Source organism: Streptomyces sp. NBC_01264, assembly GCF_026340675.1.
GTDB lineage: Bacteria > Actinomycetota > Actinomycetes > Streptomycetales > Streptomycetaceae > Streptomyces.
In genome coordinates, this window is sequence record NZ_JAPEOX010000001.1 from 1,489,280 (window position 1) to 1,544,809 (window position 55,530).

Genomic DNA, 55,530 nt, shown 5'->3' on the forward strand with positions numbered 1-55,530 from the left:
CCCTCGAACCACTTCCCCGCGATCCCGCCCCAGACGAACGCGCCGATCGACACCAGGACGAACAGCGCCCCGAAGCAGCCCAGCGCGCTGTCGTCCGGCTCGTCCGGGGCCACCGCGAGGGCCTTGGCCAGCGCCGAATTCTCCTCGCGGGTCGTGACGTTGTCGCCGTCTCCGCCCTTGCTCTCCGTGCTCAGTTTGGCCTTGGCCCGCAGGTACGCGGCGGACACGCCGAGCACCCGGTCCTCCCGACCGCACCGGGGACAGCTCAACGAGCCCTCGCCGCGCCCGCCTTGGCCCCGTACGCCCGCACCGCTGTCCCTGAACTCCGCCATCGCTCCCCACCCCGCACCGCACCGCCGGCGCGGCTCCACCCGCCCCGCACCCCGAAGTCCGCACAGCGTAGCCAGCGGACCCGGCACCGGCCAGGGAAAACGTTTCAGCCGATGGGCTCGCTCCACACGCCGGTCTCCAGCATGGTGTCGAGGGTCCGCGCGTACGGGGCGATGTCGAGCCCCTGCTCCGCCAGCCACGCGTCGGAGTAGTACTTGTCGAGGTAGCGCTCGCCCCCGTCGCAGAGCAGGGTCACGACGCTGCCCGTGCGGCCCTCCGCCACCATCTCCGAGATGATCTTCAGTGCGCTCCACACCCCGGTTCCGGTGGAACCGCCCGCCTTGCGGCCGATGACCCGCTCCAGCGCCCGGCACGCCGCGACGCTCGCGGCGTCGGGGACCCGCATCATCCGGTCGATGGCCCCGGGGACGAAGCTCGGCTCCATCCGGGGACGGCCGATGCCCTCGATGCGGGAGCCGCATTCGCTCGTCGCGTGCGGGTCGCCCTGCGTCCAGCCGTCGAAGAAGCAGGAGTTCTCCGGGTCCGGGACGCAGATCCGGGTGTCGTGCTGCATGTAGTGCACGTAGCGGGCGATCGTCGCGGAGGTGCCGCCGGTGCCGGCCGTGGCCACGATCCAGGTGGGCTCTGGGTAGCGCTCCAACCGCAGCTGCTGGTACATCGATTCGGCGATGTTGTTGTTGCCGCGCCAGTCCGTCGCGCGCTCCGCGTACGTGAACTGGTCCATGTAGTGACCGCCGGTGCGGGCGGCGAGCTCGGCCGACTCCTCGTAGATCTTCATCGCTTCGTCGACGAAGTGGCACTCGCCGCCGTGGAACTCGATGAGCCGGCACTTCTCGGGGCTCGTCGTCCGCGGCATGACCGCGATGAACGGGACGCCGATCAGCTTGGCGAAGTACGCCTCCGAGACCGCGGTGGACCCCGACGAGGCCTCGATGACGGGGCGGCCGGGGCGGACCCAGCCGTTGCAGAGGGCGTACAGGAACAAGGAGCGTGCGAGACGGTGCTTGAGGGAGCCCGTCGGGTGGGTGGACTCGTCCTTCAGGTAGAGGTCGATGCCCCAGGCCTCGGGGAGCGGGAAGCGCAGCAGATGGGTGTCGGCGGAGCGGTTCGCGTCCGCCTGCACCTTGCGCACGGCCTCTTTCAGCCAGGCGCGGTAGTCCGCGTCGCTGTGGTCGACGTCGATGGTAGTGGCGGTCGTACCGGTGGTGGTGCTCATGCGCCGTGCTCCTTCGTACTTCCCGATGTCCCGAGTGCGCGCCGGGCGTCGCCGCGCACCGCCCGCTTTCGAAATGTACCCCGCCCACCTGCACAAACGGTCACTTTGGGTATCTATGCGAATCGCTTTCGATCGCGTTCGGTTGCACACCGGGCCACAGTGGGTGACCCTGGGGAGGTGTCACCGAGGGTGCAGCACCCGTAACACTGATGTCGGGGAGTCGCAGCCGTGATCAGTCATTCCCGCAGGCACTGCGTCGTCGAACTGCAGGCCCTGCCCTTGCGGATCGGACAGATCCGCCGAATCGTTTCGGCGCAACTGCGCCACTGGCAGCTCGATCCGCTCATAGACCGGGCTGCGCTCGGCGTGACGGAGCTGCTCAGCAACGTCCACCGCCATGCGCAGCCGGACAAGACCTGCACGGTCGAGATCGAGCTGCGCCTCGGTCGGCTGACCGTGTCCGTCTACGACAGCGATCCCCGGCTTCCGCAGCTGAGGCACTCGGCGGCGACGGCCGGGGCCCCGCGCCCCGCGGAGGGTTCACCGATCGACGCCCTGGAGACCTCCGGCCGCGGGCTCGCGCTCGTGGAGGCGCTCAGCGAGGCGTGGGGAGCCCGGCAGCAGGACGACAGCCCGGGCAAGGTCGTGTGGTTCTCGCTGCGCGCCGCCCCCGGCCCGGCCGCACCGGAGCGCCACCCGGTGCTCCTCACCGAGAAGCCGGAGCACCGGACCGCGAAGAAGGCCGTACGGGAGCCCGCGCCGGCCCCGCCCGTCGCCGCACCCCCCGAGCCGGTCTCCGCCGGCCTGTCGGTGACCGCCTCGGTCGGCGCCCGGCCCGGGTAGTCCCCGGTCGCCGAAGCCGCCCGGAGCCGCGGGAACAGCGGTCAGGCCGCCGCGCCCAGGGTCCCCAGCGGGTCGTCCAGCACCGGCTGCCACGCCAGCTCCGCGGCGCCGACCAGGCTGTTGTGGTCGAGCGTGCAGGGCAGGATCGGCACGCCGCCGCTGCGGCCCCACAGGCTGCGGTCCGCGACCACCGCGCGCAGCCGCTCGGGGTCGGCGTAGAGCAGCTCGCGGTGGAGTCCGCCGAGGATGATCCGGTCCGGATTCAGGATGTTGACCAGGCCCGCGAGGCCCAGGCCGAGCCGGTCGATGAGCTCCTCCGTAGCGGCCCGTACCCCCGGGTCCGCGGACTCCCCGCGGAGCAGGTCGCGGGCCTGCTGGAGCAGGGACACCTCGGGGCCCGGGGTGCGCCCGGCGGCGGTGAGGAAGGCCAGCGGGTCGGCCTCCACGTCGAGGCAGCCGCGGCTGCCGCAGTGGCAGGCGCGCCCTTCGGGGTTCACGGTGAGGTGGCCGACCTCCAGGGCCAGGCCCGAACTCCCGCTGTGCAGGCGGCCGTCCAGGACCAGCGCCCCGCCGACCCCGCGGTGCCCGGTGGCCACGCACAGCAGGTGCTGCGCACTGCGGCCGGCGCCGTGCCGGTGTTCGGCGAGCGCGGCGAGGTTCACGTCGTTGCCGGTCAGCGCCGGGCCGTCGATGCCCGCCTCCTTCACGCAGTCGGCGAAGATGGCCCGTACGGGGGAACCGGCGGGCCAGGCCAGGTGCAGCGGGTTCAGCGCCGTACCCTCCGGCTCCGCGACCGCCGAGGGCACCGCGAGTCCGGCGCCGATGCAGCGCCGGCCGGTCTGCGCGAGCAGCGCGGCCCCGGCTTCGACCACGGCGCCGAGCACCTGCGCGGGGTCGGCCGACACCGGGACCCTGCCGGGAGCCGTGGCGACGATCCTGCCGCCGAGGCCGACCAGGGCGGCCCGGAACCCGTCCGAGTGCACCTGCGCGGCCAGGGCCACCGGGCCGTTCTCGTCCACGGAGAGCCGGTGCGAGGGCCGGCCCTGGGTTCCGCCGGCCCCGCCGGGCCGGGAGTCCACGCGGATCAGCCCGAGCGCCTCCAGCTCGGCGGCGACGGCCCCTGCGGTGGCGCGGGTGACGCCGAGCTCGGCCGTCAGGACGGCGCGGGTCGGGGCCCGGCCGGTGTGGACGAGCTCCAGCGCCGGTCCGAGCGCGCCACGGCCCCGCTCCAGCTTGGTCCGCGCGGAGCCGGCTGCCGCTGCCGCCGCTGCCGTGGAACCTGCTGTCCCGTCCGTCCCAGCGGACACCGTGGTCACTTCCCCCACCCGCCGCGGGGCCCCGTTGCCGTTCATGACAGCGATCCTCGCATGATCGGAGCGTCGAGGACGCCGCCCGCTAGCCGAGCCCGCCGACCCGGAGCGTGATGTTCAGCCGCCCGGTCAGCCCGAGGCCCGTCGGAGCGGTGCCGGGCAGGACTTTCGGCACCCCGTGAAAGGCCCGTCGGACCGGCCCGCCGAAGACGAACAGATCCCCGCTGCGCAGCTCAACGTCCCGATACGGACGCCCGCGCGAGGCGGTGTTGCCGAAGCGGAAGAGGCAGGAATCACCCAGGCTCAGCGAGACGACCGGGGCTTCGGAGCGCTCCTCGGCGTCCCGGTGCATGCCCATGCGGGAGTCGCCCTCGTAGAAGTTCACCAGCGCGATGTCGTAGGCGACACCCAGATCGGGAGCCCGCCCGTACGCGGCGGCCACGGCACCGCGGCCCAGCAGCGCGAGCCAGTCGGGCAGCGCCTTGACGGGGGCGCCGTCCCCGTCGACGGCCGTGGGCGCGTATCCGTACGGGTACCAGTGCAGGCCCAGGCACACCTGCCGGGCGCTCATCGTTCCCCCGCCGGGCGTGCGCACCGTACGCAGTCCGGCGGGCGGCCGGGCCCATTCCCGGCAGGCCTCCACCAACTCCCGCTGCCGCCCGGGCGCCAGCCAGTCGGGCACGTGCACGGCGCCGGGCACGATCTCGGTGCGCTCGCGCGGGAAGAGCTCGCCGTCCCGATGCTCCATGACCTCCACCACCTGCTCCGTCGCGTCTGCCCAAGGTCTCGGCAGCACTCTCCGCTGCCCCCAGCCTCCGTCATTCTTCGTTGTGCGTCGCCACGCACGGCTGAGAGACTCCCGCCATGGAGATCATCAGCTATGTGAAGACCCTGGCCCGCGAGGGCGAGCAGCTCGCCGACATCGCCGAACGGGCCGGTACGGACGTCCTGGTGCCCACCTGTCCGCAGTGGCGGGTCGCCGACCTGCTGCGCCACACCGGCTCGGTGCACCGATGGGCCACCGGGTACGTGGCGCGGGGTCTGACCGAGCGGGCTCCGTTCCCGGACGCTCCGGAGCTGGTGGGTGCGGAACTCCTGGCCTGGTTCCGCGAGGGCCACGCGGGACTGGTGCGGACCCTGACGGGGAGCTCGGCCGACGCGCGGTGCTGGACCTTCCTGCCGACCGCGCCGCCTTCGCCGGTGGCCTTCTGGGCGCGGCGCCAGGCGCACGAGACCACCGTGCACCGGATGGACGCGGAAGCCGCGCTGGGCGTGCCCTTCGGGGCGGTGGATCCCGGCTTCGCCGAGGACGGGGTGGACGAGCTGCTGACCGGGTTCCACGCGCGGCCGCAGAGCCGGGTCCGGACGGCGGAGCCGCGGGTGATACGGGTTACGGCCTCCGACACGGGCGCGGTGTGGACCGTACGCCTGTCCCCGGAGCCGGCGCGCACGGTCCGCGGAGACGGCGCGGAGGCCGACTGCACGCTGACGGGCGAGGCCTCCTGGCTCTACGCGGCGCTGTGGAACCGGCGGCCGCTCACCGGTCCGGGTGTGACGGGCGACGCGGAACTGGCCCGGCTCTGGGTGGACACGGCCGGAATCTGACCCCCGGGCGTGCCGGGGCGCCCTTGTCTGCCCCGGCTGGGGCGGCGAGACTTCGCCCATGGAACGACGCAGCCAGGCCGACCGGGACGCGGTCACCATCGAGATCGTGTTCGCCTTCGTCAGCGGGCTCTTCGCCGCCGGACTCGCCTTCGCGGCACTGTACGGCCCCGCCCTGGCCTTCGACCTCTCCCCCACGACCGACCGGACCCTGGCGACGGTGGGCGGCGTCCTGGCCGCCACGGCGTTCCTCCTCCGGGTCACCCACGTCCTGTGGCGCTTCGCCCACCGCCCGGAACACGCCGTCCGCGAGGACCTCGGGCACTCCTAGAGCGGGCCGCATGGATGCCCCGGCCGTACGGCCCGCCCCGTCAATGGAGAACGCCGTCCCCGGTGACGCGGGACGGGCACCCGCCGCGTCCACGGCCGTCCCGGCCTTCGACGGGTCCGCCTCACGTCCGCGGCTCGCGCCGGGGCGGCACCGGCTCGTGGATCCCGACGGCCGTACCGTCGAGGTCACCGCCGTCGGGCGGACCGGGTCCGGCTCGGGCTCAGCCCAGGGTTGAGGCGTACGAGGTCTGGGCGCGGTACTTCCAAGTGGGCTGGGCGTCCCAGGGGTTCGGCATCCGCGCGCTCGTGGCGTAGGCGTAGCCCGCGCCGCGCTCGAAGGCCGTACGGAGCGTCGCGCGCATCGCGGTGGCGTCCGGGACGTCGTGCACGAGGTGCCAGAACGCCGTACCGCTCGGGTCGAGTTCGGCGCCGGAGCGGTAGCCGGTGAGCGCGTTGAAGACGTTGCCGCCGAGCCAGCCGGCGCCCGTGTAGGCCGCGTAGGTGTCCTCGAAGGTGACGAAGACGTCGGCGGTGCGGCGGCCGGGCTCCAGGAAGCAGTCGGCGATGGCCGTCCCGGGGTTGTTCACGACCAGGTCCGGCGTGCCGGGGGCGACGGCCTCCATGGTGTCCTGCACGTAGCGGCGCAGCTCCGCGTAGTGGTCGCGGGTGGCGTTGGCCGGGCCGCAGTCGCGGCTGACCACGTCGAAGAAGATGCCGTCCACGTGGAGGCGGCCGTCGGGCGTCCTCAGGTAGTTGTCCACGGAGGCCTTCACCGCGGCGAGGTCGCGGTTGCCGTGGTCGGTGTGGACGTAGCCGAGCACCTTGGTCCTCTCGCCGGTGGCGGTGGTGCCGGTGCGCAGGACGTCGGCGCGGGCCCGCCAGGGGGCGTCGAACGGGGAGTCGCCGTTGCCCGGGTTGAGGACCACCACCGAGGCGGCCGGGCTGGTGGCGGTGAGATCGGCGAGCATCGGGTCGTTGGCCCAGACGTACGCCGGGACGGCTATCTCCAGGCCGCGTACCCCGGGCGCCCGCGGCGTCGGTCTCACTTCGGGGGTCGGAGCCGGGGCGAGGGCCGGGGTACGGTCCCGGGCCTGGGCCCGGCCGGGCTCCGAACTCGCCGACGCGGTGACGGCCGGCGCCGGCGCGGCGAGTAAGAGGGTGGCCAGGACGGCGTAGACGGCCTTCGCGGCGCGGGTCATGACTGCTCCTCGGGGCGACGGCGGGAGCGGCGCCGGGGCGATGGCCGGGCGCCGGGGACGGCAACCGGGACGGGAACCCGGTCCGAGGAACACTAGACGGGCCGCCGGGCGCACCAGGGGCGATTCCCCCGCTTCAGTACGAGGAACTGACAAGCGAACCATCCCCGTCCCCGCCGGTTCGGCCGGGCCCGGCCCTATACGGCGGGCAGTCCCACCCCGTGCGCCAACTGCCCTGCGGCGTGCGCGAAGAAGGCGTCGCGGTCCTCGACGACCCGGTTGAACTGGCCGAACAGCTCGAAGGAGATCAGGCCCACGAGCTGCGCCCAGGCGGCCACCAGGGCCGCGGCGGCCTCAGGCGGCAGCCCTTCGGCGAAGTCCGCGGCCATGCGGGCGGCTTCGGGGCGCAGCTCGGCGGGGAGCGACGGGAGGGCGATGCCACGGCCCTCGTAGGCGGCGCGGACGATCCCAATGAGGGTGTTGCCCACGCGGGAGGCCGGGCCGACGGTGTCGAGCGGGGCGGTGTAGCCGGGGACGGGCGAGCCGTAGATGAGGGCGTACTCGTGCGGGTGCTCCAGCGCCCAACCGCGGACGGACGCGCAGACCGCGGCCCAGCGGGCGCGGGGGGCGTCGCCGGCGGCCAGCGCGCGGGTGTCGGCGGCTTCGGCGGCGGCACCGACGCTGTTGTAGGCGTCGACGATGAGGGCGGTGAGGAGCTCGTCGCGGCTGGGGAAGTAGCGGTACAGGGCGGAGGAGACCATGCCCAGCTCGCGGGCGACGGCGCGCAGCGAGAGCTTGGCGGCGCCCTCCGCCGCGAGCGCGCGGCGCGCCTCATCCTTGATGGCGGCGGTGACTTCGATGCGGGCTCGTTCCCTCGCCCCTCGCACGGTGCTCATGGGGGTCAGTGTGCCACACAGTCAGAGCACCGCCCACAAATCAGATCACCGATCCACTTCGAGAGCACTGCTCTTGCTTTGGAGCATCGATCCGTGCAGACTGGTCTCAAGCGAGAGCAGTGCTCTCCCAAACGCCCCGGAGGCCACCATGAACGCGCCCAAGCCGTACTACGTCCAGGCCGGCCCGCTCGGCACCCGCTTCAACGCCCTCATCGGCAAGCTCGCCCGCTCGGGCATGAGCCTGGCCGGAACGGCCGAGCTGTCGGTGCGCGGCCGCACCTCCGGCACGATGCAGCGGATCCCGGTGAACCCGTACCTCCAGGACGGCACCCGGTACCTGGTCTCCGCCCGCGGCCACTCCCAGTGGGTCCGCAACATGCGCGCCGCGGGCGGCGGCGAACTCCGGCTGGGCCGCACCGTGCAGACGTTCACCGTCACCGAGCTCACCGACCCCGCCGAACAGGCCGTGGTCCTGCGCGGCTACCTGAAGAAGTGGGGCTGGGAGGTCAACCGGTTCTTCAACGGGGTCACCGCGAAGTCCACCGAGTCCGAACTCCGCGCCGCCGCCCCGGACCACCCGGTCTTCCGCATCACGATCACCCCCTGACCCACCCTCCGGAGCACCCCGGGCACGCTGAGCACCCCGCCGCCCCCTCGGCGCCCGGCAACCCGCCGCCCCCACGGCACCACCGGGGCCGGCAACCCGCCGCCCTCCCGACACCCCCCCCGGAGCCGGGCCTGGCCCCGCCCCCCGGAAAACGCGGCGGCGGCCTCGCCGGGACATCCGGCAAGACCGCCACACTCCGCACCTCGGTGCCCGACGCTCCCCATCGGGAGCGGCGCCTTCGGGCCGGGTCACACCCCCGGGCACACCTGTCGGTTCAGCCCTTCACCCCGCCCTGGGCTCCGTCCTGGACTCCGTCCTGCTCCCCGGACCGGGACCCGGCCCCGGAGTCGGACCCGGCCCCGGCCCCGGAAGCGGGCTCAACCCCAGCCCCGGTCCCGGCCTCCGCCGCACCCCGGCTCCGCGCCTGTCGTGCGTCCAGCACGTGCAGCGCCTTGCGCGCCAGCGGGTACGTACGCACCATCTCCGCCAGCGTCAGCGACCCCCGAGCAATCCGCGCGAAGGCCAGCCAGGCCGGCCGGAAACCGGTGATCGCCGCGTGCAGCAGACCCGGCTTGGCCTCGAAGAGTTCCAGCATCCGCTTGCCGACGCCCATCTCCACCCCCAGCCCCGCCTTCACCGCGAAGGCGTAGTTGAGGGCCTGGCGGCGCGCGTCCACGGCGTCCTGGGCCTCGGAGATCTTCACGGCCCACTCCCCGGCGAGCCGCCCCGACCGCAGCGCGAAGGAGATGCCCTCCCGGGTCCACGGCTCCAGCAGTCCGGCCGCGTCGCCCGCGACCAGGACCCGCCCGCGCGAAAGCGGCGATCCGGGCTTGCGGCAGCGGGTCAAGTGCCCGGAGGAGACCGCCGGTTCGAAGCCCGACAGGCCCAGCCGGGCGATGAAGTCGTCCAGGTACCGCTTGGTCGCCGCGCCCTCGCCCTTCGCCGAGATGACCCCGACCGTGAGGGTGTCGCCCTTGGGGAAGACCCAGCCGTAGCTGCCGGGCAGCGGTCCCCAGTCGATGAGGACCCGGCCCTTCCAGTCCGCGGCGACCGTCTCGGGGACCGGGATCTCCGCTTCCAGGCCGAGGTCGACCTGGTCCATCTCGACGCCGACGTGCGCGCCGATCCGGCTCGCGCTGCCGTCCGCGCCGACCACGGCCCGGGCCAGCACGGTCTCGCCGTCGGCGAGGACCACCGCGACGGTCCGCCGGTCCGGCACGGACGCCCCGTGCTGTTCCACCCGCGCGACGGCCGTACCCGTACGGACCGTGGCGCCGGCCTTCTCCGCCTCGGCGACCAGCGCCGCGTCGAACTCGGGCCGGTTGATCAGCCCGAACAACATCTGCTTCGAGCGCCGGGTCCGGGCGAACTTCCCGTCCAGCGAGAAGGTGACCGCGTGGACGCGGTCCTTGAAGGGCAGCACGAAACCCGGCGGGAGCGCATCGCGAGAGGGCCCGATGATGCCTCCGCCGCAGGTCTTGTACCGGGGCAGTTCCGCCTTCTCCAACAGCAGAACGCGCCGCCCCGCGGCGGCCGCCGCGTGCGCGGCCGAGGATCCGGCCGGCCCGGCCCCGACCACGACCACGTCCCACACCTCGCCGGTCTCCCCGGCCGTCTGCGCGTCCGCCCCCTGAGCGGTCTGTCCTGCCGCCGCGTCGCGTACGTCGCCGCTGTCGCTCTCGTCGCTGCTCACGATGTGCTGCTGCTCCTGATCATGCGGTTCATGCCGTTGCTCCGATGCCGGGGAAATCCTACGGCGCGAGATCGACTGCCCCGTTGTGCGAGGATCAAAAGAGTCCTTTGCCGTAGCCCGCATACGCACATCCCGCGATGCGGGACGCGTGTGCGCAACCCGTACACGTACACAACGTCGCACCCAAGAGGAGCGTGCCCATGCCGTCTCAGTCGATCGCCGAGACCGTCGCCTCGCTGATGCCCCGCGCCAAGCAGGAGCTGTCCGAGCTGGTGGCTTTCCAGTCGGTGGCGGACTGGGCCCAGTTCCCGCAGAGCGAGAGCCAGGCCGCCGCGAACTGGGTGGCCGACGCGCTGCGCGTCGAGGGCTTCCGGGACGTGGCGCTGCTCGACACCCCCGACGGCACCCAGTCGGTGTACGGCTTCCTGCCCGGCCCGGCGGACGCGCCGACCGTCCTGCTCTACGCGCACTACGACGTGCAGCCCCCGCTGGACGAGGCCGCCTGGACCTCCCCCGCCTTCGAGCTGACCGAGCGGGACGGCCGCTGGTACGGCCGCGGCAGCGCCGACTGCAAGGGTGGGTTCATCATGCACCTGCTCGCGCTGCGCGCCCTGAAGGCCAACGGCGGCGTCCCGGTGAACGTGAAGGTGATCGTCGAGGGCTCGGAGGAGCAGGGCACCGGCGGTCTCCAGCAGTACGCGACGGCGCACCCCGAACTGCTGGCCGCCGACGCCGTGGTGATCGGTGACGCGGGCAACTTCCGTACGGGCCTGCCGACGGTCACCGCGACCCTGCGCGGCATGTGCCTGCTCAAGGTCAAGATCGACACCCTGGGCGGCAACCTGCACTCCGGCATGTTCGGCGGGGCCGCCCCCGACGCGCTGGCCGCCCTGATCCAGCTCCTGGCCTCGCTGCGCGCGCCGGACGGTTCGACCACGGTGGACGGGCTGGCATCGGACGCGGTGTGGGAGGGGCTCCAGTACCCGGAGGCCGACTTCCGTTCCGACGCGAAGGTGCTCGACGGGGTCGAGCTGATCGGCGCGGGCACGATCGCGGACCGGCTGTGGGCCCGGCCGGCCGTCACCGTGCTCGGCATCGACGCCCCGCCGGTGGTCGGCGCCACCCCCTCGGTGCAAGCGAGCGCGGGCGCACTGGTGAGCCTGCGGGTGCCGCCGGGCATGGACACGACCGAGGCGATCAAGCTGCTGGAGGCGCACCTGGTGGCGCACACCCCGTGGAAGGCGCACCTGGAGGTCGAAATCGTCGGCCAGGGACAGCCGTTCCAGGCGGACACGGACAGCCCCGCGTACGCCTCGATGGCGCAGGCCATGAAGGTGGCGTACCCGGGCCAGGAGATGCAGATCAGCGGCATGGGCGGCTCCATCCCCCTGTGCAACACGCTGACCGAGCTGTACCCGGACGCGGAGATGCTGCTCATCGGCCTGAGCGAGCCGGAGGCGCAGATCCACGCGGTGAACGAGAGCGTCTCCCCGGAGGAGCTGGAGCGCCTGTCGGTCACGGAGGCGCTGTTCCTCCTCAACTACGCCGAGTCCAAGCGCGCCTGACGGTGTGGCGGACGGTTTCCCCCGCTCCGCCAGGAGCGAACCACGCTGACGGCGCAACCTGCGCCGTCGGCGTGGTTCCCCCCATACGTTCGGGTGATGGATCTCGTAGAAGTCATCCCCGACCGACTCCACATGCTGCGCTTCCCCATCGGCCAGGCCTACCTCTGGCGCGACGGGGAGACCCTGACCCTGATCGACGCGGGCCACGCCGGTGCGGCGGACGCGATCGAAGGGGCGATACGCTCCCTCGGGCTCGCGTCGGAGCGGCTGGAGCGGATCGTCCTGACCCACTGCCACCGCGACCACGTCGGCGCGGCGGGCGAACTCGCCTCCCGCCGGGGCGCGGAGGTACTGGCGCACGGGCTCGACGCCCCGGTGATCCGCGGCGAGCAGCCGGTCCCGGAACCGGTGCTGCTGGACTGGGAACTGCCGCTGTACGCACACGGCCTGACGGTTCCGCAGGCCCCGCCGACCCGGGTGGACCGGGAGTTGAAGGACGACGAGACGCTCCCCTTCGGCGACGGGGCGGTCGTCGTGCACGCTCCGGGCCACACCCCGGGCAGCATCGGCATCCATCTCCCGGAGCACGGGGTGCTGTTCACGGGCGACTGCGTCGCCGGAGTCGGCCAGGTGATGCTCGGCGTCTTCAACGCGGACCGCGCCCGAGCCGTCGAGTCGATGGTCCGGCTCGCCGCGCTGGCCCCCTCGGTGGCCTGCTTCGGCCACGGCGACCCCCTGACCTCGGACACCGCGGCCGTCCTTCGCGCGGCAGCGGAATCGGCGGCGCAGGCGGAGGCCGAACCCCAGGCCCGAGCCCAGGCCTAAGCCGAACCCGAACCGGAGCCCGAACCGGAGCCCTACCCCGAAGCGTAGGGCCGGCCCCCGGCTACGGGACCGCCCGTCCGGCCTCCAAGTACGCCGCCCGTCCCCGTTCGCGTGCCCGCAGGGCCCACCGGAGCCTCTCGTAGCGGACCTGCGGCAGCAGGTCCGCCGCTTCCTCCTCCGTCACGAACCGCCAGGCCCGCAGTTCCGGCCCCGGCAGCCGCAGTCCCCCGGCCTGCGCCGCCGACAGCCGGCCCCCGTCGAACAGCAGCCGCAGGCCGCCGTAGCCCGCGGGAGGCTCCGGCGGCTCCCAGTCCACCACCAGGAGCTCCGGGAGGCGTTCCAGTACGAAACCGAGTTCCTCCTCGACCTCCCGTACCCCCGCGCACGCCGGTGCCTCCCCGGCCTCGACGACCCCGCCGGGGAACTCCCAGCCGGGCTTGTAGGTCGGATCCACCAGCAGCACCCGATCCGCGTCGTCGAAGAGCAGCACCCCGGCCGCGACCGTCTCGCGCGTCGGCTGCGGGGTCTGCACGATGTCGCAGACCCGGGCGGCGTCGGTGCGTACCGCCTCGGCGATCCGCTCGGCCGTCTCCCGTACGGTCAGGGCCCCGTTGTCGATGACGTGCGCGTCGGCCGCCAGCCAGCCGCCCAGCGCGTGCTTGTAGGCGGGGATGTGGTCGTAGCACCACTGCCGCACCCGCAGGTCCACGTCCGCGGCCGCCCCGGGCTCCTCCCGGGTCGCGATCCGCTTCCGAAGGATCGTTTCCTCCGGGGCGAGCAGCACGTGTCGCACCGCGATCCTGCGCGCCGCGAGCCCGCCGAAGATCTCGTCGCGGTACTCCTGGCGGAGCAGCGTCATCGGGACCACCAGCACCCCGCCCAGCTCCGCCAGCATCGCCGCCGCCGTGTCCACGACGAGCCGCCGCCAGCTCGGCAGGTCCTGGTAGTCGGACACTTCGGCGAGGCGTTTGCGCGGCAGCAGCACGCGCAGCGCGTCACCGATGAACTCCGGGTCGAACAAGGTGCTCTCCGGCAGGAGGCCGGTCAGCTCGCGCGCTGTGCTGCTCTTGCCGGCGCCGAACGTGCCGTTGATCCAGACAATCACGTCTACCCCTCTCCCGATGCCCCCAGTGGCTTGCCCGTACCACCCTGCCACGGAAACCCCGGCGCCCCGCCGAGTGCTTATCCTCAAGGTCAGGGGCCTGTCCGCAGCGTCGGTCCCGCACCCCGACTGCGCCCGACCGTCCGGAGGTCCGACACCGTGCCCCACACCCGCCGCCCGCCCGAGCCCCGTTACGGCAACCGGCCGACCATGAAGGACGTGGCGGCCCGGGCCGGCGTGGGCCTGAAAACGGTGTCACGCGTGGTCAACGGGGAGCCGGGGGTCACCCCGGACACGGAGAGGCGGGTCCAGGAGGCCATCGACGCCCTCGGTTTCCGCCGCAACGACAGCGCGCGCGTCCTGCGCAAGGGCCGCACCGCCACCGTCGGCCTGGTCCTGGAGGACCTCTCCGACCCCTTCTACGGACCGCTCAACCGGGCCGTGGAAGAGGTGGCCCGCGCCCACGGCGCCCTGCTCATCAACGGCTCCAGCGACGAGGACCCGGAGCGCGAGCGGGAGTTGGCGCTCGCGCTGTGCGCCCGCCGCGTGGACGGGCTCGTGGTGATCCCGGCCGGGGACGACCACCGCTATCTGGAGCCGGAGATCCGGGCCGGGGTGGCCACGGTGTTCGTGGACCGCCCGGCGGGCCGGATCGACGCGGACGTCGTCCTGTCCGACAGCTTCGGGGGCGCCCGGGACGGGGTGGCCCACCTGATCGCGGCCGGCCACCGCCGGATCGGCTTCATCGGCGACCAGCCGCACATCCACACGGCGACCGAGCGCCTTCGGGGCTACCGCGCGGCCATGGCGGACGCGGGCCTGCCGGTCGACGCCTCCTGGGTCTCCCTCGGGACGACGGCCCCGGAACGCGTCTCGGCCGCGGCCCGCTCGATGCTGTCGGGCCCGGAACCGGTGACGGCCCTCTTCGCGGGCAACAACCGCGTGACGGTCACGGCCGTACGCGTCCTCGCGTCCCTGCCCCGCCCGGTGGCCCTGGTCGGCTTCGACGACTTCGAACTCGCCGACCTGCTGAACCCCGGCATCACGGTCATCGCCCAGGACGCCGCGGCCCTGGGCCGCGTGGCCACGGACCGCCTCTTCCAGCGCCTGGCGGGCGCCGACCTCCCCCCGTCCCGCATCGAACTCCCCACCCGCCTGATCCCCCGCGGCTCGGGCGAGATCCCGCCGACCGCCTGACCCTCACCGCTCCGGGTCCCCGTCCCGAACCTCTCCGGCCCGAACCTCCCCGGCCCGCAGGTCCCCGGCTCCGACGCCCCCGGCCAGTTGGTCGCCGAGCGGGCTGCGCCGGTAGAGGACCTGCCGTCCGTCGCGCGCCCGGCTCAGCAGCCCCGCGGCGTGGAGCACCCGCAGGTGCTGGGAGACGGCGCTCGGGGTGACCCGGAAGCGGCGGGCGATCTCGACCGTGGGCAGCGGCTCGTCGAGCAGGCCGAGCAGCCGGGCACGGGGAGCGCCGAGCAGGGCCACGAGCGCGGGTTCGTCCGCGGTGGGCGGCCGGGTCCACAGCGTCGCCACTCCCCGGCTCGGGTACGCCAGCCAGGGCGGCTCCTCGGGGCTGACCGGGGGCGCGGGCTTGTGGACGAAGACGGACGGCAGGAGGAGCAGCCCCCGCCCGTGCGCCGCGACGTGGTGGCTGCTGATCATCGCGCCGATGTGCAGGACTCCGTCGTGCCAGCGCAGGTTCGGGTGCATGTCGGCGAACAGCCGGCGCGCGCCTCCCACGGCCAACTGCCGTGCGCGGTAGGTCATGTCGGCCTCCAGCAGCAGTCGCATCCGCGGCCACGTGGGCTGGACGGCGACCTCCCAGTAGCGCCGGAGCAGCTCGCAGATGTCGTCGCGCAGTCGCGCGACCGGTGCGTCGGCGGCGGCGCCGGCCGCGCGCAGCGGGTCGGGGAGCGGGTCCGGGGCGTGCGCGGCCAGCAGGTCGCGCCGGACCAGGCCGGGAGGGGTGGCCCGGACGACGGCGAGTTCCGCTTCGAAGTCCGGGGCGAAGCTCGCGGGCCGCGGGGTCAGGAAGTCGGGCAGCGTGCGCCGCTGTGCGACCAGGGACATCAGCAGCCCGGTGTCGAGCGCGCCGAGCCGGCCGAGGACGTCCCTACGCCACGGGAGGTGCACCGCCGACAGGCCCGGCTCGCGCAGCACCCGCAGGCTGAGCACGGTCTCGCCGAGCGGGGAGAGGGCGAAGCGGGTGTCGGCGAGGTCCTCTACGCCGAGCTCGAAGCTGATCATTAAGCAATACGCTACATCTATTTGCGGTGCGGCCGGGGTGCCGTGGACTTCGGTCATGACACGAACTGCGGGCCGGCAGGCCGAGATGAGCCGCGGGATGGTGCTGATCCTGGCGTCGACCTGTGCGGTGGCGGTGGGAACCCTCTACTTCCCGCAGGCCATCACCCCGTTGATCGCCGCCGGGCTGGGCACCTCCCCCGATACGGCGTCCTTGGTGGTGACCGCCACCCAAATCGGTTACACGGCCGGTCTCTTCCTGCTGGTGCCGCTAGGCGACCGGTTCTCCCACCGCCCGCTGCTGGTCACCCTGCTCGCCCTCACCGGGCTGGGTCTGCTCGCCGCGGGTTGCGCCCCGAGCCTCGGGTTCCTGGCCGCCGCGGGCGTGTTCGTCGGGACCACCACGGTGGCCGCGCAGGTCATCGTTCCGCTGGCGGCCGGGCTGGTGGCCCCGGATCGCCGCGGGGCGGTGCTGGGCACCCTACTGAGCGGGTCGATCGGCGGAATGCTGCTGGCCCGCACGTTCGGCGCGACGCTCGGCGAACGGCTGGGATGGCGGGCCCCCTATCTGGTGGCCGCCGTCCTGCTCCTGCTGCTCGCGGCCGTCCTGGCCGTGTCGGTGCCGCGCACGGCGCCGGCCGCGCGCCTGCCGTACGGGGTGTTGCTGGCCGACTCCCTGCGCCTGTTGCGCACCGAATCGGGGCTGCGCCGCTCCTGCCTCTACCAGGCGACCGTGTTCGGGGCGTTCTCGGCCGTCTGGACCTGTGTGGCGCTCCTGCTCACGGGGCCGGCGTACGGTCTGGGGCCGCAGGCCGTGGGGCTGCTCGCGCTGGTCGGCGCGGCCACGATGCTCTGCACCCCGCTCGCCGGCCGCCTGGTCGACCGGTGGGGTCCCGATCCGGTGAACCTCGTCTGCCTGCTCGCGGTCCTCGTCTCGGCCGTGATCCTCGCGGCGGGCGCCCGGGGCGGCACGCCGGGTCTGGTCGCCCTGACGGTGGGCACGCTGGTGCTGGACATCGCCATGCAGTCCGGCATGATCGCGAATCAGGCCCGGGTCTTCGCCGTGCGGGCGGACGCGCGCAGCCGCCTCAACACCGCCTACATGACCTGCGCCTACCTGGGCGGGAGCGCGGGCTCCTGGCTCGGCGTACGCGTCTACGGCCGGGCCGGCTGGCCGGGCGTGTGCCTGCTCGTGGCCGCCCTCGCCGCCTCGGCGCTGGCCCGCCATCTGGTGGCCGTACGCCGAAAGGCCCGGCCGGGGGCAGGCCGGCCGGGCCTCGTTTCAGGGGATCACGCGGCTCAGGCGGTCGCCGTCAGGGTCGCCGAGCGGCGCGGGATGGCGAAGGCGTCGAGCTCCGCGCGGGTCAGGCCGGTCAGGGCGGTGACCTCGTCGGCGCCGACGGCGCCGCAGTCCAGGCCGCGGACCAGGTAGCCGGCCAGGGCCTTCGCGGTGGCGGGCTCGTCCATGACGTCGCCCTCGATCTTGGCGACGTACGCCTTCAGTCGCGCGGCGGCGGTCTCGAGGCCCTCGCGGTAGAAGACGAACACGGCCGCGTAGCGGGTCGGCAGGTGCGCCGGGTGCATGTCCCAGCCCTGGTAGTAGGCACGGGCCAGGGCGCGGCGGGTGAGGCCGTAGTGGAGCTTCCAGGCCTCGTGGACGTGCTCGGTGGTGCCGATCGGCAGGACGTTGGTCGAGCCGTCGGAGACGCGCACGCCGGTGCCGGCGGCCGCGACCTGCATGATCGCCTTGGCGTGGTCGGCGGCGGGGTGGTCGCTCGACTGGTACGCGGCCGAGACGCCGACGCAGGCGCTGTAGTCGAAGGTGCCGTAGTGCAGGCCGGTGGCGCGGCCCTTGGATGCCTCGATCATCCGGGCGACCGCGGCGGTGCCGTCGGAGGCCAGGATGGACTGGCTGGTCTCGATCTGGATCTCGAAGCCGATCCGGCCCGGGCGCAGGCCGCGGGCGGTCTCGAAGGCCTCCAGCAGCTGCACGAAGGCCGTGACCTGCTCGGGGTACGTGACCTTGGGGAGGGTCAGGACCAGGCCCTCGGGCAGGCCGCCGTGCGCGAGCAGGCCCGAGAGGAAGATGTCGGTGGTCCGGATGCCGCGGTCGCGGACGTTGGACTCCATGCACTTCATCCGGATGCCCATGTACGGGGCGTTCGTGCCGTTGGAGAAGGCTTCGGCGACGAGGCGGGCGGCGCGGGCCGCGGCCTGGTCCTCCTCCTCGTCGGAGCGGACGCCGAAGCCGTCCTCGAAGTCGACGCGGAGGTCCTCGATGGGCTCGGAGGCGAGCTTGGCGCGCACGCGGTCGTAGACCGGTACCGCCAGCTCGTCGGAGATGCCGAGTACCTTGGCGAAGGTGGCCGCGTCCGGGGCGTGCTCGTCGAGGGCCGCGAGGGCCTGGTCGCCCCAGGTGCGGATGGTGTCCGCCGCGAAGACGTCACCGGGCACGTAGACCGTGTGGATGGGCTGACGGGTGCCGGGGTCGCCCGGGTAGTGGCGCGCGAGTTCCGCGTCCACCGGCTTGAGGGAAGCGCTGATGCCCTCGCTGACCGCGCCTGCGAGGCTCGTCGCCACCTTCTCCTGCTGACCCATCGTGCACTCTCCTCTTTTCCGCTTCACGGAATCCTAGATCCGCATTACAGAATTTAGTCACGGGGTTCCGCTCAGTCAATGGTCGCTGCGCCGTCCTGGACAAACGACTCGGGGCCGTGTGGTGAGAAACACCACACGGCCCCGGAGACCACTTACCCGCAGGTCAGCGCCTGCGGCAGGGTTTTAGCCCTTGCGCGCCTTGATCTCGTCGGTCAGCTGCGGGACGACGGCGAAGAGGTCGCCGACCACGCCGTAGTCGACCAGGTCGAAGATCGGGGCCTCGGCGTCCTTGTTGATCGCGACGATCGTCTTGGACGTCTGCATGCCGGCCCGGTGCTGGATCGCGCCCGAGATGCCGGAGGCGATGTACAGCTGCGGGGAGACCGACTTGCCGGTCTGGCCGACCTGGTTGGAGTGCGGGTACCAGCCGGCGTCCACGGCGGCGCGCGAGGCGCCGACGGCCGCACCGAGGGAGTCCGCGAGGGCCTCGATGAGGTGGAAGTTCTCGGCGCCGTTGACGCCGCGGCCGCCGGAGACCACGATCGCGGCCTCGGTCAGCTCGGGGCGGCCGGTCGACTCGCGCGGGGTGCGCGAGGTGACCTTGGTGCCGGTGGCCAGGGCGCCGAAGGTGACGGCGAGCGCCTCGACGGCGCCGGCGGCCGGGGCGGCCTCGACCGGGGCCGAGTTCGGCTTCACGGTGATGACCGGGATGCCCTTGGAGACGCGGGACTTGGTGCTGAAGGACGCGGCGAACGCGGCCTGCGTCGCGACCGGACCCTCGTCACCCGCCTCCAGGTCGGTGGCGTCGGTGATGATGCCGGAGCCGATGCGGACGGCCAGGCGGGCGCCGATCTCCTTGTTCTCCGCGGAGGAGGGGAGGAGGACGGCCGCCGGGGAGACAGCGTCGTACGCGGCCTGGAGCGCGTCCACTTTCGGTACGACGAGGTAGTCGGAGAACTCCGGGGCGTCGGCGGTGAGGACCTTGACGGCGCCGTGCTCGGCGAGCACGGCGGCGGTGGCCTCGGCACCGGCGCCGAGGGCGACGGCGACGGGCTCGCCGATGCGGCGGGCCAGCGTCAGCAGTTCGAGGGTGGGCTTGCGGACGGCGCCGTCGACGTGGTCGACGTAGACGAGGACTTCAGCCATGGGGATGCTCCTGCGAATGCGAAGTAGTCAGGGGGGATCGAGAGGGGACCGAAGCTCTAGATGAACTTCTGGCCGGCCAGGAACTCGGCCAGCGACTTGCCGCCCTCGCCCTCGTCCTTGACGATCGTGCCGGCGGTGCGGGCCGGACGCTGGGTCGCGGAGTCGACCGCGGTCCAGGAGCCTTCGAGACCGACCTCGTCGGACTCGATCTCCAGCTCCTCCAGGTCCCAGGACTCCACCGGCTTCTTCTTGGCGGCCATGATGCCCTTGAAGGACGGGTAGCGGGCCTCGCCCGACTGGTCCGTCACCGAGACGAGCGCCGGAAGGGAGGCCTCCAGCTGCTCGCTCGCGGTGTCGCCGTCGCGGCGGCCGGTCACGACGCCGTCCGCGACCTTGACCTCGGAGAGGAGGGTGACCTGCGGGACGCCCAGGCGCTCGGCCAGGATCGCCGGGAGGACACCCATGGTGCCGTCGGTCGAGGCCATGCCCGTGACGACCAGGTCGTAGCCGGCCTTCTCGATGGCCTTGGCGAGCACCAGCGAGGTCGCGATGACGTCGCTGCCGTGCAGGTCGTCGTCCTCGACGTGGATGGCCTTGTCGGCACCCATGGACAGCGCCTTGCGCAGCGCGTCCTTCGCGTCCTCGGGGCCCACCGTCAGGACGGTGATCTCCGCGTCGTCGGCCTCGTCGGCGATCTGCAGCGCCTGCTCGACGGCGTACTCGTCGAGCTCCGACAGCAGGCCGTCGACGTCGTCACGGTTGACGGTCAGGTCTTCGGTGAACTGCCGGTCGCCAGTGGCGTCGGGCACGTACTTCACACAGACAACGATCCTCAGGCTCACGCCGGCTCTCCTACCGCATCGACATTTCTGGTACCGCCTTGTGCAGGCAGCATAGGCGCCATCTCGGGCCGTTCCCGCCGGGGCGGCCCGCGCCCCGTCAGGAATGTTACTCGTCAGTACACAGCGGGTCCCGCCAGGTTGCAAGGCCGGTGAACTGTGATCTGGCCAACGCCGGTGGAACCGGCCCCAGCAGGGACGATTCAGTCCCTCGACGCGTTGAGACGATTCAGTCCCGCAGCGCGTTGAAGCGCCCCTGGTGGTACAGCAGCGGACGGCCCTCGCCGGCCGGATCCCCGACGGGGTCCCCCGCCGGGTCCCCGGCGACCGCCTCCGCGATGATCACCCGGTGCTCGCCCGCCGGAACCCGCGCCACGACCCGGCACACCAGCCAGGCCAGGACTCCGCCCAGGACCGGAACCCCGTGCGGGCCGGGCGTCCAGTCGGTGGCCGGCCCGAAGCGGTCGGCGCCGTTGCGGGCGAACAGACCGGCCAACTCCCCCTGGTGCTCGCCGAGTATGTGGACCCCGAGGTGCTCGGAGTCCCGTATCGCGGGCCAGCTGGAGGACCCGGTGCCGATGGTGAACGACATGAGCGGGGGGTCGGCCGAGACCGAGTTGAGCGAGGTCGCGGTGAAACCCGCCGGCCTGCCACCGGTCTCGGCTGTGATCACGGCGACGCCCGCGGCGTGCCGGCGGAACACCGAGCGCAACAGCGCGGGCGAGCCGGGCAGGCCTGCGCCGGCCCGTGGGGAAGGAGCCGTCGGAGCCGTCATCAGGAGGTGCCCCGTCCGTAAAGCAGGAGTTCATACCGCATATCGCAAGCCTGGCGATCTCTCGTGTACACAGTCAAGCCTCAGCGGCCAGATGTAGGGCGCGTCACGCTGCGTGCGGACGCGTATACCGGCTCACCGGACGCCCCCGGCGCCCGCGCCCGGGCGAGTTCCGCGCCCGCGTCCGCGTCATACCGCGGCGCCCAGGGCGGCGATCACGTCCGCCTTGCGCGGCATGCCGGCGGCCCGCCGCACGATCCGGCCCGCCGCGTCCAGGACCAGTACGGTCGGGGTCTTCTCGATGCCGAGGGCCCGTACGAGGTCCAGGTTCTTCTCGGCGTCGATCTCGATGTGCCGGACGCCCCCGACCATGGCCGCGACCTCGTCCAGGATCCGCCGGGTAGCCCGGCAGGGCTGGCAGAAGGCGCTGGAGAACTGCACGAGCGTCGCCCGCTCACCCGGCTCGGCACCCAACTCGGCGACGCCCAGGCGGCCCGCGCCCCGGTTCGCGCCCCGGCCCGCCCCCGCGCCCTCGTCCCGCTCGCCCGCGTCCCGCTCGCCTGCGCGCACCCGCGCTCCCGTCTTCGCCGCCACCTGGCCCGACCGGGCACTCGTCCATCATCCCGGTACGGTCGTACGCTGATCGGAGCGCCCCGCGGACCCGCCGCATTCCCGGCGTGACGAGAATCTCGCCGGGCACGGGCCTCTGGACTGGCCTGCGGCTCGCGTATGGGGCACGATCCCCATGGCCGCGTACCTACGCTGCCGTAACTTCCGGCCGGGAGCACCTCCAGGCAGAAAGCGGGGTCTCCCCACCATGGCTGAGCTCGTCTACCCCCCGGTTATCGGTGCCGCGCACACCCTCTTCCGTGCGCTCGACGTCCGCATCGACATGAAGGGCACCGAGAACATCCCGCGCAAGGGCGGGGCGGTTCTGGTGTCGAACCACATCGGCTACCTCGACTTCATCTTCGCCGGCCTGACCGCGCGCCCGCAGAAGCGGCTCGTGCGCTTCATGGCGAAGGAGTCGGTGTTCCGGCACAAGGTGTCCGGTCCGCTGATGCGCGCGATGAAGCACATCCCGGTGGACCGCGCCCAGGGCGAGACGGCCTACCAGCACGCGCTCGACTCGCTGCGCTCCGGCGAGATCATCGGCGTGTTCCCGGAGGCGACGATCTCCCAGTCCTTCACGCTCAAGAGCTTCAAGTCCGGTGCGGCGCGCATGGCCCAGGAGGCCGGCGTCCCGCTGATCCCGGTGGCGCTGTGGGGAACGCAGCGGATGTGGACCAAGGGCCGCCCCAAGGACCTCAAGCGCAGCCACATCCCGGTGACGATGCGGGTGGGCGAGCCGCTGGAGGCGCCCTCCGACCAGTACGCGGGGGCCATCACCCGCCGGCTGCGCGAGCGGGTGCAGGAGCTGCTGGACGCCGCTCAGGCCGCCTACCCGGCCAAGCCCAGTGGTGCCGAGGACTCCTGGTGGCTGCCGGCCCACCTCGGCGGCACCGCGCCCACCCCGGCGCAGGTCAAGGAAGCCGGCTGAGGCCTGCCCTGCGACGAGCGAGCGCGGCCCCGCCCGATGGGCGGGGCCGCGCTCTGCCGTAGGTGGCCTTGCTCTGCCGTAGCGGGTGCGTCAGTTCGGGTTCTCCGCGTGGGTCAGCGTCTCCCACGCCTCGAAGTGGTTCTCGGTTCCCGCCGGGCGGCGGCCCTCGGTGAGCCGGCGGGTGTTCTCCATCGTGACGCCGAGCCGGGTATGCAGGGCGTTGTAGCCGACCTCGGTGGCCGGGCCCAGGCCCTTGGTCAGGCTTCCGCCGCACAGCCAGGAGGGCGCGGCCTCACCGAGTTCGTACCTGGCGTGGAAGCCCAGCGCGTGCCGGAACCGGTCCTTGAACTCCGGGTACAGGTCGCGCCCTTGGATGCGCGAGGTCTCCGCCACGTGCATGGCCGCCGCGATGCCCATCCCGGTGTGGCCGAAGTCACGGCAGGTCTCCTGCGCCAGACCGTCCACGAAGGTGCTCTGGCCGTGCCAGTAGTCGATCAGCTCGCTCCTGGTGTCGATGGTGGAGCGCGGGGGGTACTTGGGCTGCGGTCCGTCGGAGGTCAGGTAGAAGTAGGCGGGCACCCGGCCGAGGTAGACCGCCATCGCCTTGTCGTAGCTCGCGCGGTCGTCGAGGTGGACGGAGATGCCGACGGCGGCGTCCATCATGATCAGTTCCCAGTTGCCGTTGCTGTTCGGCTTCCCGCCGATCACCTCGGGCAGGTAGACCTCGCGCAGCATCGTGGCGAAGCGCCCCTGGTTGGGCCAGCCGCCCGTGTAGGTGTGCTTGACGATCTCGGCGGCGCGCGGCCAGGTGGAGCCCGCCCAGCCGCTCTGCAGCGGGGCGTTGCTGTTGGTGTGGTCCTTGATCCGCGCGGACCAGGCGTCCATCAGCTCGATCGACTTCCTCGCGTACCGGGCGTCGCGGGTGATGTACCAGGCGAGCGCGTCGGTGTACGCGGCTATGGCGTCCTCCCGCTCGTCGGTGCAGCCGAGGTTGGGGTTGGAGTAGGAGCCGCATTCGACGGTCTCGCGCGGCTTGGGCGTCCGGGACAGCGAGCCGTACCGGCTCGCGAGCATGTCGTCGAACGCCGCCTTCCACGGCTGCTGCCCGGCCTGCACCTTGGCCCGTAGGAAGTCCAGTTGGGCGCGGCTGGTGAGGACTCCGGGGTGGGCGAAGGCCGCGGGGGCGGCTGCGGGTACGGCAGGGGTGGGGGTGGGGGTGACGGCGGCCGAGGTGGGGGCGAGGGTCAGCGCCGCGACCAGGCCCAGGGCCCCGGCGAGCAGCCCGGCGGGGACTCCGTAACGCATGAAGCGCCTTCCGGTCGGAGGTCGGAGATCGGAGGTGGAGGGTCCGTGGGGGGATCCGTGCGGCCGAAGATACGCATGCGCATGCCAGGCTGACAACGATGTCAGACAGGAAAGTTTCCTATTGACCGAAAACCGCGATCCTTTCGTCCTACACCCGTATGGCGTAGCCTCACACCCTCTGCCACGTCATCCGGCGAAAGGGGCCGGGATGCCGGGGCTCGGACGGTACTTGGCCGCCGCACTGACCGCGCGCTTCGCCTCCGAGGGCATGGCCATGGCCGTCGTGCTGCTCGCTCTCCAGCGCACCGGGAGCGCCGCCCACGGCGCGTTCGTCCTGACCGCCTGGCTGGCCCCGCACGTGCTCGCGGCTCCGCTCGCGGGCGCCGCCGCGGCCAGGTCGCGCCGGCCCCGCCTCTTCCACGTGGGCGCCCTGGCGGGATTCACCACGGCCGTGGCGGCCCTGGCGCTGCTGCTCGGGCGGGCTCCGACGCCGGTCGTGCTCGCGGTGGCGGTGCTCGGCGGCTCCTGCGGGCCGATGGTGACGGGCGGGCTGTCGAGCCTGGTGGCGGGGCTGGTTCCGGCCGGCCCCGCGCGCGACCGGGCGTACGGCTGGGACGCCTCGACCTACAACGGCGCGGCGGTGACCGCCCCGGCGGCCGTGAGCCTCGTCGCGGCCTTCGGTTCGGCCGGGCCCGCGATGGCGCTGCTGGCCGCGTCCGGCGCGCTGGCGGCGGCGCTGGCGGCGACCCTTCCGTACGGGAGCCCGCACGGAAGCCCGGCGCCGGGCCCCGGCTCACCCCGGGTCGGGATGGGCGCCGGGCTGGCCGCCCTGTGGCGGATCCGGGAGCTGCGAGCCATCACCTCGGCCACGACCCTGGCCTTCCTGGGCCTCGGGGCGCTCACCGTCACCTCGGTCCTCCTGGCCACCTCGCTCGGCAGCCCGGGCGGTGGCGGCGTACTGATGACCGCCTTCGCCCTGGGCGCCCTGACCGGCTCCCTGACGCTGGGCAGGATCACGGCCGTCCCCGCGGGCCGGCTCGGCCGCTGGGCCATGGCGGCGACCGGGGTGGCGCTGACGGTGGCCGCGTTCACCCCGTCCCTCCCGCTCGCCGCCGTGGCGTTCACCGCGGCCGGGGTGTGCGACGGGCCGCTGCTGACGGCCACCCTGCGGATCCGCTCGGAGTTCGCGCCCGACGGGACGCGGACCCAGGTGTTCACGCTCGGCGCCGGGCTGAAGGTGACGGCCGCGTCCACGGGCGCCGCCCTCGTGGGGCTCGCCGCCGACGTACCGCCCTGGATCCTGGTGCTCGCGATCGCGGTCCTGCAGCTGGCCGCCGCCCTGCTGCACACCGTGGTGACGGCGCGCGGGCGCGTACGGGAGACGGCCGGCGCCGCCGCCCCGGCGGCTACAGCGCCGTCGGGAGGTTCCGCCACAACTGCGGCCGGTCCACGGACTCCTGGAGCGCCTTGAGGGGGGCCGGGTGGGGTGCCGCGTACACCCCCGGGTAGTCGATCTCGCCGAGTTCGGGGCGGACCGGGAAGGCCAGTTGTTCGCGGTCGAGGGTGAACTGGGCTTCCACACCGGGCTTGTTGCCCCGCGGGTCCACCCGGGCCCAGTCCTCGCTGCCGGGCAGGCGCAGCGCGACGAGGCCGTGGATGACGGGGTGGGAACCGTCGTCGTCGCACAGGAGCTGGTAGCAGAAGCCGGCCGGGATGCCCCGGTTGCGCAGCAGTGCGGCCAGCGCGTGGGATTTGGCGTAGCAGATCCCGTTGCGCGTCCCCAGGACGTCGGAGGCGCGCCAGGAGACGCGGTCGTCCCCGAAGTCGGCGGAGTGCGGGATGGTGTCACGGACGAACTCGAAGGCCGCCTTGGCGTATGAATATGCGTCGCCGGTGGCCGTCCATAGCGCGTCGGCGGTCTCTTCGACCAGTGGATGGCCGTGGTCGACCGCTTCATCGGCCGCCAGATAGGCGGCAACGTCGGAATGCTCCTGGATCAGTTCCATGATCCAGGAGCATACTCATGCATCCGACTGCATGCCTATAGATTTATGCCACTAGCGTGCGAGCTCTTCCTTCAGCGCCTGGAGGAAGCCGTCGACGTCCTCCTCCTGGGTGTCGTAGCTGCACATCCACCGGACGTCGCCCGCGATCTCGTCCCAGAAGTAGAAGCGGTAGCGCTCCTGCAGCCGCCGCGAGACCTCGTGCGGGAGCCGCGCGAACACGGCGTTCGCCTGCACCGGGTAGAGGATCTCCACCCCGTCGGTCTCGCGCACCCCGGCCGCCAGCCGCTGCGCCATCGCGTTGGCGTGACGGGCGTTGCGCAGCCACAGGTCCTTCGCGAGGAGCGCTTCGAGCTGCACCGACACGAAGCGCATCTTGGAGGCGAGCTGCATCGACATCTTGCGGATGTGCTTCATCTGCCGGACGGCGTCCGGGTTCAGCACGACGACGGCCTCTCCGGCCATCATCCCGTTCTTGGTGCCACCGAAGGACAGCACGTCCACGCCGACCGCGTTGGTGAAGCTGCGCATCGGTACGTCGAGCGAGGCCGCGGCGTTGGCGATCCGGGCGCCGTCGAGGTGGACCTTCATGCCCTTGGCGTGCGCGTGCTCGCAGATGGCGCGGATCTCGTCCACGGTGTAGACCGTGCCGAGCTCCGTGTTCTGGGTGATCGAGACCACCTGCGGCATCGCCCGGTGCTCGTCCTCCCAGCCCCAGGCCTGCCGGTCGATGAGCTCGGGGGTGAGCTTGCCGTCCGGGGTGGGGACGGTGAGCAGCTTGAGGCCCGCCATCCGCTCCGGCGCGCCGCCCTCGTCGACGTTGATGTGCGCCGACTCGGCGCAGACCACCGCGCCCCAGCGGTCGGTGAGCGCCTGCAGGGCGGTCACGTTGGCGCCGGTGCCGTTGAAGACCGGGTAGGCCTCGGCGTGCGGGCCGAAGTGTCCGCGGAAGACCTGCTGCAGGTTCTCGGTGTACCCGTCGTCGCCGTAGGAGACCTGGTGGCCCCCGTTGGCGAGCGCGATGGCCGCGAGGATCTCCGGGTGGATCCCGGCGTAGTTGTCGCTCGCGAACCCGCGCACCGCCGGGTCGTGGTGCCGGCGGGCGTCCGTCTTCGCCGCGGACTTGCGTATCGCGGTCTTCACGGTGCCGGCCTTCGCGGCACCGGTCTTCACGGTTGGGGGGTGAGCCACAGGCGCTGTCCGTTCACATCGGAGGCGGACCGCTCCCAGACGCCGGCGATGGCCTCGGCCAGCTCCTTGACGTCGGTGAAGCCCGCGAACTTCGCAGTGGGACGCTCGGCGCGCATCGCGTCGTGTACCAATGCCTTGATCACCAGGATCGCAGCAGCGGAGCCCGGACCGCCCTCGCCACCCGCCTTGCGGAAGGAATCCGCCATCGCGAGCGTCCAGGCCTCGGCCGCCGCCTTGCCCGCGTTGTACGCGGCGTTGTTGGCGACCGGCTTGTGCGCGCCGGACTGGCTGACCAGGACGTAGCGTCCGCGGTCACTGCGCAGCAGCCCGTCGTGGAAGGCGAGGGAGGTGTGCTGGACCGTGCGGATGAGGAGCTTCTCCAGGAAGGCCCAGTCCGCGAGGTCGACGTCGGTGAAGGTCTTGCTGCCGCGCCAGCCTCCGACGAGGTGGACCAGGCCGTCGATGCGGCCGAACTCCTTCTCGGTCTGCTCGGCCCAGGCCTTGGTGGCCTCCAGGTCGAGCAGGTCGACGGTGTCGCCGGTGATGGTGGCGCCGCCGTGGGCGTAGCGCGCCGCATCCACCGCCTCCGCGAGCCGGGCCGCGTCGGCGTCGGAGGCGACGACCACGGCTCCCGCCTCGGCGAGGCGGAGCAGGGTGGCGTGGCCGGCGGGGCCGCCGGCCCCCGCCACCGCCACTACCGCCCCGTGGAGCTTCCCGTTCCCGTTACCGGAGCCGTTCATCTGTGCAGCCTCCTGTGGGCGAGCGCTCACGCGGCGACCCGCGCGGCGGACTCGCGTTCCGCGGCGTTCCCTGCCGTGATGCCCTTGGTCGAGGCGATCACGCCCTTGAGCTTCTTGGCCAGGGCCTCATAGAACATGCTCAGCGGAAACTCGTCCGGAAGCACGTCGTCCACGAGTTTGCGCGGCGGCTGCGTCAGGTCCAGGGCGTCGGGTCCCTTGGCCCACTTGGAGCCCGGGTGGGGGGCGAGGTATTCGGCGACCAGGTCGTACGCCTTGAACCAGTGGACCAGCTTCGGACGGTCGATGCCGGCCCGGTAGAGGTCCTCGATCTCGGCGCACAGCTGGTTGGTGACCTGCGGGGCGCGCATCCAGTCGATCTTCAGCTTGTTGTCCGTCCAGCGCACGACGTCGTGCTTGTGGAGGTACGCGAAGAGGAGCTGGCCACCGAGGCCGTCGTAGTTCCGGTTGCGGTCGCCGGACACCGGGAAGCGGAACATCCGGTCGAAGAGGACGGCGTACTGCACGTCGCGGCCGTGCTCGTTGCCCTCGGACTCCAGCTTCACGGCCTCCTTGAAGGCGGTGAGGTCGCAGCGCAGCTCCTCCAGCCCGTACATCCAGAACGGCTGGCGCTGCTTGATCATGAAGGGGTCGAACGGCAGGTCTCCGTGGCTGTGGGTGCGGTCGTGGACCATGTCCCACAGGACGAAGGCCTTCTCGCAGCGCTCCTGGTCCTCGACCATCCGGGCGATGTCCTCGGGCAGCTCGATGCCCAGGATGTCCACGGCGGCCTCGGTGACCTTGCGGTAGCGGGCGGCCTCGCGGTCGCAGAAGATGCCGCCCCAGGTGAAGCGCTCGGGGGCCTCGCGGACCGCGATGGTCTCCGGGAAGAGCACGGCGGAGTGCGTGTCGTAGCCCGGGGTGAAGTCCTCGAAGGTGATGCCGAGGAAGAGCGGGTTGTCGTACCGGGTGCGCTCCAGCTCGGAGAGCCACTCGGGCCACACCATCTTCAGCACGACGGCTTCGAGGTTGCGGTCCGGGTTGCCGTTCTGCGTGTACATAGGGAAGACCACGAGGTGCTGGAGCCCGTCGGCGCGCTCGGCGGCCGGGGCGAAGGCCAGCAGGGAGTCGAGGAAGTCGGGCACGCCGAAGCCGCCGTCGGCCCACTTGCGCAGGTCGCCGATGAGGGCGCGGTGGTACGCGGCACCGTGCGGGAGCAGTGGCGACAGCGCCTCGATGCCCTCGATCACGCGCTGGACCACGACCGGGGCGGCTTCGCGGATGTGCGACCCCTCGGCCTCGAAGTCGATGGAGCCGTCGGCCGACTGCCAGGGCCGGATCTCCTCCACGGCGGCCTTGAGCTCGGGCCACGCCGGGTGGTCGACCACCCGTACACCGGCGGTTATCACGGCACCGCCGATACCCGGCACAAGAGTTTCCGTCATGTCACTTCCTCCACAGGAGAACCTCACGTCGGCACAGCGTAAGCGGGTGAGGCTCTCCCACTCAAGAGGAGATCCGGGAAATTATCCTGCGTCACCCCCAGTTTCACCGGAAGTCTTCCCGTTCTTGCGCGTGGAGTCGATGACTTCCCCCAGGCGCGCCAAGGCCTGCCGGGCCTCGGGAAGCACTCCGGCCAGCGCGAGGAATCCGTGGAACATCCCGGGGTGGGAGTCAAGGGCCGAACGGACCCCCGCGCCGAGCAGCCGGTGGTGGTACGCCTCCCCCTCGTCCCGCAGCGGATCGCAGCCGGCGACCACCACGTAGGCGGGCGGGAGCCCCCGCGGGTCCGCGAGGAGCGGGGAGGCCAGCGGATGGCGGCCGTCGCCGCCGGGGCCGAGGTACTGCTCCCAGAACCAGCGCAGGTGCGCCGCGGTCAGGAAGTACCCCTCGGCGTTGCTCCGGTAGGACCCGGTGTCCTGGGCGGCGTCCAGGCAGGGGTAGATCAGCACCTGGAGCGCGACGGCCGGGCCACCCTGGTCGCGCGCCAGCAGGCAGGAGGCGGCGGCGAGGTTCCCGCCGGCGCTGTCGCCGGCCACGACCAGGGCGTCCGGGTCGCCGCCGAGCTCGTCGAGGTGTGCGCCGGCCCAGCACAGTGCGGCGTACGCGTCGTGGACGGCGGCGGGGAAACGGGCCTCGGGCGCCCGCCGGTAGTCGACGGAGACCAGGACGGCGCCGGAGGCCCGGCAGAGCGCCCGCGCGGTGGCGTCGTAGCCGTCGAGGTCGCCCAGGACCCAGCCGCCCCCGTGGCAGAACACCACGGTCGGCCGGGGCCCGGGCCATGGCTCCGGGTCCGGGTCCGGGTAGTAGACGCGCACGGGAACCGGCGGCGCCCCGGCCGGCCCCGGGACCTCCCGGTCCTCCACGATCCCCACGACGGCCGGCCGGGCCGTCGCGGGCACCGCGGCGAGAATCCGGCGGGCCTCTTCGGCATCGGTGACGCGCCCCCCGAGGTCGGGAAAGAGCGAGGCCAGCGCATCGGCGTAGGGCCGCGCGACGGGATCGAGCCGGTCACCCGAGGCGAGCCCGCCACCCCGGCCGACCCCACCGGACCCATCACCCCTGCCCGGCCCACCAGCCCCCGCAGCCCTGTCGGCGCCGCCCACCCCATCGGTCCTGTCCGGCTCGTCGACCCCTGCGGCCCTGTCGAACCTGGCCAACCCATCAGCCCCCGCGGCCCTGTCGGCCCTGGCCACCCCACCAGCCCCCGCAGCCCAGCCGACCCCGCCTGCCCCGTCGGTCCTGTCCGGCTCGTCGGCCCCGCCCGGCCCGTCGGCCCTGTTCGGCTCGCCGGCCCCAGCAGCCCTAGCAGCCCCCGCAGTCGCATCCGTCACGGCGGCAGCCCCTACGCCCGCCGGTCCGCGAAGTGCGGGATGACCTTCTCGCCCCACTGGCGCAGGGTCTCCAGGCAGGCCTCCTGCGGCACGGTGCCCATCTGGATCAGGCACATGATCTCGTCGGCCCCGGCCTCCCGCAGCCGCTCCACGTACGCGATCGCCTCGTCCGCGCTGCCGTAGGCGTGGTCCGCGTTGAAGGTGGCCGTCGCGGTGGGCCGTACCGGGATGTCCTGCTCGTGCAGCCGGGCCACCACCTGCTCGGCCGCCCTGCGCATCTCCGCCCCCTCGTCCGCGCCCGCGACCACCGCCTCGTCCGGCACCCCCGCCCCGCCGTACCAGTGGCCGATGGACTGCGCGAAGAACCGCTGCCCCCGGATCCCGATCCTCCGCGCCTCCTCGGGGTCGTCGAGCACGATCGTCGGGCAGAGCACCGAGAAGTGGTCGTTGACGGCCGTCGAGACGAACCGGCCGCCGTCGCGGCCGGCGATCGCCGCGTCGTAGACGGAGCGCATCCCCGCAATGGACTCGGGCCCGGCGAATCCCATCACCAGCGCCCCGACGCCCAGCTCCGCGGCCTGCACCAGGGTCTCGGCCCGGCTGCACGCGAGGAACAGCGGCGGGTGGGGCCGCTGGCTCGGCCGCGGCAGGATCGGGTGCGGATCGATGTCGATGAGCTCCCCGTGGTACTCCAGCTCCTCCTCCTGCCAGGCCTTCCCGATGATCCGCAGGGCCTCCTCGACCTCCGCGGTGGTGCGGTCCCTGTCCACCCCGCACAGCGAGGTCTCCTGCACGGTGCCGCCCCGCCCGGCCCCGAGGTCGACCCGCCCGCCGGACAGCAGGTCGAGCATCGCGGCGCGCTCGGCGACCCGGACGGGGTGGTTGAAGGCGAAGGGCATGCACACGACTCCGTGCCCGATGCGTATGGTGTTGGTCCGGGCCGCGACCCAGGTCAGGAAGATCTCGGGGGCACTCATGTGTGCGTACCACTTCAGGGAGTGGTGCTCCACGGCCCAGATCCGGTCGAACCCCATCCGCTCGGCGAGCACCGCCTGCTCGACGCAGTCCCGGATGACCTGGTGCTCCCGTTCCACGGTCGGGTCGGCGAGCTGAGCTTCGAAGATCACGGAGAATTTCACGGTGCCTCCAGGGTTGCGTCCCGTACCCGGTCTCACTTCTATTCGGAATATGACTAGTAGTCAGACATCGAAGAAGCAAGAGCTTCCACCGACCGCGTGGGCGGTGCTCGGCCTGCTCTCCTTCCCCGGAGAGCGGACCGGCTACGAGCTGAAGAAGTGGGCGGACTCCTCCCTGCGCTTCTTCTACTGGTCCCCGGCCATCAGCCAGATCTACGCCGAACTGCGCCGCCTAGAGGAGCTCGGCTACGTCGCCTCCGTGCGCTCGGGACCCGAGGAGGCGCGGGCCAAGCGCCGCTACGGCATCACCCCCGCCGGGCGCGAGGCGCTGGCCGGCTGGGCCTCCGACGTGGCCGACGCGGGCCCCCCGGTGCTCAAGCACGGGCTGCTGCTGCGGGTCTGGCTCGGGCACCTGGCCGAGCCGGAGCGGCTGCGCGCGATGGTGACCGAGCATCTGGAGCGCACCACCGAGGAGTTGGCCTCCGTACGAGAGGCCATGGCGCACGCGGCCACCGAGCCCGACTGGGCCTTCCCCGTACTCGCCCTGCGCTGGAGCGAGCGCCAGCACCTGGCCGAACTGGAGCTGACGCGGGCCCTGCTCGCGGATCTGGAAGGCCTGGAGGACCCGCGCGCGCGGGAACGTCAAGCCGGTGGGGACGCGCCCACCCCCGGGTGACCACGCGGGCCGCGCCGGGGGCTCTGCGGCCCCCGGCGGGCCCGTAGGGGAGCGGTCCGACGACGTTGCGGAGGCCCCGCAAAGGCGGTTTCATCGCACGGGAGGCGCACTAGCATGCGTCCTCAGTATCGCGCGCGGGCCGGTCGGGACACCGCGACCGCGCGGGGCCGCCGTCGACGGAAGCGAGAGAACCTTGACTTTCCTCACCATCGGGCACCGCGGGGTCATGGGTGTCGAACCGGAGAACACGCTGCGCTCGTTCGTCCGCGCGGAACGTTCCGGCATGGACGTCGTCGCGCTCGACGTGCGGCTCAGCAAGGACGGCGCCCTCGTCGTCCTGCACGACGCCGAGATCGACCGGACCACCGACGGTACGGGAGCCGTGGCCGATCTGACCCTGGCCGAACTGCGCGAGCTGAACGCGGGGGACGGCGAGCACGTGCCGGTCGTGGAGGAGGTCCTCGACGCCGTCCGCGCCCCGCTCCGGATCCAGGTCCACGACCTCGCCGCCGTCGCTGCCTTCGCGGAGCTGCTGCTGCGCCGCGATCTGACCGGCCGGGTGGAAGTGGCCTCCTTCCACGACGAGGTGCTCGTGGAGGCGGCCCGACTGGTGCCGGGCGTACGGACCGTGCTCTACGCGAACCAGACCCCGGCGGACGCCGGGGAGGTCGTCGCCCGGGCCGCGCTGGCGGGCGCGGAGACGGTGGCCCTGAACATCGGCCACCTCACCCTGCACACCGTGGAGGCGGCGCACGAGGCCGGGCTGCGCGTGACGGGGTGGACGGTCAACACGCTGGAGCGGCTGCGCCTCGCGCGAGCCCTCGAACTCGACGGCGTGCTCACCGATTTCCCGGAGATCCGCTCCACGGGCCGCTTCACCGCCTGACCCCCGGAACCGCGCACGGCGCGCACCCGGCGTGCGCACGGCGGTCGGCCCACGGACGGCCCGTGGGCCCCGCCCCGCGCGCGACTACAGCGTCTTGACCAGGAGCTCGAAGGCCAGGTCGTCGCGGAGCGGAACGCCGAACCGCTCGTCCCCGTAGGGGAAGGGGGTCATCTCGCCGGTGCGCTCGTAGCCGCGGCGGACGTAGAAGGCGATGAGCTCCTCCCGCACGTTGATCACGGTCATCCGCATCTCCTTGGCCGCCCACCGCTCGCGGGCGCGGCGCTCCGCCTCCAGCATGACCGCCTTGCCCAGCCCGCCGCCCTGCTGTCCGGGGCGGACCGCGAACATGCCGAAGTAGACGTGGTCACCGCGGTGTTCGAGGTGGCAGCAGGAGACGATCTCGCCGGCGCGCTCCACGGCGAGGAGCATGCCGTCGGGGTGCCCGACGATCCTCGCCACGTCCTCGGCGTCGGTCCGCTGTCCGTCCAGGAAGTCGGCCTCGGTGGTCCAGCCGCCGCGGCTCGAATCCCCCCGGTACGCCGATTCCACGAGCGCCACGAGCGCCGGGATGTCCGCCTCCACGGCACTGCGGTAGGTCAAGGCCTGGGGGGCGGCGCTCGGCATCGAGGGCTCCGTTCTGCGCGAGGTGGTGCGACGTGCGTCTTCCGGTGGTCGCACAGAGCCTAACCTCGCCCGGCGTGACGGCCGCGCGAAGGGGGCATCTCTTCCGGTGAAGCCGACGAACCGGGAGGTTCCGCCGTGCACGGTCCCGCCACGTCCCTCGCCACCTCCGTCTCCGCCTGGCTCCTCGTCCTGCTCTGTGCGGTGAGCGGGGCCTACTGTCTGCGGCGCGCGGGGAGAGCCGGCGGCGGCGCGGCGGCCGGGGAGGCGGCGATGGGGTTCGGCATGGCCCTGATGGCGGTGCCGCTGCGGCTGGGCGGCGGCTGGCAGGCGCCCGTGCTGGGCGCGGTCTTCTGCGGGGCGGCGCTGCACGCCCTGTGGCTGCTGCGCGGGGGCCCGCACCACGCGCACCACCTGGTGGGCTCGCTGACCATGGTCTACATGGCGCTGGCCGCCGGGACGGGCGCGGGCGCCGCGCCCGGGTCCTCCGGCCACGCTCACGGGCAGGGCGCCGGACTGCCGCTGCTCACGGGCCTGCTGCTCCTCTACTACGCCGGGTACGTGGTGCTGGGCGGCGCCCGGCTGGTCACCGTCGGCGGTACGGGTGGCGCGGGTGCCGTGGGCTCCGCTGGTGGCGCCGGAGCCCCCGCCGGGCCGGCGGAGGTGATCCACGCCTGCCGACTGGCCATGGGGATGGGCATGTTGGCGATGCTGCTCACGATGTGAGCCTGCGGACGGGACGGCCAAACGTGTCCTGCGTCACCCTTGGCCCGGACCCGTACCCGCAGGTAGTCGCGCACTCCTAGGCTGAGCCCATGATGGTCCCCGCCGTTCTCCTGCTGCTCGGCGCCCTGACCGCGGTGCTCGCACCCCGCCTGCTGGCCCGGGCCGAGTGGCCCGAGCACGAGCCCGTCGTGGCCCTGTGGGCCTGGCAGTGCGTGGTGGGCGCCGTGCTCCTGTGCTTCGCCCTGTCGATGCTGCTGAGCGCGGCCGCCGCCTGGCAGGCCGTCCGGGGCCGGCTGTTCGCCCCGGCCCCGCACGGCGTGGTCGACGCCTACGCGCTGGACGCCGCGGGCGGGCTCTGGGCCGCGGGCACCGCCGTCGCCCTGGCGGGCGGCGGGCTGTGGACCGGGGCGATGCTGGCCCGGGAGATCCTGCGGGCCCGCGCCCGGCGGCGTGCGCAGGGCGCCGAACTGCTGCTGCGGGCTCCCCTGCTGCCCGGGGAGCAGGCCTCCGGGGCGCGGCTCGTGGTCCTGGAGGGGCAGCGGCCCGACAGCTGGTGGCTGCCGGGTCCGGCCCCGCAGCTGGTGGTCACGACGGCGGCTCTGGGCCGGCTCAAGGGGAGTCAGCTGGACGCCGTACTGGCCCACGAGCAGGGGCACGCGGCGGCCCGGCACGACTGGCTGCTGCACTGCTCGCGGGCGCTGTCCGGGGGGTTCCCGCAGGTCCCGGTCTTCGCCGCGTTCGAGGCGCAGATGCACCGGCTGGTGGAGCTGGCGGCCGACGACGTGGCCTCGCGCCGGTACGGACGCCTGACCACGGCGCTGGCCCTGATCGGCCTGAACGAGGACCGCGGGGTCTTCGGCCCGTCCCCCGCGCCGCACGCGCACGTCCCCCAACGGGTCCGCCGACTCCTGGCGGCCGCGCCCCGCCTGTCGCCCGTACACCGCCTGCGCCTGACGGCCCTGGCAACGCTGGCTCCGGCGATCCCCCTCCTGGTGGCGTTCGGCCCGGGCCTGACCGCACTGGGCTGAGGGCTCGGCCCGCAAGGCTTCGCCGGTCCCCCTTCATCTCCCTAGGGAACGGCCACGGACACCGCGAGGAGCGCGGCGCCGACGGCCGCGGCACACAACGACGCCTGTACGCAGCGGTGTTTGCGCCACGCGACCCGTGACATCGCGACGAGCTGACGACTCAGCGAGGGGAGCGGATCCACCGTCCTCAGGGTGAGGGCGAGTTCGGCCGGATCCCAGTGCCGGATGTGGCCGAAGTAGACGAGATCGCCGGCCGAAAAGCGTCGGGCCGTACGCCCGCTCATCCGGGGGAAGACCGCGACCATCGCGAACAACGCGGCCGCGGCGACCACCGCCCCGCCCGCGAGGAAGACGGCTCGCCGGCCGCCGCCGAGGTCGGCGAGGGGCCGCGAGAGGGTCGCGGCCAAGGCGAGTACCGCCGATTCGATGGTCAGCGCGAACGCTGCTTTCGCGTCAACCTTTCCGGTCCAGTCGATCAACGCGGCGTGGATGCGCCACGCCGTCTCTGTAGGGTTCTGCGCCGATTGGGGAGGAGCTTGCGGTGACGGCGAAACCGGGGCTGGATCAGACATTTACCTCTCCTCGCCGATGGTCCGGTACCACGCCGCAGCATCGCGCCGCGCGGCGAAATGATCTGCGTCAACCGACGCAGAACGACGTGTGAAGGAGCCCGCCCCCGGTTCGCGTACTACTGTTCGACCGCCTGGGCCCAAGGGGGGAGAACCAGTGACACCACGCGGAGCCGGAAACCGCCGGTCCGGAGCGCACGAGCCCTTCACGGCGGACGAGTTACTCCTCCTGCGTGGAGCCGGCCGGATCCGTGTGTGGAACCGTCACGACCGACTCATGGGGGAGGGCGGTCCTCCCGACTCCGTCGTCCTCGTCGTCAGCGGGCTGGCCAAGATCACCGCGGAGTCGGACAACGGGTACACCAGTGTCCTGGCGCTGCGCGGGCCGGGCGAACTCGTCGGTGAACTCTCCTGCCTGGACGGCACCGTGCGCTCCGCCACGGTCACCGCGATCGAACGCCTCGAGGGCGTGGTCATCGGCGCCGAGGCCTTCCAGCGCGTGCTGAGCTCGCACGCCACGCTCACCCTGGCCGTCCTGCGCAGCGTCATCGCCCGGCTCCGCGACTCCGACGGCCTGCGCACCGAGCACGGGGCCCGGACCGCCGCGGCGATGCTCGCGCACGTCCTCCTCGAAACCGCCGTGCGGCACGGCGTCGACGTACCGGACCCGCCGGGAGCCATCGAAGTGCGGATGAACCAGCAGGAGCTGGCGGGCGCCGCGGGCATCTCCCGGGAATCGGTGGTGCGTTGCCTGCGCGCGTTGCAGGGCTCCGGCCTCGTCAGCACCAGCCGGGGACGCACCCTCGTACTCGATCTCCAGGGGATACGGCGCCGGGCACAGGAATGAACCGGCAGGTCCCGCACCACGGGCCGCCCCGAGTCCCCGGTACGCCCGGTGCGTCCCGTGCGCCCGGTGCGTCCTGTGCGCCATCTGACGCTGCGGCCCCCGCGGACGGCGCGTAGACCTGAGGTGGGCGCCGCGGACCACCGTCAGGAGGGGGCCGGTCGTCCGCGGCGCCGTACGGAAAGAGAAGGACGGAGCACATGAGACCCAAGTCCCAGCACTACTGCATCCTCGTCGTCGACATCGAGAAGTTCGGCAAGCGACGCAATCCCGTACAGGTCCGGCTGCGCTCCGCGCTCTACGCCCTCGTGGACTCCGCGTTCCGCGAGGCCGGCATCGACCACGAGAGCGGTCCGCCGCCCGTGGACCGGGGCGACGGCTTCTTCTGGCTGCTGCCCGCCGATGTCGACAAGACCGACCTGACGGGCCGTTTCGTCGAGCTGCTGCACCACCGCCTCCGCGAACACGCAGCGCTGAGCAGCGACGAGGGCGCCATGCGGCTGCGCGTCGCCCTGCACGACGGCGACGTGGCCGAAGACGGGCACGGCTGGGTCGGGGAGGAGCTGAACACGGCCTGCCGGCTCGCGGACATCGCCCCGCTGCGGACCGCGCTCGCCGAGGGCGTCCGATCCGGACTCGCGCTCGCGGTCTCGGACGAGTGGTACCGCCGGGTGGTGCGGCACGACGACCCCTCGGTCGTACGGGAGTCCTTCCGCCGGGTGGCCTTCGACGCCAAGGAGATCCAGGGGGCCCGCGCCTGGGTCCGGGTCCCCGGCTACAGCGTCCCGCCCGGCATCGACGGCGAGCCGCCCGTGACCGGCGACGACAGCGCTCCACCGGGTGCGGCGCCCGGGAGCGGCGCCGGTGGCCCCGCCGCGGGCGGCCCGTTCGCCGGGGCCGTCTTCGAGCGCGTCGGCCAGGTCTTCGGCGGGGACCAGCACGTCCACGGCCCGCAGGCCTTCAGCTTCGCCGACCTCCAGTCGGACCCAGCCGGAGGGGAGTTCACCGGCGGACGGGGGTCCGGCGGCTCCGGCGGTCCCCACGGTCCCGGGCCCGACGGAAGGGGAGAGTAATGGGAGACGACGCGGCGGCTCCCCCGGCCGCGGCCCCGGTCGCCGCCCCGGAACCGGCGCCCGGCGGCGGGGACGCCCCGGCCGGTGATGCCCGCCACGGTCTGCGCGAAGGGCTCTCCGCGCTGCGCGGCACCCGGGGTGCCTCCGGCGAACGCCTCGATGCCGAACGTGACGCCGTCAGCAGCCTGCGCGTGCAGGCCGCCCAGGTGTTCGGCGGCGACAACAACGTGTACAACCTGTCGCCCGAAGGAGCCGCACTGCGCTCCTTCTACCGGCTCTCCGACGAGGCCTTGGACGAGGTGCGCGGCGCCTTCGTCAGTCCCTCCGGCTTCGATTCCTTCGTCTCCGCCGTCCGCAACCGTCCCCTCGTCCTGCTACGCGCGCCCGACGGATCGGGCAAGGCCGCCGCGGCCCTCGCCTCGCTCGACCAGCTGGGCCACCGCGTCCTGCTGGTGGTCTCCGAGGAGACGGAGCTGTGGCGCGTCAAAGCGGACGATCTCGTGGAGGGTGCCGGGCTGGTCCTCGCCGACCTGCCCCAGTCCTCCGCCGACCGGCTCACCGCCTTTGAACTGCGCCGGCTCGAAGCGCAGTTGCGCGCGCGGAACTGCCGGCTCGTCATCACCCTCAAAGACCACACGCTGCTCCCCGACCACGAGGTGCTGCGGGATGCCGTCGGGCTGGGCGACACCAGCCACGGACCGGTCGTCGCGGAATCCCACTTCCTGTGGCACCTGGGCCTGGCGGCCATCGCCCGTGGCCGCCAGATCCTGGCCCGCCCCGACATCGTCGGGCTCCTGCGGGACGAACTCGAAGGCGGCAAACCCCTGACGGACGCCGCCGATCTGGGGCGGGAGCTCGCGGACGCCGCGTCAGTCCTGCCCGACGACGGCATCGCCGCCAGGGTCCGGGAACGCCGGCAACTGCCTCGCGGCCAGGCCTTGGCCAACTGGCTGGAGCGCATGCCGCAGCTGACCGAACAGTGCCTGGCCGTCGCGGTCTCCGCCTTCGGCGGCGAGGCGTACGAGATCGTCGCCGCACTCGCCCGGGACCTGGAGGACAGGCTCCAGACCGAGGAGAGCCCGGAGAACCCCGACCGCCCCCGCGGCACGGCGCTCGGCGGTACCCGGACCGCCCGGCTCGCCGCCGTCCACGGCGCGCTCGTCGAGTCCGAGGTCTCCACCCGGCACGGCGGAGCCCGCGGCAAGGTGGTCCGGTTCCAGAAGCCCGAGACGGCGCTCCAGGTGCTGGAGCACGTGTGGAGCGAGTACGACGAGATGCGTACGGCCCTGCCCGAATGGCTGCGGGATTCCGCGGGAGGCCCCCTCGCCACGGTAGGCGTACGCGCGGCCGTCGCCGCCGGAGTGCTCACCAAGCACGCGTTCGAGACCGTGCGGGCCAGGATCCTGCTGCCCTGGGCCCAGTCCGAGGACTCGGAGCTGCGCGACGCCGCCGCGACCGTGCTGGGGGTGGCCGCCCGGGAGAGCGGACACGAACAGGCCGCCTACAACCTGGTGATGGCCTGGAGCCGGAGCGAGCCCGAGTACCAGGCGACGGCCGCCCGCGCCTGGCGGGTCGTCTTCGAGCGCGACGGCGTCGATCGCACCTGGGCCTGGATGCACCAGCTCGCGGAGTCGGAGGAGGTCCCGGTCATCGCGGCGCTCTGCCAGAGCCTCACCGAGTACATCGCGTTCGACGGCGGCCGGCACCGGCGGGACGCCCTGGACCTGCTCGGCCAGTGGATCTCCGGGGTCCACGGCATCGACCGCCGCCTGACCGGCATCGTGGCGTTCCTCTGTGCCACTTCGGACCTCGTCGAGCACCGGCCCTCCGCGGGCCCGGACGCCGGTACCACCGCGCTGTGGCACACCTTGCTCGCCGTCACCGAGTCCGATGGTGAACTCCGCAGCGAAATAGCCGGGTTGTGGCACGTGGCCATCGGATCCGTGCTGTACGAGCTCGCGCACGAGGCACTGACCGACTGGGCTCAGCTCGTCGAGACCTTTCCCCGCGGACGCGCCGTACTGGCCACGCTGATCGGCGAGATCGCGTCCGATCCGCGCACCCTGCTGCTCGTGCGCCACCGCGCGGAGCGGTGGGTCAGCGGAGTCGACGGCCGTAGCGCACCCCTCACCGGACACGCAGTCCTGGCCCATCTGGACGGAAGGAACCCGACGCCGTGAGCGATCGCCAGTCAAACCTGCTCTTCATCGGCCCGAGGCCCGTAGGCTTGGGCGACCGGGGCGAGACCGTGGAACCCGGTCAGGCCGTGCTGTACAGCACCCGGGACGGCGAGCTCGTGCGTCTCGACCGCGTGCCCTCGATGCTGAGCATCAAGAAGTACCACTACCGGTACGAGGTGGACCTCGGCGATCACACCATCACGTGGAACGCGGAGCTGCCCAGCGGGACCGGCGGCTTCCCCTTCCAAACCACCTTCGAGGCCCGCTGGCGGGTGACCGACCCCGCCGAGGTGGTGCGGCGCCGCATGCAGAGCGTGGCGAAGGCCCATTCCGAGGTGTCCGTCGCGATGCGCACGGAGTTGTGGCCCTGGGCGGCCCAGTACGGCATCGAACGGCTGGTCGACTTCGACCGGTTCGTGCGCGGCACCCTCTGCGCGCAGCCGAAGACCCTGCCGACGGGGATCACCGTCGACGCCCTGATCGTCCGGCTCTCCCTCGACGCGCAGGCGACCGAGCACCTTCGCGCCCTGAAGCAGACCGAGTTCGACACCGTGATGGAGCACGCGGTGCACGTCAAGGAGAGCACCTCCCAGGACCTGGCCGCGGTACGCCAGACGAAGCGGGAGGAGGCCCTGCTGGCGGCGGCCCGCGGGGACGGCGGCCTCTTCATCCATCTCATCGGCCAGGACCCCTCCAAGCTCCACGAGATCATGCTGGAGGTCGGCAACCGCAACGACATCGCGGTGGCCCAGAAGATGCAGATGCTCAAGGAGATGATCGACGCCGGACTGATCCAGCCGGCCGAGGCGCAGCGGATGTGGGAGGAGATGCACCGCCCGGCGCCGCTGTTCGGATCGAACCCGGGTGAGCCGTCGGGACAGACCGCTCTCACCACGGCCGCGCAGGCGGGCGTCCCGGCGCCGCTCCAGAACGGCGCCGGGGCGCCCTCCGTGGTTCCGGGCCTGCTGGTCCCGCAGGCGACGGCCACCGCCCCGCCCCGGCCTCGCCATCGCCCACATTCCGGTGGCACGGCCGCCGCGGGGCCCGCGGGGGCCGGTCCGGTGCCGGCGCCCGTGCCTGGACCCGCGCCCGTGCCCGCGCCTGAACCCGTACCTGCGCCTGCACCTGTGGCCGTACCGCCGCAGGAACCCGCTCCCGTCCCGGCGCCCCCTGCCGCCGAGCCGCCGCACCCGGCGCAGTACGGCACGGCCGCCGAACCGGCTCCGGAACCCGTTGCCGACCCCGGCTCGGGTTCCGCTCCGGACGAGGGCACCGGTTCGAACGTCACGGGGACGACCGCGGTCGGTGCCCGGCGGCGCGGACCGCGCGGCGGGGTCGGGTGAGCGGGCGCCAGGGGCAGCACCGGGCCCTGCCCTCGGGCGGGCCCGTACGCCGAGCCCGCCGGACCGGCCGGCGCGGCCGGCTGGCGCTCACGCTCGCGGTCTTCTTCACCGCACTGCTCTCGGGAGGGATCCTGATGTTCGGTGCCCGCGGATTCGCCGGCTCCGTCGTGGCGGGCGGCGCGCTGGTCACCGCGGCGTGGCACCGGCTCGCCCGGAGGCCGGACGCCGAGACCCGGGAGGGCCACGCCGGCGACGTGGGAACCGGGGTCGCGGCCAGGCCCGACCGGGGCACGGGGAGCGGAAGCCGTCCGTACGAGCAGGGCCGGCCCGCGGACCGTACCCAAGAGGTGGACGGCGCGGCCGGAACCGGCCGGGCGCCCGACCGGGACCCCGTACTCCCGGCACCGCGGCCCGCGCTCGGTCCGGGAGGCTCCCCCACCGGTCGCTCCGTCCACCCGGAGTCCGAGGACCCCGGGTCCGCGTCGGGGCCCGCCGTCCGGCCGGAGGTCGGCCTCCCTCCCCACCCCGACCTCGATGCCGACCTCGATGCCGATCCCGATCCCGGTCCCGAACCCGGCCCCGAACCCGAATCCGTACCGCCCGGCACCGAGCCCTCGGGATTCCCCGTCCTGGCGCAGCCCTCGCGCGCGTTCCACGCACCCTGGCTCCTGCCGGAACGGCCGGCACCGCACGGGCTGGTGGCCGACCGGGCCGAACTCGGCGGGCTCGTCCTGCGGGCCGCCTCGGTGATCGGCCCCGGCCACCGGGCCCGGGCCCTCCCGCGCCAGGATGCGTACCGGATCGGCCGCGACCGCTCGGGAGACCATCTGATCGTGGCCGTCGCGGACGGCATGTCCGACAGCCGCCACTCCGACATCGGAGCCCAGGTCGCCGTGTCCGCGCTGGTCGGAGCAGTGCGCGAGGCGCTCGACTCGGGCACGGGCCCGGAATCGCTCGACCGGGCACAGGTGTTCCTCGCCGCGGCCAAGCAGATGTACGCGGCGGCCGAGGCCCGCGGCTGGACGGCTGACGACGTGCGGGCCGTGGCGGCGGTCGCCGTGATTCCGGCCCACGCCGAGCCCGGGACGGCGCGCCGGGTCTGGCTGGGTGCGATCGCGGACGCGACGGCGTGGCGGCTGGAGAAGGGGGCGTGGGAACGGCTCATCGGTGACGGCAAGAGCGGCTACGACCCCTCCTCGGTGTCAAGCTTCCTGCCTCACACTCCGGATCTCGCCGCGTACCGGACGGTCGAACTCCGCGCCGGCAGCGCCTTGGCCGTCACCACCGACGGAGTGGGTGACGCCCTCGAATCGGGACCGACGGCCCGCGACTGGTTCGCCGGGCGCTGGGCCGGCCCGCCCGAGGTCGGCCGGTTCCTCATGGACGTCGGGTTCGAACAGGCCCAGATGCAGGACGACCGCACCGCCGTCGTCGTCTGGTGCGCGGACGAGGAGACCGAGTGAAGACCTGGTCCCAGAGCCCGTTCCCGCCGACCGTCCCGCTCTCCGGGGTACCGGAGGGGGCTACGGTCTCCACGGAGAACGGCGAGTCGCGGCTCGTCCACGAGATCGACGGCCGTCCCGGCTGGCTCGCCAAGCTGTACAAGTCGCCGCCGAAATCCGCACAGGCCGAAGCGTTGGACACGCTCGTCTCCATGCCGGGCCTGATGTCCCCGGCGGACCGCGACCTCGTGGACCGGTGCGTGTCCTGGCCCGTCTCGCGGATCACCGACGGCGGCGAGGTCGTCGGCGTGGTGATGGCGAAGGCTCCCGAGCGCTTCTACGCTCGACTGCGGACGCCATGGGGCGTGCACGAGCCTGCTCCGCTCGTGCTCGACTGGCTGGTCCAGGACCCCGAGGCCTGCCGCAAGCGCGGGATCACCCCCGCGTCCACGCAGGTGCGGCTCCGGACCATGCATCAACTCCTCTCCGTCGCCGCCCTGTTCGCCCGCCATGACGTGGTCTATGCCGACTGGTCCTACCGCAACGCCTTCTGGGACGAGGACACGGGTGACGCCTTCGTCATCGACATGGACACCTGCGGCATCGGGACGCGCGACTGGGTGGAGTCCCCCAAGTGGGAGGACCCGCTCTTCGCCGCGCCCGGACGTCCCCTCACTCCGTACAGCGACCGGTACAAGATCGCCATGCTGACGGTGCGCTGCCTCACCGGAGTCCGCGACGACCCACTGGTGGCACACGCCCAACTCGTGCGCACGATCGGGGTGAACCCCTTCACCTCGGCACTCGAACAGGCACTGACCAGTGCGCACGAGACCGGCCGGCCCAGCCCGGAGCAGCTGATGCACGCGCTGCTGCTGAGCGTGCCTGAGCGGCCCAGCTCCGCCGATACCGCGCCGGCCGGCCGGGCTCCGAGCAGCAATGTCACGGGGGAGATCAAGGTCGGACCGGCCGCCTACCGGAGAACGGACGCCTCGCCGACCGCGCCCACACCCTCCGGGGCGACGGCAGCCGGGCCCACGGCAACCGGGGCGACTGCGGGCAGGCCGCCGCGACCGGGCTCGTACCGCCCGCCCGCCACCCGCCCGCGCAAGCACCGCGCCCGTGCCGTCACGGGCTGGCTCCTGGCCCTGCTGGGCATCGCCTACTGCGTCACGCACTTCGGCTACGGCCTGGTGTGACCCCCACACCGGACGAGAGAGGAACCACCATGACCGAGGCCCAGGACACCCGGCCACCAGGGTTCGGCGCCAAGGGACTGCCCGCGTACGTCGTGCTCGACACCTCGGGTTCGATGGCGAAGTACGAGCCGCTGCTGAACGCCACCCTGCTCAAGATCTACGACACGCTCTACACCAGCCCGCTGCTCTCGGAGTTCATCCACCTCTCGGTGATCTCCTTCAACACGCAGCCGCACGTGGTCACCGAGATGACCGACATAGAGCTGATGGAGAGCCTGCCGACCGTCACCTGTGAAGGCCTCACGAACATCGGGCCGATGCTGCGACTGCTCCGTACCCGCATCACCGAGGACGTCGAGCAGTTGTCGGCGAAGGGCGTCAAGGTGCTGCGCCCGGTCGTCTTCCTGCTCACGGACGGGGCGCCCACCGACGCACCGGCGGGCATTTGGCACCAGGACCTGGAGACGTTGCGGGACCCCGCCTGGAAGCCCCGCCCGCACGTCATCACCTACGGGTTCGGCGCCGCGTCCGAGTCCATGCTGCGCAGCCTGGCCACGGTGGCCGCCTACCTCGCGCAGGACGAGGCCCAGTCCACCGGCGAGGCGCTGTCCGAGGCGATGAGCAGCCTCCTGAACTCCCTGGTCGCCTCCGCCCGGGTGCAGCAGCTCCAGGTACCGGAGGAGGTCAAGGGGTACCGCAGCGTGCCCCTGGACTTCGTGGACTGATCCCGCGGCCGAACGGCGGTACCGGGTACGGGCGCACGGGCCCCCGCGCACCCTTCACGGGCGCGCCGGGGCGGGGCGGGAGCCACCCGGCCGGGGCGCGCGGTGCGAGGATCTCCGTATGCGGAACGATCACGTACGGTGGCGGAACCCGCTGGTGTGCACGCTGTTCGGCGCCTCGGCCGTCCTGACGGTCCTGGTGGCCCTCGGCTGGGGTCCGCTCCTGTCGCTCGACGGGTGGATCGCGCGGGGGCTGCACTCCTACGCCGTCTCCCACCCCGGGGTCACCCGGCTGATGCGGGTGCTCAGCGACTGGGTCTGGGACCCGTGGACCATGCGGGCCCTGGCGGGTGCGGTCTGCCTGTGGCTGTGGTGGCGGGGCCGGGGCCGGTGCGCGCTGCGGATCGCGGTGGCCACCGTCGCGGCCTCGGTGGTGAGTCAGGGACTGAAGTTCCTGGTGGGGCGGGAGCGGCCGGTTTGGCCGGACCCGGTCGTCACCGCGGACTACGCCTCCTATCCGTCGGGGCACGCCCTGACGGCGACGACGGTCTGCGGCTTGCTCGGATGGCTGGCCGCCCAGGGCTCCGCGCGGCCGGCCGCGCAATCGTTGCCGCGCGAGCGCGCGCTGCCGCGCCCGGCCCTGGCGCTGCTCGTCGCCCTGGCGGCGGTCTCGGTCCTCGGGGTCGGCTTCACCCGGATCTACCTCGGCGTCCACTGGTTCTCGGACGTCGTGGCGGGCTGGCTGCTGGGCGCGGTGCTCGTGGCGCTCGCCGTCTCGGACGGTGCCTGCTCTGGGCGATCCCCCGTGTCGCCCAGAGCAGGCGGTCCGGCGCGCTGAGTATACTGGCCGCGAGCCAGTCAACGCAGGAGCAAGCATGTCCCCGCGCAGCGCATCGGTCAATGAAGAATTGCGCAGGCGTTCCCGGGAGCGGTTGCTGCAGGCCACGGTCGAGCTCGTGGCGGAGCGCGGCTACGAGGCCACCACCCTCGGCGACATCGCCGACCGGGCGGGAGCCGCCCGCGGCCTGGTGTCCTACTACTTCCCCGGCAAGCGCCAGCTCCTGCAGTCCGCCGTGCACCGGCTGATGCACCTCACGCTGGATTCGGCGCTGGAGCGGGAGCCCCGGCCCGGTGGACCCGATGACGGACGGGAGCGCCTGGCCCGGGCCATCGACGCGATCCTCGGGCTGGCCATGGACCGGCCGCGGCTGATGCGGACCCACATGGCGGGGATCCTGCAGGCGGAGGGCTTCGTCCAGTGCTCGGAGCAGCAGCGGCTGGCGGAGCTGTTGCGGGACACCGTCGTACGGTACGGATCGGCGGACGTGGACACCGACTACCCGCTGCTGCGGGCCCTGTTGATGGGCGCGGTGGTGGCGGTGCTGCTGCCGGGGGCGCCGATGCCGGCGGCCCGGCTGCGGGCCGAGCTGTTCCAGCGGTACGGGCTGGACTGGGAGCTGGGTGTCCCGCCGGACGGTGGACCGCCCGGCGGAACGTTTCCCTCGCCCCGTTAGTGGTATTCGGGCTGGGTCTGCACGTTGAGCCGGTCCAGCCGCACCCACTTGGCACTGTCGGTGCGCCAGTCGTCGAGCCGCAGCACGTCGAGGCCCTTGACGATGTCGTTGGAGTAGATGTGCCCGTTGTAGTAGTACGCGGACCAGGAGCCGCCGAGACCGAGCTTGTCGGTGGTCAGCGGGCCCCGCTCGAAGTAGGCGATCTCCTTCGGCTTGGTGGAATCGGTGAACTCCCAGACGGAGATCCCGCCCTGGTACCAGGCCTGCACCATGATGTCGCGGCCGCCGCCGACCGGGATCAGCGAGCCGTTGTGGGCCACGCAGTTCTCGGTGTCGGCCTGCGGGCGCGGGATCTTGAAGTAGCTCTTGAAGACGAGCTTGCGCTGGTCGCCGCGGCCGGTGATCTCGTAGATGCCGTCGGCTCCCCGGGTGGGGCCGGTGGCCTCGTTGCAGGTGGCGCCGCCACCGCCGCCCAGCTCGTCGGTGAACACCACCTTGTTGGCACGCTCGTTGAAGGTGGCCGAGTGCCAGAACGCGAAGTTGACGTTGTCCTGGACGCGGTCGATGACGCGCGGCTGCTCGGGCTTGCTGATGTCGAAGAGGATGCCGTCACCCATGCAGGCGCCCGCGGCGAGGTCCTTCGAGGGCAGCACGGTGATGTCGTGGCAGCCGGTGGTCTTGGAGACGCCCGGGTTGGTGGGCGCGCCCGGGTTGCCGCCGTCGGGGAAGAGGACCGGGAAGCCCACGACCGCGGCCTGCGTCGGGTTCTTCCTGGGGACCTTCACGACCGAGATGCCGTCGTGCGGCGGCTTGCAGTCGGGGAAGGCGTCGTTCGGGTTGTACGAAGAGACGTAGAGGTAGGCGTCCCGGCCGCCCGGGACCAGCGTGTGGGTGTGGGAACCGCACGGAGTCTCGACGGACTTGATGTACTTCGGGTTCTTCTTGTCCTTGATGTCGAAGATCTTGATGCCCTCCCACGAGGACTTCTCCGTGGCGGGCTGCGAGACGCTGTTGCAGGAGTCGTCGCTGCGCGAGGAGTCGGTGGACAGGAAGAGCAGGTCGCCGTCGACCGAGATGTCGTTCTGCCCGCCGGGGCAGAGCACTTCGGTGATCTTCTTCGGCGCCCGGGGGTTGCCGATGTCGTAGATCACGAAGCCGTTGTAGTTGCCCGCGAAGGCGTACTTGCCCTGGAAGGCCATATCGGAGTTGACCTGGGTCGGATCGGTGCTCGGGATATTGGCCAGGGGTTTGATGTTGCGGCTGTGGACGATCTCGTCCTGGCCGGGTATCTCGCCGGGCGCCAACTCCCGCCCCTCGCCGGCCGCGGTGGCGGCGCTCTGCGGCGCACCCGCGCCCGGGAGCAGGTCCCCCGGGTCCGGGGTGGCGGCCGCGGGTCCGGCCGCCAGTAACGAGGTGAGGAGTCCGGCCGCTGCCGCGGCCACTCCCAGGGATGTGCGCCGCGCTCTGCTGGTGTGCATCGAGGTCACTGTGCCCTCCCAAAGGTCCGGTCGGTTCCGCCCGTGGTGGGAACGGAAAGCGGACCCCGGCAGTATGGTCCTTTGCATGGACATGGCGAAAGTCTCACTCCGGCGAATCGTCGGAGCGGCCCTGACCCTCGGGCTCCTGCTCCCCCTCACCGGCTGCCGCGACGGCGGCGCCGCGGCCGACGGCAAGCCGGCGGTGATCGCCCCCGGCAGACCCGGCGAGAAGGCGCGCACCCTCTCCCCCGAACAGGCGGCGAAGGAGCTGCCCGACGACACCCCCAACACGGCGGACCGAGCGTACGTGCGGAACATGATCGAACACCACGGGCAGGCGCTGACCATGAGCGCTCTGGCCCCCGACCGGGCCTCGGCCGACGGGGTCAAGCGGCTCGCGGAGCGCATCGCGGCCGCGCAGAAGCCCGAGATCGGCGCGATGGAGGGGTGGGCGGCCCGCAACCCGGCGCCCAGCGCCGCCGCCGGAGGCCACGACCACGCGGCCATGCCCGGAATGGCCACCGAGCAGCAACTGAAGGAGCTGTCCGGGGCCAGGGGGCCGGACTTCGACCGGCTCTTCCTCGCCCTGATGACCGCCCACCACGAGGGCGCCCTGAAGATGACCGGCGAGGTCCTGGCCGCGGGCAACAACGCCGCCGTGGAGGAGATGGCCAACGAGGTGGCGGCCACCCAGGCCGCCGAGATCCACCGGATGCGCGCGATGGGCTGACGGCCCCGGCACCCGGTGTCATGCTGGGAACACCTGCGGGAGGAGCTCGGCCGTGCTTCGTATCGCCGTCGTCGGATCGGGCCCCAGCGGGGTCTACGCCGCACAGACACTCGTACAGCAGCGTGAGGTGCCGGGGATCCGGGTCGACGTGCTCGACCGGCTGCCGGCTCCGTACGGGCTCGTGCGGTACGGGGTGGCCCCCGACCACGAGAAGATCAAGTCCCTCCAGGGCAGCCTGCGCACCGTGCTGGAGGACGAGCGGATCCGCTTCCTCGGGAACGTCGAGGTCGGCGGGGAGGCGCTGCCCACCACCCGGCTGCTGGAGCTGTACCACGCGGTGGTCTACTGCGTCGGCGCGGCCCGGGACCGGACGCTCGGCATCCCCGGCGAGGACCTCGTCGGGGTGCATTCCGCCACGGCCTTCGTGGCCTGGTACAGCGGCCATCCGGACGCCGCGGCCGAGGCGTTCGGGCTGCCCGGGGTGGATGCGGCGATCGTGGTCGGCGCCGGGAACGTGGCGGTCGACGTGACCCGGATCCTGGCCCGGGGCGTACCGGAGCTGGCCCACACCGACATGCCGCAGCCGGCCCTGGGCGCGCTCGGCGCCAGCGGGGTGCGCACGGTCCACATGGTGGCCCGGCGCGGGCCGTCCCAGGGCAAGTTCACGACCAAGGAGCTGCGCGAGCTGGCCACGCTGCCGGGCGTGGACGCGGTGGCCGACCCGGCGGAACTGGCCCTCGACCCGGCGTACGCGGACCCGGGCGCGGCCCTGCCCGCGGTGAACCGGCGCAACGTGGAGGTGCTGCGCGGCTGGGCGGCGGCTCCGGCGACGGGCGGCGACCGGCGGATCGCGCTGCGGTTCTTCCTGCGCCCGGTGGAGGTGCTCGGCGGACCGGAGGGCCGGGTCACCGGGATGCGCTTCGAGCGGACCGCCCCCGACGGCCTCGGCGGGGTCACCGGCACCGGGGTCTACGAGGACGTCCCGGCGCAATTGGTCCTGCGCTCGGTGGGGTACCAGGGCGTGCCGCTGGCCGGGCTGCCCTTCGACGAGCGGCGCGGTACGGTCCCGCACGCCGCGGGCCGGGTGCTCCGGGAGGGCCGGGCGAGCGTAGGCGAGTACGTGGCGGGCTGGATCAAGCGCGGCCCGACCGGGGTCATCGGCACCAACCGGCCCTGCGCGAAGGAGACGGCCTCCTCCCTGCTCCAGGACGCGGGGGCGCTGGCCCGGCGCGACCGCGAGCGGGACCCGCTGGAGGCCCTGCGCGAGGCCGGGCTGCGACCGGTCCGGTGGCCGGGGTGGCTGGCCATCGAGACGGCGGAGGCGGAACTGGGCCGCTCCCTGGGCCGGCGCTCCGTCAAGATCCCCGACTGGGAAGGCCTGCTGGCGGCGGCCGGCGGCACGGACTGATCCCCCGCGTCGGGTTCGGGCTGCCCCAGGGCCACCCCAGGACCTCCAGGCCCCCCAGGGCTACCCCATGGTTACCAAGGGCCGCCCGCGGCCGCCCGCATCAGCCCCGTCTCAGCCGCCGTCGCGCGCCTGCTCGGCGGCGGCCGCGGCCAGGACCCCGTCGAGGAGCCCGGGGAACAGCTCGGCCAGCTCGGCACGGCGCAGCCCGTTCATCTTGGCCGTGCCGCGGTAGCACTGGCGCACGACACCGCTCTCGCGCAGGACCCGGAAGTGGTGCGTGGTCGTGGACTTGGTGACCGGGAGCTCGAAGTACGAGCAGGCCAGTTCGGCCTCCGTGGCCGCGAGATCGCGGACGATGGAGAGCCTGACCGGGTCGGAGAGGGCGTGCAGGACCCCTTCGAGCCGGATCTCGGCGGCCTCGGGGTGGGCGAGGACACGGGCCGCGTCACGTTCCGTCATGTCCGTACTCCACTCGCTGGGTGATGCCGCGCTTCCTGCTGTGCCCCATCGTACGAGAACCATCGTAGGACCGGAGCCGAACGGCGGTGCGGTACGGGACCCCCGTCCCCGCACCGCACCGGTTCACCAGGAGCGGTGGTACTGCTCGGGCGTACGGATCTCCGCGCCGAGCTCGGCGGCCGCGCGGCGGGCCCAGAACGGGTCGCGCAGCAGCTCCCGGCCCAGCAGGACGGCGTCCGCCTCGCCGTTGGCCAGGATCTTCTCGGCCTGCTCCGGCTCGGTGATCAGACCCACGGCGGCGACCGGGAGGGTGGTCTCGGCCTTGACCCGGGCCGCGAAGGGCACCTGGTAGCCGGGGCCGACGGGGATCGTCACCCCGGGGGCGAGACCGCCGGTGGAGACGTCGAGGAGGTCCACCCCGTGCTCCTGGAGCAGCCCGGCCAGCCGGACGGTCTCGTCCGCGGTCCAGCCGTCCTCCTCCAGCCAGTCGGTGGCGGAGACGCGGAAGAACAGCGGCAGCTCCTCGGGCCACACCGCCCGTACGGCGTCGGTGACTTCGAGGGCGAGGCGGGTGCGGTTCTCGAAGGATCCGCCGTACTCGTCGGTGCGCTTGTTGCTGTGCGGGGAGAGGAACTCGCCGATCAGGTACCCGTGGGCGCCGTGGATCTCGACGACCCGGTAGCCGGCGGCGAGCGAGCGCCGGGCGGCGGCCGCGAACTGCTCGACGACGTCCCTGATCTCCCGGACCGTCAGCTCGTGCGGGACCTGGTGGTCCGGGGAGAACGGTACGGGGCTCGGGGCGCTGGGCAGCCAGCCGTGCGCCTCGGGGCCGACGGGCTGCCCGCCCTTCCAGGTGCGGTCGGTGGAGGCCTTGCGGCCGGCGTGGGCGAGCTGGATGCCGGGGACCGCGCCCTGACCGGTGACGAAGGCGGTGATCCGGCCCAGCGCCTCGACCTGGGTGTCGTTCCAGATGCCGAGGTCGTACGGAGAGATCCGCCCCTCGGGGGCGACGGCCGTGGCCTCCTGGATGATCAGGCCGGTGCCGCCGGTGGCGCGGGCCGCGTAGTGCGCGAAGTGCCAGTCGTTGGCCACGCCCGCGTCCGGGCCGGACGGCTCGGCGCTGTACTGGCACATCGCGGCCATCCACACCCGGTTCGGGACGGTGACCGAGCGGATGGTCCACGGCTGGAACAGCGCGGCGAAGGAAACGGGGGCAGCACTCATGAGGGTCTCCAGAGGCGACTGGAAGCGCACCGGGGAACCGGCGCCGCTAAGTACGAGATTCACCGTACTACGAAATCCCTCGTAGTACGAGATCCTTCGTATGACCGCGCGGCGTGGAGCCCGCTCACGCGCGGCGGCGCGCGCGGCGACCTGCCGCTGTCAGTGGCCGGGTGCAGACTGGCGGAAAAGCTGCCGTGCAGGACAAAGACGTCCGGAGGTGTCGGCCATGACCGACGTGCTACTGCTCGCGGGAACCCGCAAAGGACTGTTCATCGGCCGCCGGGGCACCGGCGGTACCTGGGAGTTCGGCGAGCCGCACTTCAACGCCCAGGCCGTCTCCGCCGTCGCCATCGACCGGCGCGGCGCCGCGCCCCGGCTCCTGGTCGCCGGGGACAGCACCCACTGGGGGCCGTCCGTCTTCAGCTCCGACGACCTGGGCGCCACCTGGCAGGAGCCCGCCGCGGCCGCCGTGAAGTTCCCCGAGGACACCGGAGCCTCCCTGGAACGGGTCTGGCAGCTCCATCCGGCCGGGCCCGAGGCCCCCGGCGTGGTCTACGCGGGGACCGAACCGGCCGCGCTGTTCCGCTCCGCCGACCGCGGCGAGTCCTTCGAGCTGGTCCGCCCCCTGTGGGAGCACCCGACCCGGGACAAGTGGGTCCCGGGCGGTGGCGGCGAGGGCCTGCACACGGTGATCACCGACCCGGGCGACCCGGATCTGGTCACGGTGGCGGTCTCCACGGCCGGGGTGTTCCGGACCACGGACGGCGGGGCGAGCTGGGCCCCGTCCAACCACGGGGTCTCGGCGGTGTTCCTGCCCGATCCGGATCCCGAGTTCGGCCAGTGCGTGCACAAGATCGCCCAGGACGCGGGCGACACCGACCGGCTGTACCTGCAGAACCACTGGGGCGTGTACCGCAGCGACGACGCCGGCACCAACTGGACGGACATCGGCTCCGGTCTGCCGTCCGACTTCGGCTTCTCGGTGGCCGCCCACCCGCACCGGCCAGGCACCGCCTACGTCTTCCCGCTCAACGCCGACATCGACCGCGTCCCGGCGGAGCACCGCTGCCGGGTCTTCCGCACCCGGGACGCGGGCGCGACCTGGGAACCCCTGACGAAGGGCCTGCCGGCCGGGGACCACTACGGCACGGTGCTGCGGGACGCCCTGTGCACGGACGACGCGGACCCGGCCGGGATCTACTTCGGCAACCGCAACGGCGAGCTGTACGCCAGCCATGACGACGGGGACAGCTGGCAGTTGCTGGCCGAGCACCTCCCCGACGTCCTGTGCGTACGGGCCGCCGTGCTGGGCGGCTGACCACGACGGCCCGTACCGGTACCGGTCCCCCTGCCCGCGTCCGGGGCTCAGCCGGTGAGGCCGCGGGCCTGGTGCACGGCCTGCGCCAGCTGGCGTACGGCCGGGTCCTCGGTGCTCCCGGCCAGCCGGTCGGCGTGCCCGGCCAGGCTCCCCAGCGGTACGGCGCCCGGCACCCGCTCCCAGCCGCCGTCGCGCTCACGCAGGGCGGAGGCGAAGTAGGCGGCCACCGCGGTGACCTGGAACCGCGGGGACGCCGCGCTCCACACGTCGCCGGACAGGGCCGCCGCCTCGATCCGGCCGGACTCCTCGTGTGGGGCCCGGGTGCGCGGGTCCAGCCAGCGCACGGTCGCCGTCGCCAGGTGTCCGGTCGCGCCGGGGCGCAGCCGTACCGCGTACAGGGCGGTCACGGAGTGGCCGGAGCCGACCTCTCCCCCGTCCACGTCGTTGTTCCTGAAGTCGCCGTCGGCGACGCGGCGGTCGTCGTAGCCGATCAGCCGGAACTTTTCGACGGTCCCGGGATCGAAGGCGACCTGTGCCTTCGCGTCGCGGGCCCGCAGCTGCACCTGCGCCGGGAGGTCCTGGCAGAACACCTTGCGGGCGCCCTCCTTGTCGGAGACGTAGGTGGTGTGCCCGTCGCCCCGGTCGGCGAGCTGTTCCATGAAGGCGTCGTTGTACTCGCTGCCCACGCCCACGCCGAACAGGGTGATCCCGTGCTTCTTCCGGGCCTCGCCGATCCGGTCCAGGATGGTGTCGGCGGAGGTGGCGCCGCTGTTGGCCAGTGCGTCGGAGAGCAGGACGACCCGGTTGGTGGCCCCGGTGCGCAGCGACTCGACCGCGACCTCGTACCCGCGGGTGACCCCGGCCTCCACATTGGTCGAATTGTCGGTGCGCAGTGCGGAGATCACCTCGTGGATGCGGTCGCGGTTGCCCGCGAGACGGGTCATCGGCAGCCGCGTCTCGGCCGTGCCGCTGAAGGTGACGACGGCGACCGAGTCGTCTTCGCGGAGCTCGTCGGTCATCAGGCCCATGGAGCTGCGGACGAGGTCGAGGCGGCCCGGCTCGGCCATGGAACCGGAGACGTCCACGACGAAGGTGAGCGCCGCGGGCGGGCGGGCCTCGGCGCCGTCCGCGCCGCCGTTGCCGACCCGGGTGGCGAGGCCGACGCGGACCAGCGACCAGTTCGGCTCGGCGGTGCGGGCTCCGTCCACGGTGACGGAGAAGCCGTCGCCGTCGGGCTCCCGGTAGTCCTGCCGGAAGCTGTTGACGAACTCCTCGGGGCGCACGGTGGCGGGGTCGGGGAGATTGCCGTCCGCGAGGGTGCGGCGGGCGTACCCGTAGCTGGCGGTGTCCACGTCGAGCGCGAAGGTGGAGAGGTAGTCCGGGGGCGGTCCGGTGGGGCGCCGCCCGTCGCTCTCCCCTTCCGTGGCCTGCGTTCCGGGGCGGGAGGCGGACGGCCGCGGCCCGGCGTCGCCGCCGTTCCACTCCCCGGCGCTGCGGTCCGCGCCGCCGCTTCCGCAGCCGGTCAGCAGGAGGCCGCCGACGAGGAGCGCGGCGGCCAGTCTCCCGTGGGCTCTCCGCCGGACCGGGCGGCCCCTGCGGGGCGTGCCGGGTGTACGGGGCGTGCCGGGCGTGGCGCGCGTGGCGGGCGTGCGGTCCTCATGGGGCTCCATACCGTCTCCCTCGAACGTCATCGGTGTTGAATGTGACGTCCGGGACGAGGAGTCGGAGCAATCGAACCAGTTGCGAACAGGTATCGAAGCGACAACGGGCACCCGCCGGAAGGAGGCGCTCCGTCGTGCCCGTCGTGCCCGTCGTGGCGATGAGTTTTCGGACACCGGACGGTCTATCCCTTGTAAGGAGACATACGACTCACCCGGGAGTACGCCATGGGCCTCATCCACATCGAGCTGTTCGCGACCCTCGACCTCGTCGGGCAGGCGCCCGGCGGTCCCGACGAGGACCCGGTGGGGTTCCCGTTCGGCGGCTGGCAGGCGCCCCTGCTGGACGAGGTCACCGGGGCGCAGATCGCGGCCGCGTACGAGGGCACGGACGCCCTGCTGCTCGGCCGGCGGACGTACGAGATCTTCGCCGCCTACTGGCCCCACCAGAAGGGCGGCGAGGACGGCGAGATCGCCACGCTCTTCAACGGAGTCCCGAAGTACGTGGCCTCCCGCGGCAGGCCCGACCTCTCGTGGGAGGGGTCCACCCA

54 protein-coding genes and 1 pseudogene (2 of these 55 only partly in view) are annotated in these 55,530 nt (G+C 72.9%); 28 read left to right on the plus strand and 27 right to left on the minus strand.

Translation table 11 applies throughout. The features are described 5' to 3' along the window. Both OG435_RS06695 and OG435_RS06700 read right to left on the minus strand, forming a co-directional pair. Nucleotides 1-332, minus strand: partial view of a hypothetical protein gene (locus OG435_RS06695; RefSeq protein WP_266875883.1) — the 5' portion only. It extends 331 nt beyond the left edge of the window; only the first 332 of its 663 coding nucleotides appear in the window; it begins with the start codon at nt 330-332; the stop codon falls past the left edge of the window. A gap of 104 nt (nt 333-436) precedes the next feature. Further along, entirely contained in the window at nt 437-1,567 is a 1,131-nt protein-coding gene (locus tag OG435_RS06700) for a PLP-dependent cysteine synthase family protein (protein ID WP_266875884.1), read from the minus strand. A gap of 228 nt (nt 1,568-1,795) precedes the next feature. Here OG435_RS06700 and OG435_RS06705 point away from each other — a divergent pair, with 228 nt between their 5' ends. After that, nucleotides 1,796-2,410 (plus strand): ATP-binding protein, encoded by a 615-nt coding sequence (locus tag OG435_RS06705; protein ID WP_266875885.1) that lies wholly within the window; start codon nt 1,796-1,798, stop codon nt 2,408-2,410. 41 nt (nt 2,411-2,451) lie between these two features. Here OG435_RS06705 and OG435_RS06710 read toward each other — a convergent pair whose 3' ends face one another. Then, nucleotides 2,452-3,762, minus strand: a complete 1,311-nt coding sequence (locus OG435_RS06710) for an ROK family protein (protein WP_266875886.1) — start codon at nt 3,760-3,762, stop codon at nt 2,452-2,454. 43 nt (nt 3,763-3,805) lie between these two features. Further along, on the minus strand, nt 3,806-4,468 hold the full coding sequence (locus OG435_RS06715; RefSeq protein WP_266875887.1) for an alpha-ketoglutarate-dependent dioxygenase AlkB family protein: 663 nt from the start codon (nt 4,466-4,468) through the stop codon (nt 3,806-3,808). A gap of 116 nt (nt 4,469-4,584) precedes the next feature. Here OG435_RS06715 and OG435_RS06720 point away from each other — a divergent pair, with 116 nt between their 5' ends. From OG435_RS06720 to OG435_RS06730, 3 genes are read left to right on the plus strand one after another with little or no spacing between them, the layout of a single operon-like run. Next, complete coding sequence (locus OG435_RS06720) at nt 4,585-5,325, plus strand: maleylpyruvate isomerase family mycothiol-dependent enzyme (protein WP_266875888.1); 741 nt, start codon at nt 4,585-4,587, stop codon at nt 5,323-5,325. A 58-nt stretch (nt 5,326-5,383) separates the two neighbouring features. After that, on the plus strand, nt 5,384-5,653 hold the full coding sequence (locus OG435_RS06725; RefSeq protein ID WP_266875889.1) for a DUF6332 family protein: 270 nt from the start codon (nt 5,384-5,386) through the stop codon (nt 5,651-5,653). A 10-nt stretch (nt 5,654-5,663) separates the two neighbouring features. Continuing rightward, nucleotides 5,664-5,888 (plus strand): hypothetical protein, encoded by a 225-nt coding sequence (locus OG435_RS06730; RefSeq protein WP_266875890.1) that lies wholly within the window; start codon nt 5,664-5,666, stop codon nt 5,886-5,888. Here OG435_RS06730 and OG435_RS06735 read toward each other — a convergent pair. Beyond that, nucleotides 5,874-6,851 (minus strand): spherulation-specific family 4 protein, encoded by a 978-nt coding sequence (locus tag OG435_RS06735; protein WP_266875892.1) that lies wholly within the window; start codon nt 6,849-6,851, stop codon nt 5,874-5,876. The two genes, OG435_RS06730 and OG435_RS06735, sit on opposite strands and share 15 nt — an antisense overlap. A 194-nt stretch (nt 6,852-7,045) precedes the next feature. Continuing rightward, entirely contained in the window at nt 7,046-7,744 is a 699-nt protein-coding gene (locus OG435_RS06740; protein WP_266875894.1) for a TetR/AcrR family transcriptional regulator, read from the minus strand. A gap of 148 nt (nt 7,745-7,892) precedes the next feature. Between OG435_RS06740 and OG435_RS06745 the strand changes: the two genes are divergently transcribed. Further along, nucleotides 7,893-8,351 carry a nitroreductase/quinone reductase family protein gene (locus OG435_RS06745; RefSeq protein ID WP_266875896.1) on the plus strand — a complete coding sequence of 153 codons (459 nt, stop codon included), beginning with the start codon at nt 7,893-7,895 and terminating at the stop codon, nt 8,349-8,351. Nucleotides 8,352-8,625: 274 nt separating this feature from the next. Here OG435_RS06745 and OG435_RS06750 read toward each other — a convergent pair whose 3' ends face one another. Continuing rightward, a complete protein-coding gene (locus OG435_RS06750; RefSeq protein WP_323187938.1) occupies nt 8,626-9,945 on the minus strand; it encodes a geranylgeranyl reductase family protein in 1,320 nt (439 codons plus the stop codon). Between the two features lie 299 nt (nt 9,946-10,244). Between OG435_RS06750 and OG435_RS06755 the strand changes: the two genes are divergently transcribed. Further along, nucleotides 10,245-11,609: a dipeptidase gene (locus tag OG435_RS06755; RefSeq protein WP_266875900.1), complete on the plus strand. Its 1,365-nt coding sequence runs from the start codon at nt 10,245-10,247 to the stop codon at nt 11,607-11,609. A 96-nt stretch (nt 11,610-11,705) separates the two neighbouring features. Next, complete coding sequence (locus OG435_RS06760) at nt 11,706-12,434, plus strand: MBL fold metallo-hydrolase (RefSeq protein ID WP_266875901.1); 729 nt, start codon at nt 11,706-11,708, stop codon at nt 12,432-12,434. Between the two features lie 61 nt (nt 12,435-12,495). Here OG435_RS06760 and OG435_RS06765 read toward each other — a convergent pair whose 3' ends face one another. After that, on the minus strand, nt 12,496-13,539 hold the full coding sequence (locus tag OG435_RS06765) for an NUDIX hydrolase (RefSeq protein WP_266875902.1): 1,044 nt from the start codon (nt 13,537-13,539) through the stop codon (nt 12,496-12,498). A gap of 156 nt (nt 13,540-13,695) precedes the next feature. Between OG435_RS06765 and OG435_RS06770 the strand changes: the two genes are divergently transcribed. After that, nucleotides 13,696-14,733 (plus strand): LacI family DNA-binding transcriptional regulator, encoded by a 1,038-nt coding sequence (locus tag OG435_RS06770; protein WP_430625590.1) that lies wholly within the window; start codon nt 13,696-13,698, stop codon nt 14,731-14,733. A gap of 3 nt (nt 14,734-14,736) precedes the next feature. Here OG435_RS06770 and OG435_RS06775 read toward each other — a convergent pair whose 3' ends face one another. Further along, nucleotides 14,737-15,783 carry an ArsR/SmtB family transcription factor gene (locus tag OG435_RS06775; protein ID WP_266875903.1) on the minus strand — a complete coding sequence of 349 codons (1,047 nt, stop codon included), beginning with the start codon at nt 15,781-15,783 and terminating at the stop codon, nt 14,737-14,739. Between the two features lie 55 nt (nt 15,784-15,838). Between OG435_RS06775 and OG435_RS06780 the strand changes: the two are divergent. Next, a pseudogene (locus tag OG435_RS06780) lies at nt 15,839-17,053 on the plus strand (MFS transporter); the annotation flags it as partial. 26 nt (nt 17,054-17,079) lie between these two features. Here OG435_RS06780 and OG435_RS06785 read toward each other — a convergent pair. The 5 genes from OG435_RS06785 to OG435_RS06805 all read right to left on the minus strand — a co-directional run bounded on the left by OG435_RS06785 (nt 17,080) and on the right by OG435_RS06805 (nt 21,624). Then, nucleotides 17,080-18,378 carry a DUF6986 family protein gene (locus OG435_RS06785; RefSeq protein WP_250738901.1) on the minus strand — a complete coding sequence of 433 codons (1,299 nt, stop codon included), beginning with the start codon at nt 18,376-18,378 and terminating at the stop codon, nt 17,080-17,082. Between the two features lie 183 nt (nt 18,379-18,561). Beyond that, complete coding sequence (locus OG435_RS06790) at nt 18,562-19,524, minus strand: electron transfer flavoprotein subunit alpha/FixB family protein (protein WP_266875908.1); 963 nt, start codon at nt 19,522-19,524, stop codon at nt 18,562-18,564. Between the two features lie 56 nt (nt 19,525-19,580). After that, on the minus strand, nt 19,581-20,366 hold the full coding sequence (locus OG435_RS06795; protein WP_266875910.1) for an electron transfer flavoprotein subunit beta/FixA family protein: 786 nt from the start codon (nt 20,364-20,366) through the stop codon (nt 19,581-19,583). A gap of 226 nt (nt 20,367-20,592) precedes the next feature. Continuing rightward, entirely contained in the window at nt 20,593-21,138 is a 546-nt protein-coding gene (locus tag OG435_RS06800) for a flavin reductase family protein (RefSeq protein WP_266875911.1), read from the minus strand. A gap of 186 nt (nt 21,139-21,324) precedes the next feature. Next, the gene (locus OG435_RS06805) at nt 21,325-21,624 is read right to left on the minus strand and encodes a TlpA family protein disulfide reductase (protein WP_266881553.1); all 300 of its coding nucleotides are present in this window, start codon (nt 21,622-21,624) and stop codon (nt 21,325-21,327) included. Between the two features lie 328 nt (nt 21,625-21,952). Here OG435_RS06805 and OG435_RS06810 point away from each other — a divergent pair, with 328 nt between their 5' ends. After that, on the plus strand, nt 21,953-22,675 hold the full coding sequence (locus tag OG435_RS06810; RefSeq protein ID WP_266875912.1) for a lysophospholipid acyltransferase family protein: 723 nt from the start codon (nt 21,953-21,955) through the stop codon (nt 22,673-22,675). A 90-nt stretch (nt 22,676-22,765) separates the two neighbouring features. Here the strand turns inward: OG435_RS06810 and OG435_RS06815 are convergent, their stop codons facing one another. After that, nucleotides 22,766-23,980 carry an alginate lyase family protein gene (locus OG435_RS06815; protein WP_266875913.1) on the minus strand — a complete coding sequence of 405 codons (1,215 nt, stop codon included), beginning with the start codon at nt 23,978-23,980 and terminating at the stop codon, nt 22,766-22,768. 208 nt (nt 23,981-24,188) lie between these two features. On the opposite strand from OG435_RS06815, the gene OG435_RS06820 reads away from it, so the two are divergent. After that, on the plus strand, nt 24,189-25,451 hold the full coding sequence (locus tag OG435_RS06820; protein ID WP_266875914.1) for an MFS transporter: 1,263 nt from the start codon (nt 24,189-24,191) through the stop codon (nt 25,449-25,451). Here OG435_RS06820 and OG435_RS06825 read toward each other — a convergent pair. From OG435_RS06825 to OG435_RS06850, 6 genes are all read right to left on the minus strand, one after another. Continuing rightward, complete coding sequence (locus OG435_RS06825; RefSeq protein WP_266875915.1) at nt 25,387-25,986, minus strand: transglutaminase-like domain-containing protein; 600 nt, start codon at nt 25,984-25,986, stop codon at nt 25,387-25,389. The genes OG435_RS06820 and OG435_RS06825 overlap by 65 nt on opposite strands. A gap of 51 nt (nt 25,987-26,037) precedes the next feature. Then, entirely contained in the window at nt 26,038-27,114 is a 1,077-nt protein-coding gene (locus OG435_RS06830; RefSeq protein WP_266881554.1) for a threonine aldolase family protein, read from the minus strand. Nucleotides 27,115-27,152: 38 nt separating this feature from the next. Continuing rightward, nucleotides 27,153-27,914, minus strand: coding sequence for an SDR family NAD(P)-dependent oxidoreductase (locus tag OG435_RS06835; RefSeq protein WP_266875916.1), 762 nt, complete (start codon nt 27,912-27,914; stop codon nt 27,153-27,155). A gap of 26 nt (nt 27,915-27,940) precedes the next feature. Further along, nucleotides 27,941-29,356, minus strand: coding sequence for a DUF6421 family protein (locus tag OG435_RS06840; RefSeq protein ID WP_266875918.1), 1,416 nt, complete (start codon nt 29,354-29,356; stop codon nt 27,941-27,943). A gap of 81 nt (nt 29,357-29,437) precedes the next feature. Next, the gene (locus OG435_RS06845; RefSeq protein WP_266875919.1) at nt 29,438-30,517 is read right to left on the minus strand and encodes an alpha/beta hydrolase; all 1,080 of its coding nucleotides are present in this window, start codon (nt 30,515-30,517) and stop codon (nt 29,438-29,440) included. Nucleotides 30,518-30,756: 239 nt separating this feature from the next. Beyond that, nucleotides 30,757-31,884, minus strand: a complete 1,128-nt coding sequence (locus tag OG435_RS06850; RefSeq protein ID WP_266875920.1) for an LLM class flavin-dependent oxidoreductase — start codon at nt 31,882-31,884, stop codon at nt 30,757-30,759. Nucleotides 31,885-31,933: 49 nt separating this feature from the next. Between OG435_RS06850 and OG435_RS06855 the strand changes: the two genes are divergently transcribed. Together OG435_RS06855 and OG435_RS06860 are read left to right on the plus strand one after the other, a co-directional pair. Then, nucleotides 31,934-32,557: a PadR family transcriptional regulator gene (locus tag OG435_RS06855; protein WP_266875921.1), complete on the plus strand. Its 624-nt coding sequence runs from the start codon at nt 31,934-31,936 to the stop codon at nt 32,555-32,557. 193 nt (nt 32,558-32,750) lie between these two features. Further along, on the plus strand, nt 32,751-33,443 hold the full coding sequence (locus OG435_RS06860; protein ID WP_266875922.1) for a glycerophosphodiester phosphodiesterase: 693 nt from the start codon (nt 32,751-32,753) through the stop codon (nt 33,441-33,443). Between the two features lie 84 nt (nt 33,444-33,527). On the opposite strand, the gene OG435_RS06865 is transcribed toward OG435_RS06860, so the two are convergent. Next, nucleotides 33,528-34,067, minus strand: a complete 540-nt coding sequence (locus OG435_RS06865; protein ID WP_266875923.1) for a GNAT family N-acetyltransferase — start codon at nt 34,065-34,067, stop codon at nt 33,528-33,530. A 135-nt stretch (nt 34,068-34,202) separates the two neighbouring features. On the opposite strand from OG435_RS06865, the gene OG435_RS06870 reads away from it, so the two are divergent. Then, nucleotides 34,203-34,790, plus strand: a complete 588-nt coding sequence (locus OG435_RS06870; RefSeq protein ID WP_266875924.1) for a DUF5134 domain-containing protein — start codon at nt 34,203-34,205, stop codon at nt 34,788-34,790. 89 nt (nt 34,791-34,879) lie between these two features. Continuing rightward, on the plus strand, nt 34,880-35,818 hold the full coding sequence (locus OG435_RS06875; protein WP_266875925.1) for a M56 family metallopeptidase: 939 nt from the start codon (nt 34,880-34,882) through the stop codon (nt 35,816-35,818). Between the two features lie 41 nt (nt 35,819-35,859). Here OG435_RS06875 and OG435_RS06880 read toward each other — a convergent pair whose 3' ends face one another. Then, complete coding sequence (locus tag OG435_RS06880) at nt 35,860-36,297, minus strand: Pycsar system effector family protein (RefSeq protein WP_266875926.1); 438 nt, start codon at nt 36,295-36,297, stop codon at nt 35,860-35,862. A gap of 247 nt (nt 36,298-36,544) precedes the next feature. Here OG435_RS06880 and OG435_RS06885 point away from each other — a divergent pair, with 247 nt between their 5' ends. From OG435_RS06885 to OG435_RS06925, 9 genes are all read left to right on the plus strand, one after another. Beyond that, nucleotides 36,545-37,234 carry a Crp/Fnr family transcriptional regulator gene (locus OG435_RS06885; RefSeq protein ID WP_266875927.1) on the plus strand — a complete coding sequence of 230 codons (690 nt, stop codon included), beginning with the start codon at nt 36,545-36,547 and terminating at the stop codon, nt 37,232-37,234. Nucleotides 37,235-37,431: 197 nt separating this feature from the next. Next, entirely contained in the window at nt 37,432-38,304 is an 873-nt protein-coding gene (locus tag OG435_RS06890) for a hypothetical protein (RefSeq protein WP_266875928.1), read from the plus strand. Continuing rightward, the gene (locus OG435_RS06895; protein WP_266875929.1) at nt 38,304-40,484 is read left to right on the plus strand and encodes a hypothetical protein; all 2,181 of its coding nucleotides are present in this window, start codon (nt 38,304-38,306) and stop codon (nt 40,482-40,484) included. The genes OG435_RS06890 and OG435_RS06895 overlap by 1 nt, the downstream gene beginning before the upstream one ends. After that, nucleotides 40,481-41,827 carry a hypothetical protein gene (locus OG435_RS06900; RefSeq protein WP_266875930.1) on the plus strand — a complete coding sequence of 449 codons (1,347 nt, stop codon included), beginning with the start codon at nt 40,481-40,483 and terminating at the stop codon, nt 41,825-41,827. The genes OG435_RS06895 and OG435_RS06900 overlap by 4 nt, the downstream gene beginning before the upstream one ends. Next, nucleotides 41,824-43,290 carry a protein phosphatase 2C domain-containing protein gene (locus tag OG435_RS06905; protein ID WP_266875931.1) on the plus strand — a complete coding sequence of 489 codons (1,467 nt, stop codon included), beginning with the start codon at nt 41,824-41,826 and terminating at the stop codon, nt 43,288-43,290. Before OG435_RS06900 ends, OG435_RS06905 begins: the two co-directional genes overlap by 4 nt. Continuing rightward, entirely contained in the window at nt 43,287-44,468 is a 1,182-nt protein-coding gene (locus OG435_RS06910) for a hypothetical protein (RefSeq protein WP_266875932.1), read from the plus strand. Before OG435_RS06905 ends, OG435_RS06910 begins: the two co-directional genes overlap by 4 nt. 29 nt (nt 44,469-44,497) lie before the next feature. Continuing rightward, nucleotides 44,498-45,193, plus strand: coding sequence for a vWA domain-containing protein (locus OG435_RS06915; protein WP_266875933.1), 696 nt, complete (start codon nt 44,498-44,500; stop codon nt 45,191-45,193). A gap of 118 nt (nt 45,194-45,311) precedes the next feature. Further along, complete coding sequence (locus tag OG435_RS06920; RefSeq protein ID WP_266875935.1) at nt 45,312-46,028, plus strand: phosphatase PAP2 family protein; 717 nt, start codon at nt 45,312-45,314, stop codon at nt 46,026-46,028. 37 nt (nt 46,029-46,065) lie between these two features. Beyond that, complete coding sequence (locus OG435_RS06925) at nt 46,066-46,704, plus strand: TetR/AcrR family transcriptional regulator (RefSeq protein WP_266875937.1); 639 nt, start codon at nt 46,066-46,068, stop codon at nt 46,702-46,704. Here the strand turns inward: OG435_RS06925 and OG435_RS06930 are convergent. Next, nucleotides 46,701-48,182: an LVIVD repeat-containing protein gene (locus OG435_RS06930; protein ID WP_430625591.1), complete on the minus strand. Its 1,482-nt coding sequence runs from the start codon at nt 48,180-48,182 to the stop codon at nt 46,701-46,703. The two genes, OG435_RS06925 and OG435_RS06930, sit on opposite strands and share 4 nt — an antisense overlap. Nucleotides 48,183-48,267: 85 nt before the next feature. Here OG435_RS06930 and OG435_RS06935 point away from each other — a divergent pair, with 85 nt between their 5' ends. Together OG435_RS06935 and OG435_RS06940 are read left to right on the plus strand one after the other, a co-directional pair. After that, on the plus strand, nt 48,268-48,912 hold the full coding sequence (locus OG435_RS06935) for a DUF305 domain-containing protein (RefSeq protein ID WP_266875941.1): 645 nt from the start codon (nt 48,268-48,270) through the stop codon (nt 48,910-48,912). A 52-nt stretch (nt 48,913-48,964) separates the two neighbouring features. Further along, complete coding sequence (locus tag OG435_RS06940) at nt 48,965-50,320, plus strand: FAD-dependent oxidoreductase (RefSeq protein ID WP_266875943.1); 1,356 nt, start codon at nt 48,965-48,967, stop codon at nt 50,318-50,320. A 111-nt stretch (nt 50,321-50,431) separates the two neighbouring features. Here the strand turns inward: OG435_RS06940 and OG435_RS06945 are convergent, their stop codons facing one another. Beyond that, nucleotides 50,432-50,779, minus strand: coding sequence for an ArsR/SmtB family transcription factor (locus OG435_RS06945; protein WP_266875945.1), 348 nt, complete (start codon nt 50,777-50,779; stop codon nt 50,432-50,434). Nucleotides 50,780-50,902: 123 nt separating this feature from the next. Continuing rightward, a complete protein-coding gene (locus OG435_RS06950; RefSeq protein ID WP_266875947.1) occupies nt 50,903-52,003 on the minus strand; it encodes an NADH:flavin oxidoreductase/NADH oxidase in 1,101 nt (366 codons plus the stop codon). A gap of 226 nt (nt 52,004-52,229) precedes the next feature. Between OG435_RS06950 and OG435_RS06955 the strand changes: the two genes are divergently transcribed. Further along, complete coding sequence (locus OG435_RS06955; RefSeq protein ID WP_266875949.1) at nt 52,230-53,321, plus strand: WD40/YVTN/BNR-like repeat-containing protein; 1,092 nt, start codon at nt 52,230-52,232, stop codon at nt 53,319-53,321. Between the two features lie 47 nt (nt 53,322-53,368). Here the strand turns inward: OG435_RS06955 and OG435_RS06960 are convergent, their stop codons facing one another. Further along, nucleotides 53,369-54,991 carry a vWA domain-containing protein gene (locus OG435_RS06960; RefSeq protein ID WP_266875950.1) on the minus strand — a complete coding sequence of 541 codons (1,623 nt, stop codon included), beginning with the start codon at nt 54,989-54,991 and terminating at the stop codon, nt 53,369-53,371. 216 nt (nt 54,992-55,207) lie between these two features. Here OG435_RS06960 and OG435_RS06965 point away from each other — a divergent pair, with 216 nt between their 5' ends. After that, a protein-coding gene (locus OG435_RS06965) for a dihydrofolate reductase family protein (RefSeq protein ID WP_266875951.1) crosses the window boundary here: on the plus strand, nt 55,208-55,530 show its 5' portion. Its footprint extends 322 nt past the window's final position; only the first 323 of its 645 coding nucleotides appear in the window; the start codon lies at nt 55,208-55,210; the stop codon falls past the right edge of the window.

Excerpts from the sequence above, each read along its gene's own strand:
- OG435_RS06700 (WP_266875884.1), bottom strand. The coding sequence starts at position 1,567 with ATGAGCACCACCACCGGTACGACCGCCACTACCATCGACGTCGACCAC.
- OG435_RS06710 (WP_266875886.1), bottom strand. The coding sequence starts at position 3,762 with ATGAACGGCAACGGGGCCCCGCGGCGGGTGGGGGAAGTGACCACGGTG.
- OG435_RS06715 (WP_266875887.1), bottom strand. The coding sequence starts at position 4,468 with ATGGAGCATCGGGACGGCGAGCTCTTCCCGCGCGAGCGCACCGAGATC.
- OG435_RS06720 (WP_266875888.1), top strand. The coding sequence starts at position 4,585 with ATGGAGATCATCAGCTATGTGAAGACCCTGGCCCGCGAGGGCGAGCAG.
- OG435_RS06725 (WP_266875889.1), top strand. The coding sequence starts at position 5,384 with ATGGAACGACGCAGCCAGGCCGACCGGGACGCGGTCACCATCGAGATC.
- OG435_RS06730 (WP_266875890.1), top strand. The coding sequence starts at position 5,664 with ATGGATGCCCCGGCCGTACGGCCCGCCCCGTCAATGGAGAACGCCGTC.
- OG435_RS06735 (WP_266875892.1), bottom strand. The coding sequence starts at position 6,851 with ATGACCCGCGCCGCGAAGGCCGTCTACGCCGTCCTGGCCACCCTCTTA.
- OG435_RS06740 (WP_266875894.1), bottom strand. The coding sequence starts at position 7,744 with ATGAGCACCGTGCGAGGGGCGAGGGAACGAGCCCGCATCGAAGTCACC.
- OG435_RS06745 (WP_266875896.1), top strand. The coding sequence starts at position 7,893 with ATGAACGCGCCCAAGCCGTACTACGTCCAGGCCGGCCCGCTCGGCACC.
- OG435_RS06755 (WP_266875900.1), top strand. The coding sequence starts at position 10,245 with ATGCCGTCTCAGTCGATCGCCGAGACCGTCGCCTCGCTGATGCCCCGC.
- OG435_RS06760 (WP_266875901.1), top strand. The coding sequence starts at position 11,706 with ATGGATCTCGTAGAAGTCATCCCCGACCGACTCCACATGCTGCGCTTC.
- OG435_RS06775 (WP_266875903.1), bottom strand. The coding sequence starts at position 15,783 with ATGATCAGCTTCGAGCTCGGCGTAGAGGACCTCGCCGACACCCGCTTC.
- OG435_RS06785 (WP_250738901.1), bottom strand. The coding sequence starts at position 18,378 with ATGGGTCAGCAGGAGAAGGTGGCGACGAGCCTCGCAGGCGCGGTCAGC.
- OG435_RS06790 (WP_266875908.1), bottom strand. The coding sequence starts at position 19,524 with ATGGCTGAAGTCCTCGTCTACGTCGACCACGTCGACGGCGCCGTCCGC.
- OG435_RS06800 (WP_266875911.1), bottom strand. The coding sequence starts at position 21,138 with ATGACGGCTCCGACGGCTCCTTCCCCACGGGCCGGCGCAGGCCTGCCC.
- OG435_RS06810 (WP_266875912.1), top strand. The coding sequence starts at position 21,953 with ATGGCTGAGCTCGTCTACCCCCCGGTTATCGGTGCCGCGCACACCCTC.
- OG435_RS06815 (WP_266875913.1), bottom strand. The coding sequence starts at position 23,980 with ATGCGTTACGGAGTCCCCGCCGGGCTGCTCGCCGGGGCCCTGGGCCTG.
- OG435_RS06820 (WP_266875914.1), top strand. The coding sequence starts at position 24,189 with ATGCCGGGGCTCGGACGGTACTTGGCCGCCGCACTGACCGCGCGCTTC.
- OG435_RS06825 (WP_266875915.1), bottom strand. The coding sequence starts at position 25,986 with ATGGAACTGATCCAGGAGCATTCCGACGTTGCCGCCTATCTGGCGGCC.
- OG435_RS06835 (WP_266875916.1), bottom strand. The coding sequence starts at position 27,914 with ATGAACGGCTCCGGTAACGGGAACGGGAAGCTCCACGGGGCGGTAGTG.
- OG435_RS06840 (WP_266875918.1), bottom strand. The coding sequence starts at position 29,356 with ATGACGGAAACTCTTGTGCCGGGTATCGGCGGTGCCGTGATAACCGCC.
- OG435_RS06855 (WP_266875921.1), top strand. The coding sequence starts at position 31,934 with ATGACTAGTAGTCAGACATCGAAGAAGCAAGAGCTTCCACCGACCGCG.
- OG435_RS06865 (WP_266875923.1), bottom strand. The coding sequence starts at position 34,067 with ATGCCGAGCGCCGCCCCCCAGGCCTTGACCTACCGCAGTGCCGTGGAG.
- OG435_RS06875 (WP_266875925.1), top strand. The coding sequence starts at position 34,880 with ATGATGGTCCCCGCCGTTCTCCTGCTGCTCGGCGCCCTGACCGCGGTG.
- OG435_RS06890 (WP_266875928.1), top strand. The coding sequence starts at position 37,432 with ATGAGACCCAAGTCCCAGCACTACTGCATCCTCGTCGTCGACATCGAG.
- OG435_RS06895 (WP_266875929.1), top strand. The coding sequence starts at position 38,304 with ATGGGAGACGACGCGGCGGCTCCCCCGGCCGCGGCCCCGGTCGCCGCC.
- OG435_RS06915 (WP_266875933.1), top strand. The coding sequence starts at position 44,498 with ATGACCGAGGCCCAGGACACCCGGCCACCAGGGTTCGGCGCCAAGGGA.
- OG435_RS06920 (WP_266875935.1), top strand. The coding sequence starts at position 45,312 with ATGCGGAACGATCACGTACGGTGGCGGAACCCGCTGGTGTGCACGCTG.
- OG435_RS06925 (WP_266875937.1), top strand. The coding sequence starts at position 46,066 with ATGTCCCCGCGCAGCGCATCGGTCAATGAAGAATTGCGCAGGCGTTCC.
- OG435_RS06930 (WP_430625591.1), bottom strand. The coding sequence starts at position 48,182 with ATGCACACCAGCAGAGCGCGGCGCACATCCCTGGGAGTGGCCGCGGCA.
- OG435_RS06935 (WP_266875941.1), top strand. The coding sequence starts at position 48,268 with ATGGACATGGCGAAAGTCTCACTCCGGCGAATCGTCGGAGCGGCCCTG.
- OG435_RS06945 (WP_266875945.1), bottom strand. The coding sequence starts at position 50,779 with ATGACGGAACGTGACGCGGCCCGTGTCCTCGCCCACCCCGAGGCCGCC.
- OG435_RS06950 (WP_266875947.1), bottom strand. The coding sequence starts at position 52,003 with ATGAGTGCTGCCCCCGTTTCCTTCGCCGCGCTGTTCCAGCCGTGGACC.
- OG435_RS06955 (WP_266875949.1), top strand. The coding sequence starts at position 52,230 with ATGACCGACGTGCTACTGCTCGCGGGAACCCGCAAAGGACTGTTCATC.
- OG435_RS06960 (WP_266875950.1), bottom strand. The coding sequence starts at position 54,991 with ATGGAGCCCCATGAGGACCGCACGCCCGCCACGCGCGCCACGCCCGGC.